Source organism: uncultured Roseobacter sp. (assembly GCF_947492555.1).
In the GTDB taxonomy this organism is placed as follows: Bacteria; Pseudomonadota; Alphaproteobacteria; order Rhodobacterales; family Rhodobacteraceae; genus Roseobacter.
This window is the reverse complement of sequence record NZ_CANLNE010000002.1, coordinates 110,493-168,163: the sequence shown is the minus strand read 5'-3', so window position 1 is coordinate 168,163 and position 57,671 is coordinate 110,493. Positions and strand designations below refer to the sequence as shown.

Genomic DNA, 57,671 nt, shown 5'->3' with positions numbered 1-57,671 from the left:
GCCGGTCCCGCTGTTGGGACGTAGCCTGACAGGTCGCGCGCATGTAATCGTGATCCTTCAGTGCCGCACAGGCGGCGGCTTGGCCCGCAACGGACACAGTGTTCGGGTTCATCACCTTGCGCACGGCCCCGGCGATCTGTTCGGGGAACAGCCCCCATCCCACACGCATGCCCGCAAGCCCATAGGCTTTGGAAAAGGTCCGCAGCACAACGGTATCACCTCGCGCAACCAGATCGAACATCGGCTCGTTCAAATGGTCGGCAAACTCACCATAGGCCTCATCAATCACCAACAGGATATCGCCACGCAGACCGTCGCGCAGGCGCAGCAAATCGTTGCGCGACACCCGTGTCCCCGTCGGGTTGCCCGGATTGGCGACGAACACGATGCGCGTGTCGGGTCGGACAGCGGCAAGCAGCGCGTCAACAGACACGCCGCCGTTGGTTTCCGGTGCGGTGTCAAAGCGTGCGCGCGCCAGCTGCGCCGCGGTTCGGAAAAACGGATAGGCATGTGCGGGCGCCAAAACCGCGTTTTGCGGGTCTGCAAAAGCCAGTGTAAGGCCTGCAATCAACTCCATTGAGCCGTTGCCACACAGTATTCCGCCTGCCGGAATACCGTGATGTTCGGTCAGGGCGGACCGCAGTGCGCCCCAATCGGGATCAGGATAAAGCTGCGCGCTTTCCATAGCCTGCGCCGCAGCTTTGATCACATGCGGGCTGGGCGGGCGCAGGCTTTCGTTTTGGGACAGCGAGATCAGGCGCGAGCCGGCAGGCGCGGTCAGGTCGGCCAGCGCGTAGGGCGACAGCGCTGCGATATGAGAGACTGGTGCGATCATGTATCAACCCCATAGATGTCACGCGCGGCCTGGCTACTGATCAAACCGTCCTCGAGGTCACGTCGAACGGCAGCAGCGCTGCGGTCCTGAGGCGGGCCAAACCCACCGCCACCGGGTGTCTCAAAAACCAATGTCTTGCCCGCGTTGACCCGCACCTTTCCTTTGCCGGGCAGGTCGGCTCCGTCATGTCCGATCCGAATGCGCCCCGCCGCACCCGCCATGCCGCCGTGGCGTCCGTTAGCGGGGTTAAGCACCCGTTCCACCGACAGAAACACTATGAAATCCTCATCAATCGCTGAGCGTAATTCGATGTGCTGCCCAAGCCCCCCGCGGTGGCTGCCGGGGCCACCGCTGTCTTGCTTCAGCTCGCGCCGTGTGAACAGAACCGGTGCGACAGCTTCCGTGGTTTCAATCTGAGAGCCCCAGACCCCCGACGGGAAGGCCGTCGCAGACAGCCCATCAAGACCTGGTCGCGCGCCCGTGCCGCCGCTAAAGACAAGCTCCAGCGCGAACGTCTCACCACCGTTCAAGGCGGTTTCAGCCACGTGGCGCAGCGGCAGGTCATACATGCACGACGCACCCTCTGCGGGCACCCTGTCCGGCACGGCCTGCGACAGGCACCCATAGACAAGATCAGGCGTCATTTGCCCCAGCGTATGGCGCATCGCCACGGGTGCAGGCGCCTGCGCGTTGAGGATGCAATCGGTCGGGGCGGTGACCTGAAACGGCGCAAGCGAACCCGCATTGTTGGGAATGTCGGGTCCGATGATGCAGCGCAGCGCAAACACCGCATAGGCGGTGGCGTAATTGAGCGGGACGTTGATGCCTTTTCTCGACAGTCCGGATGTGCCGCTGAAATCAAGCAGCACATGGTCATCTGCAAGTGTAAGCGCGGCGTGCAGGTCGATCTCTTTTTCATACCCATCGACCTTCAGAACACTGTTCCAAGTGCCTTTGGGCAGCTCGGTAAGGGCGTCGAGCGTGCCCTGATAGGATATCTCAATGATGTAGTCGGCCAGCGCGTCCAGATCGTTTAGACCGAATTCGTCCATCATCCCGGCAAGCCGCGCAGCTCCCGTTTCACAGCATGCGATCAGCGCGTAAATGTCGCCCTCATTTGCAATCGGCTCGCGGGAGTTGGCCTTGATGATCTCCATCAACAGCGCATTCAGTGCACCCTGATCCATCAATTTGCAGGGCGGTATCAACAAGCCTTCGTCGTAGACGTCCGCCCCCTCCGGCCCCATGCCCAGTCCTCCCAAATCGACAAGATGCGAGGTGCAGGACGTAAAGCCAACAACCGCTCCGTTGTGGAAAACTGGCATCATCAACAGAAAATCGTTCAGATGCCCTGAGGCAATCCAAGGGTCATTGGTCAGAAAGATGTCGCCCGGCTTCATATCCTTTACCTCAAACCGGTCGCGCAGGGTTTTGACGGCTTCGGCCATGGTGTTGATATGCCCTGGTGTGCCTGTGACGGCCTGGGCCAACATGCGCCCCTGCAGATCAAAAATGCCTGCGGATATGTCACCGCATTCCCGCACAATGGGACTGAAAGCAGCGCGGATCAGCGCCTGGCCTTGCTCTTCAACTACGGCCAAAAGCCGGTTCCACATGACCTGCAATCGGGTGTTTGGTTTACGCATCGCTATGCTCCGTTTCGCGATTGAGCCAGATGTTGCCGCCTCCATCCACACGCGCCGAAAAGTCAGCGCTGACAAATGTGGTGGTTTGCGGCTCGACGATCAAAGCAGGCCCTGCAAGGTGATCGCCTGCGCGGAGTGAGGCGCGGGAGTAGATATCCGCCTTCCGCCATTTGCCGGTGACGTCACAAAGAATGTTTCGGCGTCTCATGGGCGTTGCGGACTGCTCAGTTGAAGGCTCCGGAATGGGTCGCAAAGCAAGCGGCTCAGAAGACACCTCAACAGCCCAGTTGAGTATTTCGATTGTCATGCCCGGCACAGCTCGGCTGAACTGGCGGCTGTATTCCTTTTCAAACGCGCGGGTGAGAGCAGGGATATCCTTGGCCTCCAGTTCATGATCTGGCAGCGGTATTTCAACTTCGTGACCTTGTCCTTGGTAGCGCATGAAACCCACGCGGCGCTCTGTTAGCGGCCCCCTTGGAACACCGGCCCGCACCACGCCTGTCGCTTCCGTCAACATATCGTCAAAAAAGGCGTTGATATCTGCAAGATTTAGCGCGTCGAGAGTGCTGTAGCGGGACCGGATGATTTCAAAAGACACCGGTGCAAACAAAAACCCGACGGCAGAGCCGACGCTGGGGTCTCGTGGTATAAGGATGCGTTCCACCTGAGCACGTCTGGCAACCCGGGTGGCATGCAACGGGCCGTTGCCGCCAAAGGCAATCATCAACCGAGTAGCCAAATCCTTGCCCGATTCGACTGCGTGCATCCGACCCGCTCCAGCCATATTCTCATCCACGATCTCACTGATGCCATGGGCCGCTTCGGCGGCGCTCAGGTCCATTGGTTCACCGACATGCTGTACCAGCGCATGCTCGGCTGCGGTTGTGTCGATTTTCAGTTGCCCTTCGGCAAACAGATCAGGGTCGATGAGCCCTTGAATCACATCCGCGTCTGTCACCGTGGGGGAGGTGCCGCCCTTGGCAAAGGCGGCAGGCCCGGGCTCAGCACCAGCACTTTCGGGCCCGATCAGCAACCGACCCAGCCGATCGACATGCGCGATTGACCCGCCACCTGCGCCGATCTCGATCATCTCAATGACGGGGATGCGGACGGGCATGCCTGACCCTTTGATGAATCTCTCGGCGCGGGCAATCTCAAACTTGCGGGTGGTTTGAGGTCGAAATTGATCAATCAGGCACAGCTTGGCCGTCGTCCCGCCCATGTCAAAGCTCAACACGTCCGCTTCGGCGGTTTCTGCGGCGATGCGCGCCGCCAGAATGGCCCCGCCCGCCGGGCCGCTTTCAACCAAACGGATCGGCAAGCGGGCTGCTGTTTCTATTGTCGTCATACCGCCGCCGGCGGTCATCATCAGGATCGGACAGGTCAACCCGTTCTCAGAAAACCGCGCCTGAAAATCCGCCAGATAACGGGCCATCAACGGCTGTATATAGGCGTTCGCGATGGTGGTCGAAAGCCGGTCAAATTCACGCGCCTCGGGGCTGACCTCGTGGGAAAGCGAAATTACCAGATCCGGCAGGGCCCTTTGCAAAAGCGCCCGCAAGCGCAATTCGTGAGCGGGGTTGGCGTAGGCGTGCATCAGACAGATGGCGACCGCCTTCGCACCGCTGGCCTCCAGGTCGTTTGCCAAAGCGGTAACGGCCGCCTCATCTAAGGCTTCGATCTGGTGCCCACTGGCTGTCATGCGACCCGCAATCGTGAAGGCACGCGCAGACGGGACCAGCAAGTCGGGTTTAACCAGATTGATATCATATTGGCTAAACCGCCGCTCATAAGCGATCTCAAGGATGTCGCGAAACCCCGCTGTCGTGATCGTCGCCACAACCGCGCCACGTCTTTCAATCAACGCGTTGGTGGCCAGGGTCGTCCCGTGAATAAAGCCTTGAATCTTTGACCAGTTTGCCCCGGTATCGGCAAGCACCCGTTCCGTCCCGGCAAGCGCCCCAAGGGTCGGGTTTGGCGGGGTTGTCGGCGTCTTGGCCGTGGCAAGAATAGTACCCTGACCGTCCACCATAACTGTGTCGGTGAATGTCCCGCCAATATCGACGGCAAGGCGAAGCCCATTTGATGTAAGCATAAAGAGGGGACCATATCGGAAGGAAATCTGACGGCATCCGCGAACACGGAACGTGCCTGGTGAGGCCTCAAGGGGCCAAGGTCATGTCAGACAACGAGATCACAGCCGGTTGCGCGCCGCCCCAAAATGATCCTGATGCATTGTCCCAGCATGTGCTGCGTTCCATACATTTCCTTGAACGAAACCTGCACGCGGCAGAGCCCGCGTGTCAAACACAAATGAGGAAAGCTAATTAGTTCGGTACTATCGTCGCCTTTAGAAACCTTTGAGACCTCAGGAATAGGATTGCCCACCATCTGCAAATGCCTGGATAATGAAGGTATCAGCAGTCAGTATTCGCTAAAGCGATTGGCTTATTGCGCTCATTTCGGTCATCAGATGCGGTGCAGCATCCACAAGGCGTAGTTGGAGATCCGCGCTACCGGCCCTTAGCCGACATTCACAAGGTTGAAAACATTGCCTCGTTACTCTCCTCCATGTCAGGCATTCGTGCATTGCGCGGCATTTGTGGCTGGTGGATGACTGCACTGCGGACAATTCCCGACATTGCGCTCATGCAGCGGTTTTTGAGACTGAACCCGAGTACGCGCAGCATGCAGACTTTGCTGTTGCAGAAGATTTCACCATAGCGCTTGTTAACGGGTGTCGCACTGGCTCGAACCGAATTCTGACCGAACCAACGAGACGCGAACGCAGCCTATGCCGCTTGAGCAGCCATTCAATGCCACCTCGGGATCATGATCCCGAACCGACCTTTCGCTGAAAACGTGATCGACTATGATGGCACGGAGTTTGCTGAGGTTGGCGCCTCTTCTTAGAATGGTCATATTGGGACTAGGTTCTGACATTCAATTCTCGCCCTACACAGGGAAATCATTGAACCTTTTGGGGGACAAAACTATCAACTGAAACGCTTTCCGCCTAAGTTTGATCAGTTTTCCCGCGTCGCCCAGTTTGATCTTGTGAATTGGTTTAATTCTTGGCTAGCTCTCGTTTAGTTATAGAGGGTGGTGGGAAAACTACATTCTATCAAGGCGATGTAGGAGCCCGAAATACTTAAAGGCTCAAAACACACAGCGCTTGTACTCTTTGCTGTGTCAAGAGCAGGAGCAATTGCTTCTGATAGCTCGATTCCGCCGCGAGAATTTGGATTTGATGTACTTTCATCGAGCGTAAACGCTCAAGTCGATACTGAAAACGGCGAATGCCATCCACGACTACGGACAGAATTCCAAGCACGGCTCACCGAAGCTTGGATTTCCGGATCCTGAGCCGGGCATTTGGACATGGACTGCAGGAATTGGTCGGCCTGCCTTGTACCGCGGAGCGGATGCAGGTCATTCTGGAGAGCGCCGGGCTGAAGGTCTACGCAGGTCCCTCGCCGAACGATCCTCAGGGTGTATCGCTTCTTGGCTACAGACTTGATAACCCTTGGCTAAGCACCCTAACCGGTCGAGATTATGCGGCACAAGCTGAAGTGAACCGCCGAGACGGTGCTGTTGTTTTCTTTTCTGTAGGGCCCATGAAATAGTTGCCAAAGCGCTCAATCGCTTTGGCGTTGTATCCAATTGGTTGAGGTGTTTGTACGTGCCTATTGACCTGCTCGCCCGAATGCTAGGAACAAACTTTTGGGGCCCGGATCGCGACGCAATGAGCAACCTTGTCCATGACTGAGAAGCGATACAATAAGAAGCGCGTGTGTGCCGTGGCTGGGATTGGTCTGTGTGGCCAGCGGCGTACATCCAAGCGACCGACGGATACCGAACTGCGTGGCAGGCTGACGGCATTGTCGTCTGAGCGGTGGCGTTTTGGACATCGACGGCTACATATTCTGCTGAAGCGCGAGGGCTGGCAAGTGAATTGGAAGACGCTGTACCGAATCTACCGTGAAGAAGGATTGACAGTCCATAAACGGGGCGGTCGCAAGCGTGCAGTGGGCACCAGAAAGCCCATGGCGATCCCGCAGGGGCCGAACCAGTGATGGTCGCTGGACTTTGTGCCAGACAGCCTGTCATGTGGTCGCCGGTTCCGCATTCTGAATGTGATCGCTGACTGCAGCCGCAAATGTCTTGCTGCTGTTGTCGATACGCCCCCGTCAGACGACCGTATGGCCCGTGAACTGGACCGCATTGCCGAGATGCGCGGATACTTGTTCTGTTTGACGAGCAGGTAAAAAACCTCAAAAAATTCACCTGAATTCGCTTGAACTCCCTACTTTGGGGACATAATACATGCGAACGGAAATTGTCGCGGGATGGAGCAGCCCGGTAGCTCGTCAGGCTCATAACCTGAAGGTCGTAGGTTCAAATCCTACTCCCGCAACCACTGAAAACGAACGCCCCGCAGTTTCCACTGCGGGGCGTCGGTCGTTCTGGTCCACCATTTCCAAGATTGCACCCAACTCACCGTGGAGTTCAACATCGAACCCCGTGTTTGTCGGGGTCACCTTGATATGATCGATCAAACCCTGGATCGTGTCGATGGCCTGAAGGCGTATTGCGGGATCACTCAGCCCATTGGTTAACTGCCTGATCTTGGCACGGTAAACCTGACCAATGTTGTGTAGCGGGATGATGCTGGTCTGTTCTTCCTGATGAATGATCTCTGTTTCCAAGAACTCCTTCTCAGATTCCAGATCACCGAGCCTGTCCGTGACAGCTTTACCACCGGTGCCATTGACGATGTGATCAACAATGCGATCAATCTGCCGACTGACTTCCATGAGCCGCTTCTTCTTTGATGCCAGGTCAGACGTAGTGAGCTTCCGGAGCCGCTCCACTTCCTTCTGAAACTCGATGGTGAATGCATCAAGATATTCGGAGTTGAGAAGACCCTCCCGCAGGCCAACGAAAACGCGATCTTCGACTTCCATGCGTGGGATGGTACGTTTGTTGTCGCAGCTTCGGGATGCTCGATATCCGGAACAGCCGTAGCGATCCTTTGCTGTGATCGCCATTGGTCCACCACAGCACCCACAGATAAGCACACCGGAGAGGGGATGCACTTTCCTATGTTTTCGGTTCAACGCACGGTTATCACCATCTCTTGGCATGACAATGGTGTTTGCCTCTTGGCGTTCCTTAACCCTTTGCCATAACTCATCTGAAATGATCCTGAGTTCTGGGACCTGTGTTACCGTCCAATTTTCTTCCGGCTGTGGTCTGGAGACGGATTTGTGCGTTTTGGGGTTTTTAGGATATTGGGTTCGGCCATACACTAGCCGACCAATGTATGCTTCATTGTTAAGAATACCCGTTCCACGATCCCGTTGCCCACGGATAGTGGTATCCTTCCAAGTACCTCCTCTTGGCCCTGGTATCTGTTCTTCGTTGAGCATCTTCGCTATGCCACGCGGGCTCACACCTTCGGCATACAGAACAAAGATTCGCTCGACGACAGCAGCCTGTTCAGGAATGATCGTTCGTTCACCAGGCTCACTGACGAGATAGCCATACCCAACTCCACCAGCAGTTTTCCCGGCAAGAACACGGCCTCTCTGGCCCCGTTTCACCTTCTCACTCAGGTCACTGATAAACTGTTGAGCGATCATGCCCATCACCGCGACGTGCATCTGACTGATTTCACCCAGATGGATTGTGAACAATCGTACCCCGGCAAAGCTAAGCTCTTCGTGTAGTTGAGCCGTAACGGCAAGATTTCGTGAGAGACGATCAATTGATTCCGTCAATACTACATCAAACTGATTTGCTTCGGCATCTCTTCGAAGCCGCTCAAACTGTGGTCGATTTGAAGAACCACCGCTCATCGCAGCATCTTCATATACCTTGACCACAGACCAACCCTGCCGTTCCGCATATTCACGAGCTTCACGGGTTTGGTCTGCAAGTGATGTGTCACTTTGCATGTCAGTTGAGTATCGGCAGTAGATGGCACACCGAGTCATTCTGTATCCTCCACAGACAGAATGTCAGCATCTTGAATGAAGTCCAACGCTGTTTGCCGTGCAATTAGTCGGCAGAGCGCCAAGAGCGCTCCATCAACTGCATTCTTGTGGGGAGTATCAGTTTTGTTTGTCGGTTCGAGACACGACTGAGAAAGAGGGGTTTCCATATGCAGACCCGTTACCGGGGTCCGAGTTTTCCACCCTCACGACCAGTTACCAACGCGCACAAATAGGCTCGGTCAAATTTACCGATTGCATGGCTGCTTCACCTATCTGTGGTTCGGCTCCGATCAACGATCTAAGCAAGGGAACGTCACAGTCTGCTTGAGTTGGTGATCGTTTGGTGGAATTTCAAGTAGATACTCTAAGAAGGCAGTTTCTTGAGGAAGCAGGACATATCGTTCGGGTTTTCAAGCTTGGTTTGGTGGAGCACATTAGCTGCGAAAAAGAACCCATTTTTAAACCTCTAAGGCAATCAAATGGATGCTACGGAACGCCATCAATAATCTCACCCGTTGTGTAACAACTCGACCATGTTATCCAACACCGCTTTGGGCTTCTCCCAGCCCGGTACCTGCCGGTCTATGAGCGTCCAGAACTGAGCACCATGATCATGATGCTTGAGATGGGTAAGTTCATGGACAAGTACATATTCGATGCATTCCCGTGGGGCTTTGATCAAATGCGGGTTGAGAATGATCTGACCACTTGGTGAGCAACTCCCCCATTGCCGGGTCATTTCCTGAAGCTTGAACGGTGGTGCTGCTTCTACCCATGGCAACTTGATCGACAATTCATCCAGTCGCCGACAGAAATAGTCTCTGGCCTTGGCACGATACCATCCCCGAACTCGTCCCCGGATATCATCTGGGTCGGATGATCGTGTGACAACCTCCAGACGGTTCGCCTTGAGCTTCACACTCGTACCACCACTTTGTGTTGCTATCACCTTCAACACGTACCGGCGACCAAGATACAGTATCTGTTCACCGGATACGTACTCTCTGGGTGACACATGTGCATACCGTTGCCGGGCTTCTGCCACGTGATCGACCACCCAACGTGCCCGTTTTTGCACGGCTTTCTGAACTGCTTTCTCTGGAAAATCAGGTGGTGCATCGACCTGAACCACGCCATTGGGTTCAACATGGATGGCAATCCGTGTGGTCCGCTTGGGATCAGGATTTACCGAGTATGGTACCCGTTCGGTGCCGTAGACCAAGGTGAACTGATTGCTCATCTCTTACCCTTAGCATTGCCAGCACGAACAATGTCGATAACCTGGTCGATGACGGCGTTCGCGGCATCCAGACCACCAAGAAACTTGAAATACCTTGGCAGCAATGCACGTCGGATTTCCGCTTCGATACTGCCGGGATTGATCGAATGTGTTTTGATCGCACCATCAACGGTTTCATCGATGTACAGGGCCTCCCCCACCAGATCATCCTGTGGGTACTCACCGGCTCGTTCTGGCCCCAGGGCCTCGAAGAATGCCCCAAAATAGGATTGGGCCATCGGGTGATCGGCAAACCTCTCTGGGACGCCAGGGGTTGCGCGGTCGTCCACCTGTGCCTCCAGGTCCTTGAACAACGTGTACTGCTTGGATGGGTGGTCAAACAGCGCCTCAGCTTCGCGGATGGCTTCTTTCAAAAGTTCCGAGAAAACAGTTTGGGCGTAAGGATCATCGATCAGGTCCTGTTCAATCGTCTTTCTGATGCGGGTCTTGATCAGATCAGCTTCAGTACGGGTTTTTTCCTCGGACCAATCAGCAGGATCATCATCTTTACCCCCCAGATCACCAACCAGAATGAAACCTTCAGGATCGACGATTTCCTGGCCGATCACCTGCTTGTCCACCAGCCGTCTGATCTGATCTTCGTATTCCGAGAAATCCACGACTTCCTGTGCATCACGTTTTGCCTGGATGCGGACCTCGGTGAAAAACTTCAGATCACGTTTGTAGGTTTGGATGATCTTTTCAGAAAACGCACCATCTTCGAAGAATGCCCGGGATGACAAAGCCAGTTTCAGGCATAATCCGAAGTTGGTTAGTGCGTCATAGAAATCCTCTCGGACCTGCTGTCTCGCATCGATGTTTTGACCTGTTTCATCATCGACAAATTCTGGTACCAGAACCCGTCTGAACTGTTCCCGGTCGGCTCTGTTCTCGACATCGGCAAAGATGGCCCACAGTGCATCGTGCAAAGCAGGCAATCGTTTGTACTCTGTTGATACGTTGGAGATCGTCCCAATCAGATCATCAATTTCATAACCGGCCTGGGTCTGCTCAGCGAGGTCCTGGTAGTCCTTAATCGACGTGTCCAGTTCCGACAGAATACCCCGGTAGTCAATGAGATATCCATGCTGCTTGGCCTCGTGCAATCTGTTTACCCGGGCGATGGCCTGAAGCAGGTTATGCCCCCTCAGATGTTTATCGATGTAAAGCACAGCATTCCTCGGCTCATCAAACCCGGTCAGCAGCTTATCCACGACGATCAGAATATCCGGGGCACCATCCGTGCTGAAATCCTCGATCACACCGCTTTCATATGCTTCCGGATCATTCCCGACATTTGCCTTCCACCAGGCTTGAACCTCTGGAATGTTGGCTTCATCGATATCTTCGTGGTCCTCTCTCGTATCCGGTGGTGAGATCACCACCGCACTGGTTACCATGCCGGTGGCGTCCAATGCCTGCTTGTACCGAATGGCCGACAATTTGCTGTCAGTTGCAAGTTGGGCTTTCAATCCAAGATCGAGCTTGGCAAAGTTCTCGGTGAAGTGTGTTGCGATGTCCCAAGCAATAAGATCGATCCGGTTCCCGGCCCCGTATAATTGGCCACGGGTGGCATATTTCTGTTTCAGGTCGGACTTCTGTTTGTCCGACAGAGGGGCCGTGATCTTGTCGAACCATGCATCGATAGCGGCATCATTGATATCAACGACAGGTTTTCGTTCTTCATAAATCAACGGCGTGACGGCACCATCATCGATGGCATCCTGCATGGTATATGCATGCAGGATCGGGCCAAACTTGTTGCGTGTTTTGTCCCCCTTGAGCAGCGGTGTGCCCGTGAACGCGATGAAGGCCGCATTCGGCAGGGTCTTCCGCATCCGTTCATGGTTCTCACCACCCTGGCTGCGGTGGCCTTCGTCCACCAGCACGATCATCTTGTCGGACGGATTATAACACTCCGGGAGTTTGGTGGCCGAATTGAACTTCTGAAGCAGTGTGAAGATAATCCGCTCAGTCCCGGACCCAATTCTTTTGGCCAGGTCCTTACCTGACTGCACCTTGGCCTTTTCACCATCCTTCTTCGTGGCCACATCCGATCCGAATGCACCACCGGTCAGGAAGGTCGCAGCCAGTTGTTTTTCCAGATCAACGCGGTCAGTGACAATGATGATACGACATCCCGCCAACTCCTGCTCCAGCAGCAGGGCCTTGGTCAGAAACACCATCAGATTGGATTTACCACTGCCCGTGGTGTGCCAGATGACACCACTTTCACGGCTTCCATCAGGTTTCTGCTGGCTGATCTGGTCGATGATCGCGTTGGTCCCACGGACCTGTTGGTAGCGGGCTGCGATCTTTCCCAGTTTCCGATCAAAGAAGATGAACCGCCGGGTGAAATCCAACAGCCGATCAGGCCGCAACAGGCTGATGACAAGCCGGTCCTGCTCAGAAAGAAGCACAAGGCCGCTGTGGAGCCGGTCATAGTCCTTGAGGGCCCAGTGGGGCCTGTCGGTAAATAGATGGTCTTTCTGGGCTTCTGTGAGCGGCTGTGAGCGTATCTGCTGCATCTTGGCTTCAGTCAGATCCTCCTCCCGCCAGGTAGACCAGAATTTCTTGGCGGTGCCCGTGGTGCCATAACGGCCCTCTACCCCAGAAATCGACAGCAAAAGCTGTGAATATGCATAGAGGTCCTGGATACCATCGCCCTGCTGGTTTCTCAGGTGCTGGCTTATCCCCTCTTCCACCATCGCGGTGGGTTTGGTTGAGGACACGGGCCGCTTCGCCTCGATCACCACCAGGGGGATACCATTCACATAGCACACGATATCAGGCCGATACCGACCCATGCCTGCCGGGCGTTCAACACTCAGTTCTTCGGTCACATGAAACTGATTGGCGTCGATGTTGGCCCAGTCGATCAATGGCACCGTCACCGATGTTCGTTGCCCATCCACGAACTCGGTGACCGTTATCCCAAACGTAAGATGCTGATAGATTGCCTTGTTCGCCGGAATCAGCCCCTCACTGAGCCCGGTGGCCGAGATGGTCCGCACCACCTGATCGATACCGGCAGGTGACAGTGGATAGTTCTGACCCTTGTAGTCAAACCGATGGGTGCCCAGCCGATCCCGCAGCACATCCTCCAACACTACTGTCCGTTCAGACCCACGGGATGCAAGAGAATCCGCCGGTGACAGATACTCCCACCCCATGACCATCAGCACATGCAGGGCTGGCAGCTTGGCCGCAGCTTCTTCGCGGGTGTCCGGTGCGCGTTGCATCCCTACTGAACCGGTCTCTTTGAGTTGGTTTGGAACGTTTCATCGGAGAAAACCCCCTTGTATACGCTTTCCTCCAAGAAGCTCAGTATTGTTTTGAGGCGTCGCTTTTCGCCTGGCAGAACTAGGCGACCATCTTGCATGTCGATCTGTAGACCGACACTTCCAGCTTTGGTTTGGATTGATTGGGCATCATGGTCGTTGAGAATACCGGCTCGGCTAATACCACAAATCAGCTTTCTTGATCGTTCATCCATTGCAGCATCAAACAGTGCAGCGTTTTCAACATGGAAAGAAGCGTGATCTCGAAATTCAGCTATTTCAGTTTCGGTTGCCTGTTCAAAATGATGCTGGATTGTCAGGATGGTGCGCAGGTTGCGGAAACTCAGAAACTTGAAGTGGTTACCCTCGATGACAGCCGCGAGCCTTGCATCCAGAGCAAAGCCGTTTTCGGATAACTTGCCGAACTGATTATTGCTGAAAACCAGCGTAAGACCACTCTTCTGCAAGTATTGAGAAGTCTGAAATCGCTGAAGAAGTAGGCGACCATCTAAAACTTCGGAGCGGGTAAAAATCCCTTTGATCCCGGCGTCTGCATAGTTCGTCACATCAAGCTGTTGATACGCCGCCGGTCCATCCACCAGAGTTTGACCAAACGGGGCAGCAAGGTCAGCGTCTTCAATGACAAGCAATTCGTTGCCATCTGGCTTCCAGTCACCGTCAAAGGGAATTTCTTCATCTCTACCTCCGAGAAATGCCTGCTCCTGCTCATCAAAGAGTTGCTCAAGCTCCTGCTGGACCCCGGCACGAAGAGGAATGCGTTTAATGTCGTTTTCATCGCCCACACGACACACTGCAAAAAACGTTCTTGGCATCTCTTACTCCGTATCTAAAATCACATAATCGCTTAATTGGATGCCTGAAATTACGCGGTCACCCTTGTTAATTGTTTGTTTGGATATCAACAGCCGGGTCACATTTTCAGGTGTTCCCACACGGTAGAAATGCCATCCGAACAGTCCCAGAAGTGGGTTGAAAAAATAACTGTGGCTCGTCATGGCAATCACGGCGAATACTAGAATTGTGGGCACCCAGACGATCCAGTTGAGATCATTAAAATCTGCGGTGAACAACGGCATCAAGTAGAGCAGTATGATCGCTGTGTTTTCACGATCAGCAGGTTCAACAAAAGTTATGGGATGATCTTCAGGCGAACTCGCTTCTGTACTCACGCCGCTTTTTGTCTTTATGGCATCAAGAACGAAGACACAGACTCGAACAAGAAGCGCGGAGCCAAGGAACAGCATCATCATCGTGCCATAATGCTTGTTCAATGCTGCTACTGCTGCATATGTGAAGCCAACCGGTGCTATTGCTGTTGCTGTCAAAGCAAGCCGTGCAAAGATCGTAAGCCCACTACGCATTGATTGCCACCCGACGTTTACCGGTCAGGAGTTGCTGCATCAGGGCCTTCTTCTCGGTGCGGAGTTTTTCTATCGACAAGCGATGCTCCTCAATCTGAGCGTCTACGTCATCAAAAACGGCAACTATCTTCTCCTGCTCGTTCTCGCAGGGAACTTGTATCGGCAAAGCTCCAATTATTTTCGTATTGAGGTTCAGCATTGTCTGACCGACAGCGTTTTCCTCAAGCCAGCTTCGGCAAAACTCCATCTGGAGGAGTTTGGATAGAAAGCGTGCGAGTCTGAAACTCGATGGTCTTGCTCGCAAACAGCCAGTCCCGCAGATGCACGGTCCATCTGCTTCTGTGACCAGCGCAGTTCGAGCAACGTCGCCCCTGCGACTAAAAAGCAAATCTCCGACCAAGAGACGATGTTTCACTAAGTCGTTGGACCTTTCTTGCTCGATGAAGTCACAAACTGAGAAATCCACCGATCCATTGATCAAAGCTTTGGGCATGACTACCGCGACACCATCCTTGTGGGTGGAATACTCTTCAGCCTTCAGTTGGCTCCCAAACGGGCCTGTTTGTAATTTACAAACATCCCCCAACCGCACCTCTTTCCATTCCTGACCTTCAAATTCAGGGAAGCGGCGTTTGCCGGTGAGGAGCGACTGCATGAGGGCGCGTTTCTGGGTGCGGGCGGTGGAGAGCAGCGCCTCACTCACCTCAATGGCCCGGTCCCAGGTGGAGAGAATATCCGCGATCTTTCGTTGTTCGGGGAGTGGGGGAAGGTCGAACTCAAAATTCAGCCACCGGTCAAGCTTGAAGATCATCTTTTCGACGTGAACGCCAATGCTCGAATGAAAACACGTCTGCTGGAAGAAAATCGAATGGGCCAAATAATTCAAGAATTTCAGGTCGATCTCGTTGGTACCATTGAGCACGGCGTACTCGTTGGACACCACAGACCCACCCAGTTCGTCCGGCACCAAACCACATGCTCCATGGACGATTTGACGCTTGGAAATCAGGAAGTCACCTGGCTCAATAAGATACTGGGATTTGACCAACACATCTCGGCCAAGAAAACTACCACGGTCGACAACACCGCCACGTGCACGTTTCACAGTGACGAGTTTGTATTCCTCATCATCCACCATCCTTATTGGCCGCCGAACCTCATGCAGAAAACGACCAAGTGGCGCTCTGGCCCAACCGTCAGGGGTATCGCCTAACTTGGGAATGCCAGGCTGGACTGTAGCAGGGAAAGAACTGGTTAAGGTGACTGCGTTCATGAGTAACCAAGCTCTTGGAGATACCCCTCCATGCGGGTTTCCAACTCGGCCAGATCAGTTTTCAGCCGGGTTCGTTCTTCACGAACGGCCATTAGGTCGATCTCTTCTTCTTCCTCAAACGTGTCCACATACCGGGGAATGTTGAGGTTGAAGTCGTTCTCGGTGATCTCCTCCACTGTGGCCCGATAGGCGTATTTGTCCACCGTTTCCCGGGTCCGGTATGTCTCTACGATCTTGGTCAGATGTGCCTCGTTCAGCGCGTTCTGGTTGGTGCCTGCCTCGAACTCCCGGCTCGCATCGATGAACATTACCGAGGTATCGGGTTTGAACTTCCGGAACAGCAGGACCGCCGCCGGGATGCCAGTGCCAAAGAACAGCTTTTCCGGCACGCCGATAACTGCATCCAACAGGTTTTCCTCGACCAGCTTTTGCCTTATCTTGCCCTCGGATGATCCCCGGAACAGCACCCCATGGGGCACCACCACGGCCATACGCCCGGTCTGGGGTTTCATGGTCTCGATCATATGCAGGATGAAGGCATAATCCCCCTTGGTCTTGGGCGGCATACCCCGGCGGAACCGGCCAAACTTGTCGGTCTCGGCGGCTTCAGTCCCCCACTTTTCCAGACTGAAGGGCGGATTGGCTACAACCACGTCATAGTGGCGAAGGGTGTCGTCTGTGGTGCGTAGCTTGGGGTTGCGGATGGTATCCCCCCATTCGACCTGATGGTTCTCTTCCCCATGCAGAAACAGGTTCATCTTGGCCAGGGCCCAGGTGGAGCCAATCGCCTCCTGACCGAACAGCGCATAACGTTTGGTGCTGGTACGGTCCCGGATCAGCCGCCCACACTTCATCAGCAAGGATGCTGAGCCACATGTGGGATCGCAGATGTCATCCCCTTCCTGAGGATCGACCAGCCGGGCCATGAGTTCACTGACCTCAGCGGGGGTATAAAATTCCCCGGCCTTCTTGCCCGCCGTGGCGGCAAACCGGCTGATCAGGTATTCATAGGCCCCACCGATGATGTCGAGTTGACCCACCCGGGATGGCCGCAGATCGAGGGCGGGTTTGGCGAAGTCTTCAAGCAGGTGGCGGAGGATGTCGTTCTTCTGTTCTTCATCACCCAGTTTGTTGCTGTTGAAGCTGATATCCTGGAATACGCCCCGCAGCTTGGTGCCATTGGCTTCTTCAATGGCATGCAGGGCCTTGTCAATCCGTTCCCCATTTCCTGCCTCATGACGGCGTCTATGGAGCGCGTCGAACCCAGCCCCATTTGGTAACACAAATGCCTCTTGCAGCATCATTGCCTCTACAAGATCAGGGGCATCGGGATGCTCTTCCGTGTAGCGGGCACGATGGTCCTTCCATACGTCGCTGACGTATTTGAGGAAGAGCATGGTAAGAACGAAATCCTTGTAGATCGACGGATCGACCACGCCCCGGAAGGTATCACATGCTCCCCATGCAGCTTTGTTGATTTCAGATTGGGTGATGGGGTTCATGATTGTTTTACCTGTTTGAATATTAGTGTGACCAACCCTTGATATCGACTGGCGTCAAAACCCTTTGCCCGGATGTCAGGCGGCTGGTTACCCTCCTGTCTGAGAACTTCAACGACAGCATCACGTATAAGGTCTGGTGATGGTCTTGCCTCCAAGGTCTGAACGCATTCCTCAACCATGATGACCACCGCGCCTATCAGATCATAGAGTTTGTCCGGCGATGCTGAGACAGTATCCCCCTGGAAAAGCTTTCTGGCATCGACGCCGTAAAGATCGGCAAGCTCGAACAAGCGTTCAGCGGTCAGGGTTTCTGATCGATTTTCCATACGCCAGATTTGTGTCCGCTTCACGCCCAATGCTTCCGCTGCCTGGTTGACCGACAGACCAGCTTTTTCCCGGGCGTCCTTGATGCGTTCGAAGAGAGTGTCCACAATGATGCCTGTTTGTGATGGCGTTTCATTTTGTGCAACGTTTCCCGATCAAATGCAACAATCATGTAAGATTCTTATAGCGAATCATTATGTTTCTTAATATGCAACATCTCATGACGCTGAAGGAATATCTCGATCTCAATAAAGTAAGCCTGAAGGCATTTGGTGAACGCTGCGGTGTAAGTGCAGCGACCATCCTACGCGCCCGTGATGGTGTTGTGTTGCCCAGCCGGAAGACCATGCAGGCTATCATCAAAGCAACTGATGGCCAGGTCACACCGGCTGACGTGTGGCGGATCGACGATTGTTCTGTGACCAAGAAGGAGACCCGATGACCGCTGAAACCCTCGCTCTGATTGCCGCCTATTTCCTGTGCTCCGAAGCTGCCGAAGTCAGAGTCCTGCCCCCTGCCGAAGCAGCAGCCTGTGTGGACATCTACACCGATGTGAAGCTGTCATTTGTGGATGGAGTGGATCGTGATGATTACGATGCATTGAGCACCTCTGAGCGGGCTGAGGTGAACCGTAGGGGATATGCTGGATACATTGCCTGGCGGGATGAGAACTCGACCCTGGTGGTGCAGTTGGAGCGCGATGCACAGGATCAGATCGCAACCGAAGGCAGCTAGTGTGGCGCTTCATTTTTCACAAACGGTTTTCACCATACCGAATTTGGCAAAGACTGAAGGGCGTTGTGGATCGATGGTTTGACCCCTCGGTGACCGTGATTAACCTATCCGTTCCTGATCTCACTGCCCAGCAAATCGTTGACGAGATCAATACCATCGCACAGAGCCCAAGAGCGGCCCGTTCAGGCTGGTTGCGCACTCGCTGGGCAATGATGACACCAACACAGCGGCTGGCCTGGTCAGAGCGCCGTAGAGGGCCCTTGATGATCATGTGGATGCGTGGTGGACCGGATGGTTTCCGGGGACTGGGCCAAAGCTTCTCCGAAGCCTTGGAAGAGATCGACCGATAAGCATTGACGACATCGGTCATAGTGGGAGGATTTCATTCGTGAAGAAAAAACAGATCAATCAGATCGAATACATCACTGTTACAGCCGATGAGAAGCAGGCCATTTTTGAGCGACTGCTTCGCCGGAATCATATCCGTGCCGAGGTGAGCCTGCCTTCCCTCGATATCCCGAAGCTTTATCGACAGCAGCTTGAGCGGCTCATGGATCAGAAGTACCGGGAACGATTGAAGCCATATCTGGAAGCGGCTTGTGAGCAGTTTCCGGGTACCCCGGGCATCCCGGGGCGAATGAAGCTACATCGCGATGCTATGGCCCATGCCCGGCAGGCTCTGCTCGAAGCTGAGGGTCACTGCAACCCAGACCCAGAACCCACAACTCTTCAGAAAGTAACGACACTGTACACGTCCAGCAAGCTGCCACCGGTATAGGCTTCTTCGAACCTGGTCACCGGATCACCGTTTTTCCCCAAATACCAAAAACGCCAATTTGAGGAGAACGATGATGATGCTATCATTTCACAAATCCGACCTAGAGCCTGGTGCACCACGGTTCCTTCCGCATCCAATGGTTACCATTGTGCTATCGCTTGGAGCAGGGCTTCCTCTTGAGGGAGGGATTGCGGATTTCCTTCATGACCATGGCATTGATATCGATGTTGCCAAGAGCCGGTGGTACTTCGAAATCTGGAACCGTGGTGATGTCGATGAAATCGCGGCCAAAGCATCCTTCGCTTGGCAGGACGGCAATGTAATAGTCGAAGCAGTTCACATCGAGCCAGATTACCATGGCCTGAACCTGGAACCATATCTCCGCACTCTGGGGTTCGGTGTTTGGGGTGTGAGTGCGATCAGCAATCATGCTGCTGATGTCAGCAACTCATCACTCTCTTCATCACCGTCCGCATAAACATAGGCGTTTACGCAGTCCTCAAGGATGGCTGCAAGCTGCCTGCGTTCCGTCAATCTCAAATCGGCCAACATCTCGATGACATCCTGATCGACGTTTTTTATCGTAATTGTTTTGCGTTTCATGTCGTTCACCTCCTCAGACTATTTATGTCCGGGGAAACATCCGCCGTACCCTGAGGAGCCCGAATAACATTGATGGTAAACCTGCCGGAATCCCTTGGGATGCCCACTTTTGGAAATCTGCGCCTAAGTATGACGAAGAGGTCGATAAACGGCCCTGCATATGAGGCAAAATAAATGGCACAAATTACAAAACGGAAACGACTTTCGATTGATAAAATCAGAGCCGTGCACAAGTGTACAGAACTAACCAATCGTGGATTACCTAAGCAGAAGGAGGCAGCACTCTCAGTATTGGCACAACACCGTGAATTCGATCACATCACCCAAAAGGTACAGTCTTGCACCAGAAAGCGCCCCTGCAACAATAAGTGGTGCACCACCTGTTCAAACCCACGCAAACGGCGAAGTAAACGCCACCTGAAATCAGACAGGCGTCTGACCCAGAATGCATGCAATGGTACTTCGACAGCCCTCGGTGCCCTGTCGTCTAACTACCAGGTCCGTGGTGGTCAGAGAATGGTCGAGCCTTTTGTCGGTTTACCATTGATCCTGCTTCATTGCATTACCATCAATCTGGCCCTGGTGGCACTTGATGGGAGCTTGTGTGATGAAATCGAACGGATAAAACGCCGCCTTCGAAAAGCTCTGAACAGGTTGACCCCTGGGCACATTGCCCGTGGTAAGTTTGATATGGTGTTGAAGACCATTGATGGGCTTACCTTCGATATCCCTGAGGAAGAACTGGACCGTACTGCGCTCAAATCTCACATTGCTGGTCAGCGATGTGGGATGCTGCACATCCACTTTGTTCTTTTCGATCCCTGGATGTCGTCTGAAGAAATCCGGAAGGTACTCGTCGCTGAATTCCCCGGCAGAAAGCGGGTATGTGTCCGTGCACCATATCAAGACATCAAGCATGACGACGGCACCGTTACGCATGGCGTGCAGGGGTTCCTTGAGTACGCCAGCCTGGAGAAGGTTGAGATCGACTTCGGCATGGATTCAGCCCAGGCCGTTATAGAATTTGCTCGTCTTGATGAAACCTGGTCACGTCGCAACAGGAACTTTAGCACTGGAAAGCGTCCTGATGATATCAACACCATAGTTGATACGGACCGAGTGAAAGAACTGGAAGCACAGCGGTTCAGGAAGAGGATAAAAAAGAACTGGAAGACGTTGAGCTATGCGGAGCAGTTTATTCACATCTGGATGACTGATCCGAAGGGTTGTCTGGAAACGGTAAAGACCAGGACCTTTGCCAGGATCATTGATGATTTTCCGGATATATTGCTCTCATATATGAGTAACTCGTCCCCACCACCGGATTTTGAAACCCCAATAAAAAAAGGCGCAAATTGGATCGTCAGTTCAGGATTGTACGGCAAACTGGTTTCGCAGCCATCCGACTAAGTATTTGGGTGATCCGGGTCTGATGGACCAATAATCTGCCATCCCCGTCCGGTTAAACCAAGTATTTACGCTTTCAGATGCCCCAAACGCCCACATGATCCATGATCGTGTTGATGACGCACGTCTTGTGGAATCCGAACTCCTCCCGCATCTGACTGCTGCCGTGGATGTGCGATGTGCTATCCAGTGGACTTAACTAGTGTTCAAAAAACCCACCGGGAAATGGATAACATCTGTCACTGATTTCTATCGTTTTTTCGTTCCTGCCATTGGCGTTCACAAAACAGATGGTTCTTGAACACCTCAATGGGCTTTGGGGGGCTTTGCTGCCGATAGTTTAAATCAGTGCTATTGACAGAATAGAGCGTCGATGACTATTTGTAGCATTAGATAGTGCTGAAAATAGGATTCATCCATGAGCATCTCAACCAACCCAACCGACTACGTATATGTGCCGCTTCGTGCCGACCTGTTTGCTGAGTTGATCCGACGTTCAGGCCGATCAGATGTGTCTGTGTATGTCGAGAACCAGGTGCAGGATTTCCTGGAGGCGACGAAGGGTGACCCCTCGATCTGGTCGGCAGAATACATTGAGCGTCAGGCCCAGGACACGGATCAGGAGTTTTTCAAGAAGTACGGTAACCCGAGCCGGGGGTATCAGTGGCAGAACCTGTTTCTGCCCAATGGCAGTCAAATTCGAATGACCTACCGTGGTGAGGCCCATTACGCATACATTCAACATGAACGCCTCAGGTTCGGGTCACAGGATTTGTCACCATCCGAATTTGCCCGGTCGGTGGCCAACAATACAAACCGCAATGCATGGCGGGACATCTATGTTCAGTTCCCCGGTGAGGCCGATTGGAAGTTTGCTGACGATCTGAGGCGGCAGGGGAAGTGATTTCAATACCAGCATCGATCACCCCACCCTGACAGCGAGGAACCATGCATCTGATGAAAACTGCAATCTACGCCCGTGTATCGACCGACCACCAGACAACCGAAAACCAGTTGCGTGACCTGACTGAAACCGGAGGGCGTCTCGGATGGGATATCATCCATACCTTCGTTGATGATGGTATCAGTGGCTCGAAGGGTAGAGATCAGCGCCCTGCGTTCAATCAGATGATGCAGGCCGTAAACCGACGTGAGATTGATCTGGTGGCTGCATGGTCTGTAGATCGGCTGTCACGGTCTCTCAGCGACCTTGTGGGGTTCATGGATGATCTGCGTTCCCGGGACATCGGATTATATCTTCACCAGCAGAATTTGGACACCACAACACCGTCGGGCCGAGCCATGTTGGGCCTTCTGGGCGTGTTTGCTGAATTCGAAATCGCAACGACCCGTTCACGTGTGATTGCCGGGCAGCAGCGGGCACGAGCCCAGGGAAAGCGGATTGGGCGTCCACCACTTCAGGGGTATAAGATGAAGGAGGTTCGTCAGCACTTGATCTCAGGTAAGAGTATCCGGCAGACGGCCAAATTGGTCGGGTGCAGCGTCGGCATGGTGCACCGGATCAAGCAAAGCCAATAACCCAAGGATCGCTTGCAATGCTATTAGACTCACCCAGCCGAGGTCCTTTGGATTCAAAATCAAGGTGATGAAGGGTCGAAGCGGTTTTTGCCCGCACCCGTTCTCCGGAAAACTACCGTTAAAAAAGCTGCTTCCCAGGGCAAACACCTCATGTATCAAGTGAATAGGTTGTTAGCTCATCTCATGCTGGCAACGCCGAAATGGGCCATGTAGTCTCGGGAAACAGGGCAAATTGGATTGGAACATCGATGATCACAGAGCAGACACTTCAAGGTTGGCGAGACTCTGATCCAGAAAACGAAAATCTTGAGTTTAAAGAAGCAAAGACTCAATATGACCGAAACAAAATGTTTAAGTATTGCGTCGCTCTGGCCAATGAAAGAGGTGGGTATCTTGTTTTTGGAGTCTCTGACAAGATTCCACGCCAGATTGTTGGCACTGAGGCATTCCCTGATCTTGGTAAACTCAAAGGCGATATCCGGGCAAACACGGGGTTAAATGTAAATGTTCAAGAGTTAACCGTTGATGGTGTGCGAGTTCTCGTTCTTCGCGCACCGAGCCGTCCAAATGGCACTGCATATGACTTCAAGGGTGCGTATTACATGCGGTCTGGCGACGAGCTTGTGCCAATGACTGAAGATCGCTTGAGAGAGATTTTCAACGAAGGTCGCGCATGGGACACGCAGCACATTCTCTTCGGGTTGGAAGCTGGTGATGTTGAAGAACTCTTGGATATTGGTGCGTTCTATTCTCTTCGGAAGTCGACCCAGCCTGATAACCTAGAAGAATCCATCAATGACATGGTTAACCTTCGTCTTGTCCACCGTGACGGCAAGCGTCTTAACATGACGAACATGGCTGCGATGATGTTGGCCAAAGACCTCACGAAGTTCTCCGGGCTAAGCCGTAAGGCTCCCCGTCTTATCGTTTACAACGGGAACAACAAACTCGACACGAGGCACGATATTATTGGTCAGCGTGGATATGCGGTCGGATTTCAGGGACTGGTTCGTGAGTGTATGACACACATTCCACAGAATGAAGTGGTTGAGGATGCGCTGCGAAAGACAGTGCCGCTTCTGCCTGAGAGACCATTGCGTGAGATACTGGCGAATGCGTTGATCCACCAGGACTTCTATGCAACGGGCACCGGACCGATTTTTGAAATTTACCTGAACCGATTGGAGGTATCCAACCCCGGCGTCCCCATTGTTCCCGTGGAACGCTTTATCGACGCTCACAAGTCGAGGAATGAGCAACTTGCTTGGGCGATGAACCAATTCAATATTTGTGAAGAACGAAGCAGTGGAATCGACAGGTTGGTTGAGACCGCTGAATTCTTTCAGCTACCTGCTCCAGAATTCTTGTCTTCCTTTGAGTCTACTACTGTCGTGGTTCATGGTCCTCGACGTTTCACACAAATGACCGCTGACGACAAAATCCGAGCCTGTTATCAGCATTGTGGGTTGAAGCATGTGATGAGGGAGCAGATGACGAATGAATCTTTGTGTCGAAGGTTTGGATTTGATGATGATAGTGGTAAGAAGACTGTATCAAGGATAATCAAGGCGACCGTTGATGCTGGTTTGGTTGTCGCCGATCCGACCGTTGCAGGTTCCAGAAAGTACGCACGTTATGTTCCTGCATGGTCTGTCTAGGTCTAGAGATGATTCTTTTCCGCTTACCCCCATGTCAAGATTTTTTATGCTCAAAATATCCTTGAAATACAGGGGCTTCTTAAAACCGCTTATTGGACACTTCTTCGAAGATGCGCAGGATATCCACTACATTTAGTGCTAATTATGTTGCTTTGATCAGATCGTTTACTTCGGGAAGCATTAGATTTAAATGTCTCAGACTTCGAGAGCGAAGACTGTTCGCTTTCGGTAGTGACGAACTCCCGCAACCAACTAAACTTCCGAAGCGCCAACAGATGCCAAATCTGGGGCGCTTCTGTTGTTTTTAGACCCGTCAATCACCGCTTTCTGCTGCGCAATCGCATGGTCCGTCAGTCGTGGTTTGGCTTTCTCTTGTGTGGCCATCCCAATGATACCCGCGAGTGATCCATGAAGATTAGATAACATACGGTTCTCGCCTACATCTGGTGTCAGAACGATCTTATCGATCAGGGATCGGACAACTTCCGTCGCCTCCGGCATTCTTGCGAGCGACGATGCACCGGGCTGCGTTCTGGCGCGAGTAGCGGCAGCAGAACCGGGTTGCGTGCCATTGTGGGGGCAAGACGGCGAGTTTGAAACACAAGCCGCTGGTATGGCGCTTAACCTCAGCTTTCAGTCGTTGGTTGTTCCTTTTGCGACCAACCGGGTGCGCGAAAGAGAACGGAGATGGCTTCGCTCACACTTTTGGAGCGACGAACATCTCGGAGAAGATCGGGCCATTCCGAGAACCACACCTTGATTGGGTTCTGGCTGTTGAAGTCGCGCTTCAGGCCATAGCGCGGGGTTTCTTCTTCAACCTGAAACGTCCCCCAAATCCGATCCCAAACAATCAGGATGCCACCGTAGTTCTTGTCGAGATACTTATCATCGCAACCATGATGGACCCGGTGGTGCGAAGGGGTGTTCAGAACACTTTCGAGCGGCCCCAACTTACTTATCAGCTCGGTGTGCAGCCATGTCTGATAGGCCAGTACGGAGATCACCCCAAAGATGATTGCCTCCGGTGGAAAGCCCATGAGCGCTAGGGGGATATGAGCAATGAGCGACCACACACCCTCCAGCGGACCAAACCGGACACCCGTGATGATGTTCATGTCTCGGGACGAATGATGCACAGCGTGCTGTGTCCAAAGCAGGCGCACCTCATGCGCAATGCGGTGTTCCCAATAATAGGTGATGTCCGCCAGCAGGACGATGATGAGCAAGCTCCACCAGGTCACCGGGATTGTCCAAGGAAGCCCCTGGGCAATAATCCAGTAGAGACCGTAGGCCCCGGTCAAGATGAAGGTTTCAACCAATAGGTACGGGATTTGCGTCGATGCACTCGCTAGCATTTCACCGAATGTCCTTGCCCTGAACTCGCCCTTGAACACCATCTCGGCAATCTCGATCAGCAGGATCGCGGCACCGATGAGGAAGAACGCGTCATCGATCTGAATCGTAAGATTTTCCAGGCTCATTGGGTGCTTCCTTTCAATCCTTGAGACAGCGTTCGCCAGGCCAAATCCGCCGCTTGTTTCGGTGTCGCTTCGCCTGATCGGACAAGGGACCACGCTGCATAGGTGAGGTTTTCATAGGCTTGGACGATCCATGCTGTCGGCACATTCGCGTCGAAGGCGCCTTCCTTCTTTGCTTCCTCGACATCACGCCGAAGCTCTTCGAGGCTCGCGTCGTAAGCGGCGGCAATCTCAGGGTCTGCTTCCAGCCCTTCGTTGGCCAGGAACCATTGCCGATTCGCCAGCGGCACAGTTGCAACCAGGGAAAGGCGAAAGCCCTCTGCATAGCTCGATGCGTCGGCTGTTGCCTCGTCGACAGCGTTATCGAGTTCTGCCATCGCAGTCTTGGCCAAAGCGCGCATCAGCTCGGGTCTACCAGGAAAGTGCCGATGCAGCGTCGCGCGGCCTACACCTGCACGCTGTGCGATGTCGCTAAGCGAAGCCGCTTGGTTTTCTGAGAAAACCTCGAAGGCGGCTTCGATGATCGCGTCTCGAGTTGTTGGTCTAATTCGATTCATGAGACTAATATGTCTCATATGAGACATCTATTCAAGACCTTCCATGGATGAATCCGTTCATGGGAAGGAGAAAAGCAAAAAGAGAGGAACCAAAGATGCTTGTTGAGTATATGGAAGAGTTAGTGCAGGAAAATGCACTTTCGGAAGTCACGCTTCATTCCTCGCTTACTGCGCAGAGTTTCTACACCGCTCTTGGTTATGATTATTCAGAATTCCAAATGCACGATGAAGGCCCCTTTGTATTGATGCGAAAAACGCTGAGCTAAAGGTCCGTTTCGCGGAAGTTGCACCGCAGCGCTGGATGGGACGGTCAGTGGCTGGTCAGGGCCGCCAGTGGCAGCCGTCCTGGCGGCGAGGACCGGATATTGCGCTGCCCCCATCCCAGGTCAGCAATGGGCCCAGAGTCACTGCTTTGGACTCTTGGCGAGAACGGTCGAAACGGTACGCGCTTTTCGACTTTTCGTTATGGCAACCGCGCCAAGCACCAAAGCGCAGGCGATAGCCTGGGGCGCTGTGATCGCCTCGCCGAATGCAAGAAATCCAACCGCAAACATGGTGGGCAATTCCACGCTGCCGACAACGGCAGTCTGGGATGCACCAATCACGGGCGAGCAGACGGTGTAAATGAGTTGTGGGACAAGCGCTGTGACCAGGCCGATTCCGACGATTAACAGCCAATCAGTCCGATCCCCGGGGAGCAATTCGGCAACTTCAGAACTCAGAACAAGCGGTGCAAGACCAAGAACAGACCCCAACGAAACCGAGGCAATTCGTGCGAGTGGAGCGATCTGGGACAGTTTATACACCAGTACGCAAATCCCGAAACCGAAACCGAAGGGAGCTGCGAGCGACATCACCAAAAGCGGCATGTGCTCAATGGGGACAGAGGCCGGTGATCCTGCGATGATTGCGGCCAGCACGATCAGGCCAGAGGCCATCGAGGCGCGCCGTGTCGGGGCATCGGCAAACAAGGCCCAGGCGATGACAATGGTGAACACCGGATACGTCATGTAGAGCACACCTACGGTAGACGCAGGCAACGTCTCTAATGCCGTTACATACCCTATCCACCCAAGTCCCATAACTGCCCCGGCGGAAAGGCCCCACGCGATCTGTCGCCACGCTTTTCGGTTCGCAAAGAGGACAGGGCATAGCACCACTGCCGCGACAATGTAGCGATAGAATGCAACAGTATGAGGTGCAACGCCCTGCTCAGTCAGTCCCCGGCTGAAGTAAGGAACCAACCCAAAACAGATTGATGCGAAAAGCACTCCTATAGTCGCGACGGTCTGTGGAACAGCTGGCCGAGATTCAGTGCAAGTTGTCGTCATTCCATAGGGCTAGCATGCGCCTGAGATGGTGTCTCGCGATACTTGTCGAATGGCGCGTTCGTTCCGCGGTCCAGACCTCGACAAACGTCGAAACCGAATACTTGCAGCGCATGGCGGCAATATGGGTTGCGACCGCAGCATTCGCTACCCCCTGCTGGACGTCGGCTTGGGGCCGTCAAGATCCAAGGCTACGTGTAGGGCAGGCGGGGTGCTGCACCGTCGCCGTTATCTGCTTCGACCCCGCAGTCACCAATGCTGCGCTTGTTACCAATGGCAGCTTAAAGACAGAATATCTGATCAAGAGGGACTTGGGCCTTTGCCAACACGCGGATGTGCGCGTGTTCCGTCCGACAGTCCAATACAAAGTACAACCTCGTCTGCGCGGGGTGCGTCTGGCACGCAGAGGGTCATCGTGTCGATGTGATCAAATGACCATGCCTCGTCTTTATGACCCAGTGGCAAATCAATGGACCCGGCCAAAGCCCCGACTTTGTGGTTGGAAGGCATCAGGGATTTCCCGCCACCAACGGTTGCGCGCACAGGTTTGCCAAGCGCGGGGTGCAACACAGCGGCACCATGCTCCATCGTGCCAGCCGACCCGACAAGGGCCGCTTTTCCGTAGCAAACTGGAGGCCGCTCCAACATGTTCACAAGCTCCTCAGTCAGCGATTGGCCAAGCTGCGCGCCAACGTCGAATAGGGGCGACAGGTCGTCTTGATGCATCCCGGCGAATGGGTTCCTGAAAACCGCCATCGCGGCAACGCGCGTGATCCGGTCACAGACCACACCCATTTCATCTGCAGTGATGATTTCCTTGGTGAATACCGTTTTTCGAGCGTCCATAGTCACACTGTCTTCTCCTGACCTGTAAGGGGTGCACCCTTGAGAAACTGAAACGCGATGCCAAGCGGAACCACCGTTGCGAAGAGGATCATTGCAAGCCAAAGTGGCCCCCGCGCATTGCCTGTCGCATCAAGGATCGCGCCTGCGACGGGTGGCGTGACCAACATGATCGCGTAGTAAACCGTAAAGAAAATCCCCATGCCGAAGGCCCTGACCTGAGGCCGCATGGCCTGCCCTGCCATTGCCATGATAACGCCAGCCGGGGCCATGCCGATTAGACCAAATAGCATACTTGCACCGAAGCTGGCGCCCGGCAGGCTGAGCAGTAGGAGCGCAGCGATTGCGCCACCCATGCAGAACACCAAAACAGTATTCCGCCCACCAAAGCGATCTACGATCTGCCCGCAGACCGCACCGGAAAAGATCATGATCCAGCTGCCGATGCTGATGATGCCAGCGGCGGCGATGGCGGATTGGCCGTGGTTCTCAAGAACCTTCGGCCCAAAGGCGAGATAGGTGACATAGGCGGCATTAAACACGCCCCATGCGGCAGCGGCACAGAAGATCAGACGCCATTCTTGCGCGGTCATTATGACCCGTTTGCCGCTATCTGCGTGCGGCAAATCGTGTGGCGGGCGGTACAACAGAAAGACGCCGAGGGCTGCGATCAGGCAATAGACTGAGGCCGCCTGAAACGGGACCTGCCAGCCATATGTCTGGGAAAGCCAAGCATGGCCGACTTGCCCCATTGCGATGCCGAAAGGCCAGGACATGACGAGGATGCTCATGGCCGTCGCGATCTCGCGGCCTTCGAACCAATCCGCGACCATCTTGGTGAAATAAAGCGAGGTGAACAGAAAACCAATCCCGGCAAAGACCCGGCCCATCCCAATGGTCCAGCTATCTGTTGCAAGGGAGGACGCGGCCCCACCCGCAGCCAATGCGCTCAACCCAAACACCACCATAACGCGATCTGATACGTAGCGTCCCCAATACCCGGCGGGGATGGCCAGAACCAATCCCGGTGCCATGAACAGCCCGATCAAGAAACCGATATCAACATAGTTCAGCCCGAAGGCAACGACCAGATCGTTACCCACGGACGCCACGGTTTGAAACTGGAAGCCAAGCCCGATACGGGCCAGAAAAAGTAAGCTCAAAATGCACCAGCGCATCACGCCCAGCCAAGTCCGCGCAGCGCGTGTACGTCGTTCCAAATCTTGGTCATGTGGCTGATCTTATCGCCATCGAACTGCATAATGTATGCGTAATCCGAGACCACGGATTTGCCAGTTGGTGCGACTGGTCCGCCTTCACCCGTTTGCGTTCCGTGGAATTCGGCGGCAGCAACGACAGTGCCCCTCGCGTAGTCCAGCGCAAAACCCGTCAGTTTGTAACGGCCATCCGGTACGGGCGTTAAAAGCCCCTTCATCCAGTCGGCATAGGCGGCGAGTGTCGTCGTTTGTCTCAACGCATCAGCTTGACATGAAAAGGTAGCACCTTCGTGGCAATATGTTTTGCAACCCTGCCATCCCTTGCCGGTTTCGCAGGCTTCGAAAAATGCCTTTGCGGTTTCGTATTGTGTCATTGTGCCATCCTCCATGTTGATGTGATGAAGTCAGCTTAGACCAACGCCCGCGGTGCCGGATATCGTGCAGATGCTGTAAGATCCGCGTCCTGCGTGCAGTATTCGAACTACAGCATTTGCAGGATTGCTTGTTGAGCGCGTTCTCATCAAACTCATAGCAAGTTGTTTTTTTCGGAGTATTTTAGGTGTCTGGACAATCGGGTCTCAGCCAAAGGGAATTGCAGATCGCGCGTTCTTATGCGGGTGGGGAGACCTATCAGACAATCGCCGATACGCTATGCATCGCACCGTCCACAGTGCGCACCCATCTGGCGACGATCTATCGCAAACTGGAAGTATCCTCAAAGTTGGAACTGGCAACCCATCTGAATGGCGAAGTACAGCAACCCCGCAGCTCGTCGGAAATGGCCGCCGTGGTTTCGGAATTGGCGTTGAGCTTGGAGGAAGCGATCAGCCGGGAAAAAGCGCTGAGCGAAGTGTTGCGGATCATCAGTGCGGCGCAAGGTGATCTCACTGCTGTGATGCCATTGATCCTGACCTACGCACTTGAACTTTGCGATGCGGAGTTTGGTATCCTGTTCGAGTATCAGCAGGACGGCAGGTTTCTTGCCAATCACGCTGTCGGAATTCCGAAACCGTTTAAGACGTGGCTGGACGATCAGGGTGTCTTTGCGGTCAGCCCCGAGACCGGACTTGGCCGGATGGACGAGTTGCGCGCGGTGATCAATATCATAGACGTCAAATCCGAGGCAGTTTACCAAACGGACGACCCCTTGCGCTATGCCACGGCGGATCTGGGCGGGGCGCGATCCTTTGTTGCCATTCCTATGCTTGCCGGTGACAGGTTGGTCGGCGCATTCACGATCTATCGCCAGACAGTGCGTCCGTTTTCTGACGACACAACTCGGCTTGCGCAGATGTTTGCCGCCCAAAGCGTGATCGCATTGGAGAATGCGCGCATGATCAGAGCGATACAGGCGGCGCATTCGTGACCGAGACACCCGACGAAACAAGCACGCTCAGTACCCGCGAAACGCAAATTGCGGCGGACTATGCGCAAGGCGAAAGCTATCAGCAGATCGCGGATCGCTTGTGTCTTGCGCCGTCGACGGTGCGCACGCATCTGGCCACGATCTACCGCAAACTTGGGGTATCCTCGAAGTTGGAGCTGCGCGATAGGCTGATCCCTGTAGCAACCACGCTCAATGATCTGCCCATTGAAAACCCCGTCCGGCCAGAAAAACCCTCCATCGCAGTGCTGGCTTTTGAAAACATGTCCGGTGACCTAGAACAGGAATACTTCTCAGACGGTATCAGTGACGACATCATCACGGCCCTGTCGCGTTCCCCTTGGCTTTTCATTATCGCGCGCAACACCACGTTTACCTATAAAGGTACATCCGTCGATGTCCGGCGCGTTGCAGAGGAGCTGGGGGTTCGGTTTGTCCTAGAAGGTAGTGTCAGGCGGTCGGGTGAACGGGTGCGTGTCACCGCGCAGTTGATCGATGGCATCACAGGCGGACATGTCTGGTCCGAACGCTATGACGGGCAGCTTGAGGATGTCTTTGACTTGCAGGATGAGATCACCCGCAACGTTGTGGCGTCTATCCAGACAACCGTTCATCTGAGTACAATCCAAGAACCTGTCGAACGCGCATCTCGCCCTGATCTGACCGTCTGGGAATTGACAATGCGGTCCTGGCATCTGCTCTATGATTTCACTCCCGAAAGCTATGCTGCTGCCAAGACCTTGCTGGAGCGCGCCTTGGCGATTGATCCGGAGAGCGCAGAGGCGAACATGGTCCTGTCGTTGATCAACCACCACATCGCCATCATGGGATTTGTTCCCGACGTCCGGCCCGCAATGGAAACGGCATATGCACTGGCGCGGCGCGCGACGCAGCTGGATGACCGCAATGAATACGCGCACTGGGCTTTAGGAATTTCTTGCTGGGGTTTGCTCAAGTACGACGAGTCCCTCGCAGCCTTGGAGCGCGCCGTAGCCCTCAACCCAAACTGCTCGCTGGCCTACGGCAGCCTTGGCACTTTGCTCGGCATCCTTGGCCGCTCAGAAGAGGCCATTGCCAATCAGGAAATCGCCATCCGCTCCAATCCCCTCGACCCAAGTATCTTCTTCCGCTTTTCTGGCCTCGCACTGGCGCACTACATGGCGGGACGTTTTGAGACCGCAATCGAATGGGCAGAGCGTGCGATCCACCGAATGCCACGGTGGTATTTCGCGCACTTTGTTTTAGCCGCCAGCCATGTTGCACTTGAACGCCGAGAAAATGCTGTCGAAGCGGTCAAGACCTGTCGGAATATGCTGCCCGAAATCTGCATCAAGGACCTGGATCGTGTTCCTCTGAGGGATTACGATAAACTGAATGAGCTGCGGGCGCGCTTGTCCAAAGCAGGTTTTGCTTGAGAACTCATTGCAGGCTGTGACTGCAGCATCCAGACCGGGAACCCAATGTTGGGAGTGGTCCGTGAGAGGCAGAAACCGCAGACGCATTTGTCCTGCAAGAGACAGCGTTTTGTAAACGGCCGTTCGACTATAGCAGTGCTGTTGCACGCGTGGCATTGTCGGCACGATCGTTCAGGATCGCGTTAATGAATAGCGAGAATAGTTCGCCCTGCGAACCGATCCGCAGTTTCACGTAAATGTTGCGCCGGTGAATTCGGACGGTTCCGGGGGAGATCCCGAGTTCATTACCGGTGGCCTCGGCGGAATGGCCTCTGAGCGTCATTTCAACGACTTCCCTTTCGCGCGGGGTCAGCACGCCTTGTCCGATCGAGTGAAAGGCCTGTTCTATGCGTTCTTCCCGCGTCTGTTGTTCACCGTCCTCGTCGTCACGCGCGAAGCCTCGCCAATGCGCTTCTGATGTTGCACGGATGATCGGCCAGATGCGCTTCAACGCCCGGATCTCGGCACTTGAGAACCGCTTTTGCTTGCGCATGAGCGAGATTACGACGTTCAAGCGGCGGTCGGCATGGACTAGAAAGCCGATCTCCTCGGCAAGTCCGGTTTGGCCATAGTAGCTGCGATAGTATTCGCCTTGATAAAATCGGTCCGGGGCTATCTCCCGCAACCGCCAAAGGCCCTCTTCGGTGTCGTCGATGGTCGCCAGAAAGAAGGGGTCCAGCAGATAGGGGCCTTCCAGATATTCGGTGACATGCAGCCGATGCCTCTTCGGCGTGAAGTCGTCGTAAAGCGCCAGAGGTTTCGACGACCCGACATACCCGAAGATCACCGTGTAGTCATAGGGTGCGACCGCCTGAAGCGCCTCGGCCAGGGCGCCGGGAAACCGCGGTGTCTTAAGCGTTTCGACAAGACATGCCGCATGTTCGACCCACTCCATCTGCAGCAACCCATTTCATCCGTTATATACATTCTCTTCTATTACATTCGGTATATTTACACAACGGCACGGATCGACGGACGATTGGCTATGCCAACATATGGCTTACAGGTGGATGTTTGATCTCAGATGCCTCGAATATGAAATATGAGTCGATTGTGCAGACCGACCTGTCCCAGGTGGTCGCCGAGCTGCGGCACGTCTCAAAACGCTTTGGCGATGTCGAGGCCGCACGCGATCTGAACCTCAGTGTGGCGCCCGGTGAATTCCTGTCGTTCCTCGGCCCGTCGGGATGCGGCAAGACGACCGCGCTGCGCATGCTGGCGGGGTTCGAGACGCCGAGCGACGGCGAGGTTCTGATCGACGGCGCGGTGGTGAACACCCTCGAACCTTTCCGACGTCCGGTGAACATGGTTTTTCAGAGCTATGCTCTGTTTCCGCATCTCAGCGTTTTTGACAACGTGGCCTATGGGTTGCGCCAGCGCCGGCCCAGGCTTTCGCGCGTAGAGATCGCGGAAAAGGTCTCGCGGACACTGGATGTCGTCCGGCTGGGAGATTTCGGCGCGCGGCGCATCTGGGAGATGTCGGGTGGTCAGCAACAGCGCGTGGCCCTGGCGCGCGCCATCGTCAATGAACCGAAACTTCTGCTGCTGGACGAGCCGCTGGCAGCGCTCGACCGCAAGCTCAGAAAGGCCATGCAGATTGAGCTGCAGGACCTTCAGCGCCAGCTTGGCATCACCTTCATTCTGGTCACCCACGACCAGGAAGAGGCGCTGTCCCTGTCAGATCGGATCTGCGTGATGCGCGACGGGCGTATCGTGCAGATCGGCACGCCCAGAGAGCTCTATGATGCCCCCGCATCGCGCTATGTTGCTGATTTCGTGGGCTCTTCGAATTTTCTCGAAGGCCGCATCGGGCGCATCACGGACGGGCGCGCGGATTTCACCGGCGTGTCGGGGCACAGCTTCTTCGGGCAGGCCGGCCCGGGCATCGAAGAGGGGGCCACCGGCACGCTCAGCCTGCGGCCCGAACAGATCAACATCTCGCGCAGCCCGCTTGACGGCGGCCATCCGGTCACCGTTCAGAACCGGATATTTCTTGGAGAACATACCGAATACGTGGTGCGACATGACGAGATCGGCACTTTTATTGTCCTCGCCTCCCGGCGGGCCGAGGACCGCGAACCGCCACTGGATGCCGGCACACAGGCTTACATCGCCTGGAACCCAGACGCCGCCCTGATCCTGAGGGCGGATTGACCATGACACCTGCCAACGGGAGAACGACATGACAAACGACACAATTTCCAAAAAGAAATTCATGGAAGAACTGCGCCGCTACGAGAAAGGCTCGGTCACACGCAGGCACTTTCTGCACGTGACCGGTCTTGGCGCTGCAACGGCGGTTATGGGGGCTGCGGTCCCGGGGCTGCGGCCGCGTCCGGCCTTCGCCCAGGATATCGGTGACCGCGCGATCCTCGCGACCTGGCCGAACTATCACGATCAGGCCAATTTTGACGCCTTCACAGACAAAACCGGTGCTGCGGTTCAGGTCAACGTCTTTGGCTCGAACGAGGAAATGCTGGCCAAACTGCAGGCCGGCGGGTCCGGCTGGGACGTGTATGTGCCCACGAACTACACGATCACGACCTATGTGGAAGAGGACCTGATTGAACCGCTCGATCTGTCCAAATTGCCAAACTACGACCCGGCCGCCTTTGACGCCCGTTTCTCGGATGCGGGCATCGTCGACGGCGTCGTTTATGCGGTGCCCAAGAACTGGGGCACGACCGGTATGGCGATCAATACCTCCCACAACGGTGGCAAGGCGTTCGACAGCTGGAAGCAGTTCTTTGACCGCACGATGGATGATTATTCGGGCCGGACGATGGTGCATGACTATCAGCTCACCACCATCGGTGCCGCGCTGAACTATCACGGCTATTCGTTCAATTCTGTCGACGAGGCAGAACTGGCGGATGCAGAGAAACTGCTGATCGACGTCAAACCGCATCTCTTTGCGATCACGTCAGATTATCAGCCGGCCATGCGCTCAGGCGATGCCTGGCTGACGATCTGCTGGACCGGTGATGGCAAGCAGCTCAACACCGATATCCCCGAGATCGCCTTCGCACTGGGAAAAGAGGGCGGCGAGCTGTGGAGCGACTATTATGCCATTCCGAAAGGCGCGCCGCACAAAGAAGCCGCTTATGCGCTGATCAATTTCATGCTCGACCCGGACGTGAACGCGCGCGAGGTTCTGGCGCATGGCTATCCTGTTGCCGACAGCCGCACCAATGCACTGCTGCCCGAAGAGATACTGAACGATCCGATCCTCTATCCGGCAGCCGAAAAGCTCGATGCGCTCGAATTCGGGGCGGCGGCAACGCTGACCGATCCGAACCGCGCCGAACTTCTCGCGCGCTTCAAGTCGGCCTGAGGCGGGCGAACGGGAATGACGCAGCGCGCGCGGAACTGGTTGCTGATCGCCCCCTCGGGTGCGCTGCTTCTCGTGATGCTCGTGCTGCCGCTCTCGTTCGTTTTCGTGTTCAGCTTTGGCGAGCGGGGGCCGTCGGGCGGCTATGTCCCCGCCTTTACGCTGGAGCAATATGCCAACCTTCCGGCGCGGTGGACGGCGTTCAAAAATACGCTGATCCTCGCACCGCTTGGCACGCTCGCCGCCCTGCTGATCGCCTATCCACTGGCTTATCAGCTGGCGGTCAGGACCAGCCCGAAATGGAAAACCCTGCTGCTGGTTTTGGTCATCGTGCCGTTCTGGACCTCGATCCTGATCCGCAGCTACGCCTGGATTTACATTCTGGGCGGACAGGGGATCCCGGCGCTGCTGGGCAGCATCGGCATTGAAAACGTCAGGCTGATCTATACGCCCTTTGCCGTCACCATCGGTATCATCTACGGCTACCTGCCGCTGATGGTCTTTCCGATCTATGTCGCGCTCGACCGTCTGGACATGCGGCTGCTTGAGGCCTCCAGCGACCTTGGTGCCCGCCCGGCTACGACCTTTCTCAGGGTGACGCTGCCGCTGTCGGTTCCGGGTGTGGCGACCGGCTGCATGCTCGTCTTTATCCTGCTGATGGGAGAGTTTCTGATCCCCGCGCTGCTTGGCGGGGGCAAAGTATTCTTTGTCGGAAACGCGCTGGTGGACCTCTTCCTGCAGTCACGCAACTGGGCTTATGGCTCGGCGGTTGCCTTCACACTGATCGTCATCATGCTGATCACCGTCACAATTTACATGCGCCTCATCGCGCGGCTTCAGACTGGCCGCGAAGATGTCGCGGTGATGTGAGGGCCAGCCATGAGACTGTATTCCCTTGTCGTCTATGTGTTCCTTTACGCACCCATCGCAATCATCGCGCTGTTCAGTTTCAATGCGGGCCGGCATGCTAGCGACTTCCAGGGCTTTTCGGTCCAGTGGTATGGGCGCGCACTGAACAACCCCTTTGTGATGGACGCGCTGGAGACCAGCCTGATCGTCGCATTCATCACGGCAACCCTGGCCAGTATCCTCGGCACCCTGGCGGCGGTCGGCCTGCAGGGGCTGCGCGGCCCGGCCCGCGCCATTTTCGACGCGCTGATCTATATCGCGGTGATGATCCCGGGCATCGTGATCGGCATCGCGACCCTGATCGCACTGGTGACCGTCTTTGATGTGATGAACCCATGGATCGAAAACCTGTGGGGGGACGCAGAGGGCGCGCCCAGGCTTTCCATGGGCAGGGGGTCGCTGATCGCGGCCCACACGATGTTCACGATGGCGCTGGTCATCATCATCGTGCGCGCGCGGCTGGGCACACTGGAAAAGTCGCTGGGCGAAGCCTCCGCTGATCTCTATGCCACGCCGCTCGGAACCTTTCGTCAGGTGACTCTGCCATTGATCGCGCCTGCGGTGCTGGCGGGGTTCCTGCTCAGCTTCACCTTCAGTTTTGATGATTTCATCATCGCCTTCTTTGTGGCCGGTTCCGAGACAACCCTGCCAATCTATATCTTCTCGTCCATCCGGCGCGGTGTAACGCCGGAGATCAATGCCATTGGCACAATGGTGATGCTCGCCTCGCTCCTCCTGCTAATTGTGGCGCAGCTGATCCTGCGACGGGGAGATCGCAAATGAAAGGACACGCCCCATGCTTCTGAAAGACAAGGTCGCCTTTGTCACGGGTGCTGCCTCCGGCATCGGTGCCGCGGGCGCAATTGCGATGGCGCGCGAGGGGGCAGATGTGACGCTGGCCGATATCAACGCAGATGCGGTGCAATCGGTGGCGGACCGGATAACAGCCGACGGGGGCACCGCCCATGCCATTCCCCTGGATGTGGGCGACGACGCAGATCTGATGGCGGCCATCGACACCTGTGCGGCGCGACATGGCCGTCTGGACGTTCTGCACTCGCACCCCGGCCTTCAGATCGAAGGCACCCTGGAACAGGTCACGGTCGATGACATGGACGCGTCCTGGCGGTTGAATGTGCGCTCTCACTTTGTCGCGGCCAAGGCCGCAATGGCCTATATGAAACCGGCGCGGCGCGGCTCGATCATCATCACGGCCTCGGGATCGGGTGTGCAGTATGACAGCGAAATGATCGCCTATGCCACAACCAAACACGCCGCCGTGGCGATGGCGCGGCAGATTGCCAAGGATTTCGGTAAAGACAATGTAAGGGTAAACGCCCTCTGCCCGGGCTTTATCGACACGCCGTTCAACCAGGGCTTTGAGATCCAGATGGGCGGGCGCGACAGGCTGGAGGCCTATATCGCGGACGAAATCCCGATGGGACGCTTTGGCACGGTTGCGGAAATGGCGGATGCGATTGTCTACCTTGCGTCCGATCGTTCGACATTCATGACGGGTCATGCCCTTGTCATTGACGGCGGGGAATGTCTGTGACGAAGGTCTGCACTCAAAGCTGAGTCCCTTTTGCCGTTGTTGATTTTGCCGCTGGCCTCCATGCTTTTCGGGGAAGCTGTGATGCAGAGTCATTCATCATGATCAACGACCGGTTTGGACCAGCTCAGCCAAGCGACGGGTTGTAAAAAGTTCGGAGCCAGCAACGCATCCGAAGTCCCTACGAGCCCATACCTCCAGAATGCTGCGGTTGGAACGAATGTCAGCTTTGGGAATTAGAGGCTTCTAGCAAGCGCGCTTTCAGCTGGCCGATCACTTGTTGCGCAATCGAGATTTCTTCAGGCGAAAGACCTTTTGACAGCTCATTCACCCAAGGGATTTGTAACGCAATCGCCGCTTCGTACAGGTCTTCGCCCGTAGGTGTCAGAATGACCAGATTTGCGCGCTTGTGTTGGGGGTTCGGCCGGAACTCAACAATTCCTTCGCTTGCCAGCTCATTTATGATGCGTTGTACGCCTTGTCGGTGAACGCCCATGTTTCGCGCATGCCACGCAACGGGTTCTGGCTTTTCTGCCTGAGCGATGGCGCCAAGAATCTGCCAGCGCGCGCTGGTCAATCCCAGTTCGGCAACAAGCCGGTCACCGGTGAGCTGCAACCGACCATTCAGCCGGAACACATCCAGTATCAGCGCGGTCACCGCTTCTCCGGCCTCGGTCCATTTTTCATCCGTCATGTCGGTTGCCTATTTTATTGACAACACATTGTCAAATTAGTTAGTAGTCAAAATTGACAACATATCACCAACTTTACCCTGTTGTGGAGCAATACACATGGTCACATTCAAACCCCTCGATCCCGAGTGTCCGATCGATCAGCAACTTGGCGTCGACGCTGGCCCGGTCGTTCTGGTCAACCTGTTCACTGTTGATGCCAAAGATCAGGACGCGTTGGTTGCGGCCTGGAAAGATGACGCGCTTTGGATGAAAAAACAGCCCGGCTACATCAGCACACAGCTGCACAAGGCTGTTGGCGACAGCGCTATGTACTTGAATTATGCCATCTGGGACTCGGTCGCTGATTTCCGCGCGGCGTTCACAAACCCCGAATTTCAGAACGCACTCAGCCACTATCCATCCAGTGCCGTCACCGCACCACATCTCTTTGAGAAGATTGCCGTGGCGAACTGCTGCACGGCCTGAGTAACCCCCCGAGAAGTAAGTGAAAGAAATGAAAAAGCGCATTCACGCAGTCGCAGGCGGCATCGGCTTCCTGATGATCCTGACCTTCTGGACCTCCACTGCGATCAGCGAGCTGTTTGGGAGCCATGAAACGATTGCAGCGGTCAAAGCCTGGATCCTCACAGGCATGTTTGTCCTGATCCCGGCAATGGTCATCGTTGGCGGGTCGGGCATGGCCATGGGCCGCAGACGCAAGGACGCCCCTGCGAGAGCCAAGAAAAAACGCATGCCCATCATCGCGATGAACGGTCTACTGATCCTTTTGCCAGCCGCTTGGTTTTTGGCGGGCAAGGCTGATGCAGACGAATTCGACACCACCTTCTACATCATTCAAACTATTGAACTGATTGCCGGTGCGGCAAACCTCACCATGATGGGACTGAACATTCGCGATGGTTTGAAAATGACGGGAAGAATTGGACGTTCCAACTGAGATTGTAGTCTAGGTTTTGGGTTCAATTGCCGGATTTGCCGGCCTTATGTGGCAGATCGAAAAAGCAAGTTGAGATTTGGGCGCCCTCTTGCAACCAATATCCAAGTCACCACGGTGTTTTGGCGCTCTACGGGGCGCTTTTCGCATTTCTAAGTGTAGTCCGGGAGAGGGTCACGATCTGTATCGGTCTATAGTCGTGTCAGAAGACGCTGGATCTCATGCCATAGTTTAGATGAACGAGGGTCACAGGTTCGGAACACGGATCAAGTGGAATAATCGTCGATCAGAAGATCCGGCTTTGCGAAGCGCGCGAGGTCGTCAGGGTCCGAGATTGAAATGTTACTCCCGGAAACCTTAACGCCATAGGGTTCTAAACCTTTGAATGCACGACTCAGGTTTTCGGGGGTCATTCCCAGAAACGCGGCCAGTCGGCGTTTTTCCATATTCAGCTCAAATTCAGATGAAGCAGTGCGCGCCGAGTGGCGAATGAGGTAGTTTGCCAAACGCTCAAGAGACGTGCGGAGCTTGAGGTCCTTTGTGTTTTTCACCACCGTCCTGTAGCACTGCGCCAGCTCACGCACGATAGCGCGTGCAAACGCGCCATCCGTGTCAAAAACAGCACGCACATCTTCTGATGGCAAAAGCGCGATCCTGCTTTTTTCCAGCGTACGCGCCGACATCAAATTGGGCGCCTCTCTGATCGTTGCGGCAAGGATGAAGGTTGAAACCGGGCGCACCGTTGCCATGCTTGTCTCGCGACCGTTCCAGCATGCAAAGAGATCCACCGACCCGGACAATACGATGTGCAGGAAATCCGATGGGTCCCCTTCGGTGATCAGATCGATGCGTGGTGGGAAAGTCTGAACATAGGTTCCGCGCATGAGGGTTTCGAAATTCGAATCCTCCATGTCAGCAAACAGGTCAAGTTGCCGAATTTCAGCGCGATATGTCTCAGGCATTTCGGCAAGTGGTCCTTGGCAGAAGATTAACAAATGCTCAGATTTCGATTGATATTTGTCAAGTACCTGTTTGACCTTGCCAGTCATCCGGCTTGTCACACTCCGCAGACGTACCAAACATATTTTGTTAAACCATTTATTTTGAACAATAATTTTCATTTGTTGATCGAGATCAACCAAGTCTCTTCCGCCAAAGCGCACACCACCTCCAACCCAATATGGCAGCCACGGCGCTGCCCAAGACGGAGGAAACGCGATGGAAATCATGCTCGCATACGACAATTCGCGCAATGCGCGGATCGCACTTGATGCCATCAAGACGATGTTTGGTGCCCTGAGCCCGAACGTGACGCTTGTGTCGGTCGTCGAAGATGTTGGCAGTGCTACCGCCGGGGCGGACGATCTCTTTAACGAACAGTTCGCGACCCAGAAAGCAGGGGTCGAAGCCGCCGCGGCTGAACTGATGGCGGTGGGCATTGGCGCAAAGGTCATGCTGGCCGAAGGTGATGCCCGCAAGATGATCCTGCGCGCGACCGAAGAACGGCATCCCGACCTGTTGGTCATGGCGCGTCACAGTCACCAACCGGACAGCGGGCCGCTTGGCTTCATTACCAAGCGTATCGATGCCCTTGTCGAAGAATTTGACCACATGACCTTTGGGTCCGTCTCGGCCTTTCTGGCGCGTCGGGTCAAATGCCCGATCCTGATTATCCCAACCCACGTGGGTGCCGATGCGGCACACGCGGCTGAATGATTTAAGAGGGACATTTCCAATGCAAGTCTCTGACCTGTTCCGGTTCAAGAACCGGGAAATTCGTGCGCTCCACCTGACCTGGATCGCGTTTTTCATCACCTTTTACGTCTGGTTCAACATGGCGCCGCTGGCCTCGTCGATGCTGGCCGCGAACGACTGGTTGACCCGCGACGATATCCGTCTCTTTGCAATCGCAAACGTGGCGCTCACCATCCCCGCCCGGATCATCGTCGGCATGGCACTTGACCACTGGGGGCCACGGCGCGTGTTTTCCGTTCTCATGGTCACCATGGCCGTCCCCACGCTGTTTTTCGCCTTTGGCGACAGCAAGATGCAGCTTTTTATCTCGCGGCTGGTCCTGTCCTCCGTGGGCGCCTCCTTCGTGATCGGCATCCACATGACTGCGCTGTGGTTCAAACCACGCGACATCGGATTTGCCGAAGGGTTTTACGCCGGATGGGGCAACTTTGGGTCCGCTGCCGCGGCGCTGACCATTCCTACCGTGGCGCTGACCATCTTTGGCGGCGATGACGGCTGGCGCTATGCCATCGCCACATCGGGCGTCGTCATGGCCGTCTACGGTGTCTTCTACTGGTTTGCGATCACCGATGGTCCGACCAAGGACACCCACAAGAAACCGCGCAAAGCCATGGCCCTTGAGGTCTCAACCTACCGGGACCTGGCGCTGCTGGTGATCTTCACCATCCCGCTTGTCGGTATCCTGTCGATCCTTGTCTACCGGATTCAGATGATGGGCTATATCGACGGTTTCGTCGCTTCGATCTGCTACGCTGCGATTGTTGTCGTGGTCCTCTATCAGGTCTGGCAGGTGCTGCGCGTCAATCTTCCGATCCTCAAGCAGGGTGTGCCCGAAGATGACCGTTATCCGTTCAGTTCGGTGGCGGCACTCAACACCACCTACTTCGCCAACTTTGGCGCGGAACTGGCCGTGGTTTCGATGTTACCGCTGTTCTTCCAGGAAACCTGGGGGCTAAACCCGGTGACTGCAGGGATCATTGCGTCGGCCTTTGCCTTCGTGAACCTTGTGGCACGTCCGATGGGGGGCCTCGTCTCTGACCGCATGGGCAACCGGCGTTTTGTGATGCTGGCCTACATGATGGGCATCGCCATTGGCTTTGCCATGATGGGTCTCTTGAACAGCTCCTGGCCGCTCATTGTTGCCATCGCGATCACCATCTGCTGCTCGTTCTTCGTGCAGGGCGCAGAGGGCGCGACCTTTGGGATCATCCCGTCGATCAAGCGCCGTGTGACCGGTCAGATCGCGGGCATGGCCGGCGCCTACGGCAACGTCGGTGCGGTTTTCTACCTCTTCATCTTCATGTTTGTCGAACCCTCGACCTTCTTCTTCATCATCGCGGTCGGCGCGTCGATCTCCTGGCTGGTGTGCTTCTTCTGGCTGAAAGAACCGGAAGGCGGCTTTGGCGAGGAATACATCCTGTCATCTGTCGATGAAGCCATCGCAGCTGAAGCACAGAACAAGCTCGACGCCGAGGCTGACCTTGCCGTGATTTTCCAAGGCTCCTCCCGCGTGGCGCTGGCAGAACGCAGCGATGGTCTGATGGTGACCGCCAGGTTCAAGGACCTCGACGATCTGCGCTCAACCCTCAGCCGCCTTGCCGGAAAGGACAAGGGCATCAAACCGGCTGAATGATCCAACCGGGCGCGGTCGGAACCGCCTGCCGCGCCTCAGAAACTGACGCACTACAGAATCCCAAGGAGACCAAGGTGGGACAAGATCTTAGAAACTACACGCCGGATGACGAGGCCTTCTGGGCTGCCACCGGCAAGGGGATTGCGAACCGCAATCTGTGGATTTCCATTCCGTCGCTGCTCTGCGGTTTTGCGGTCTGGCTCTATTGGGGGATCATCACTGTTCAGATGATCAACCTCGGTTATCCGTTTGAAACCTCACAGCTCTTCACATTGACCGCAATCGCCGGACTTTCCGGTGCCACGCTGCGTATTCCGGCGACCTTCTTTATCCGGATCGCCGGTGGACGGAATACAATCTTCTTTACCACCGCACTTTTGATGATCCCAGCTGCGGGCACTGGCATCGCACTGCAGAACCCTGACACGCCGCTCTGGCAGTATCAGGTCCTGGCACTTCTTTCCGGGATCGGCGGCGGTAACTTCGCAGCCTCCATGTCCAACATCTCATTTTTCTTCCCCAAGAAAATCCAGGGGTATTCGCTGGGGATGAACGCCGGTCTGGGCAACTTTGGTGTGACCACCATGCAGATATTGATCCCCTTGGTGATGACCTTCGCGCTCTTTGGCGGCGAGGGCCGTGAGTTGGTGAATACCTCCGGCACACTGATCGGCAAAATCCCGGCGGGCACCGAGACCTACATCCACAACGCCGGTCTGGTCTGGCTGCTGGCCCTTGTGCCGCTGGCCTTCCTGGGGTGGTTCGGGATGAACAACATCCGGGATGAGCACGTCAGTCCCAATATCCCCGGCCCCATCGGTGCTTTCAGCATCATCGGGTTTATGTATGGCATTGGCCTTGTGGCGGCGGCGTTCGGACTCTGGTTGATGCTGCCTGCGTCCGTGGGCGGGTCCGGCTTTGGCCTCTCGAAATGGGTCGTCCTGCCCATCGTGATTGTACTGACCGTCGCCGCCCTGCGGATGATCCCCGGTCAGGTCGGCCAGAACCTGTCGCGCCAATACAAGATATTTGGCAACAAGCACACCTGGGCGATGACCATCATCTATGTGATGACCTTTGGGTCCTTCATTGGCTATTCGGCGGCCATGGGTCTGACCATCAAAGTGGTCTTCGGGTTCCAGCACCTTGTTGTCGATGGCGTCATGACTCATGATACCGCGAACCCGAACGGGCCTTCTGCCTTGATGTTCGCCTGGATGGGGCCGTTTATCGGCGCGTTGATCCGTCCGCTGGGCGGGGTCTGGGCCGACCGGGCCGGGGGCGCGAAAGTGACCCAGATCATCTCTGTCGTGATGGTCGGCTGTGCGCTCGCACTCGCCTACATCCTGCAGCAGGCCTATGCCTCAGCGACACCGGAAGCATATTTCGTGCCCTTCCTGCTGATCTTCTTGCTGCTCTTTGCAGCAACCGGCATCGGCAACGGCTCCACTTTCCGGACCATCGCCGTGGCGTTCAACAAGGAACAGGCCGGGCCGGTGCTGGGTTGGACCTCCGCCGTGGCCGCCTATGGGGCCTTCCTGATCCCACAGATCTTTGGCGAGCAAATGAAGGCAGGGTCGCCGGAATACGCCCTCTATGGTTTTGCAGTCTTCTACATGGTCTGCATCGCCATCAACTGGTGGTTCTACCTGCGTCCGAACGCCTACATCAAGAACCCCTGATCCGATCTTTGCCTGCCCGGAGATCGCACCGGGCAGGTCCCCCTCATACCCTTTAGGGAGCAAAAGACATGAGCCACCTGCTTGACAGACTGAACTTCCTCCACTCCAACAAGCTGGAAGAGTTCTCCAACAGCCACGGTCAGGTTACCCGCGAAGACCGATCCTGGGAGGACACCTATAGAAACCGTTGGCGTCACGACAAGGTTGTCCGGTCGACCCACGGTGTGAACTGCACCGGGTCGTGCAGCTGGAAGATCTACGTCAAATCCGGGATCGTGACCTGGGAAACCCAGCAGACGGATTACCCGCGCACGCGGCCCGATCTGCCCAACCATGAACCACGTGGTTGCGCACGGGGGGCGTCCTATAGCTGGTACCTCTATTCGGCGAACCGGGTGAAGAACCCGCTGGTGCGCGGCCGCCTGATGAAGGTCTGGCGCAAGATGCGCGAAACCATGGGACCGATCGAGGCCTGGACCAAGCTGCAGGCCGATCCGATCCTGCGCGCCTCTTACGTCGAAACACGGGGCAAGGGCGGCTTTGTTCGCGCCACATGGGATGAGGCGACGGAGATCACTGCAGCCGCCAACGCCTATACCGCAAAGACGTACGGGCCCGACCGCGTCTTTGGCTTTTCACCGATCCCGGCCATGTCCATGGTCAGCTATGCGGCAGGGTCGCGCTATCTCAGCCTGATGGGCGGCGTCTGCATGTCTTTCTACGACTGGTACTGCGATCTTCCGCCTGCCTCACCAATGACCTGGGGCGAACAGACCGACGTGCCGGAAAGTGCCGATTGGTACAATGCGGGCTACCTGCTGATCTGGGGCTCGAACGTGCCGCAGACCCGGACACCGGATGCGCATTTCTATACCGAAGCACGCTACAAAGGCACCAAGTCCGCCGTAATCTGTCCGGACTATTCAGAGGCCGCGAAGTTCGGGGATGTGTGGCTGAACGCCAAGCAGGGCACAGATGCGGCCCTTGCCATGGCGTTTGGTCACGTCATTCTGCGCGAATTCCACCTCGACCGTCAGACCGAGTATTTCGAGGACTACACCCGCAAGTATTCCGATTTCCCTATGCTGGTGAAGCTAGATGAAAAGGACGGGCGGCTTGTGCCGGGTCGCTTCCTGCGGGCGAATGATCTGGACGGCAAGCTGGGCGAAGACAACAATCCCGAATGGAAAACTGTCGCCTTCGATGATCTGTCGAAGGGTTTCGTCGCCCCCAATGGGTCCGTTGGATACCGCTGGGGCGAGGACGGCGAATGGAACCTTGAGGAGCGGGCGAAGGAAGCCGACACCCGGCTCAAGATGAGCTTTGTGCTGGAAGAGGACCACGACGACGTTCTGAGCGTGGATTTCCCCTATTTTGGAGGTCAGGCTTACGGTCAGTTCGCCACCGATGCGGATCACCCCGATGTGCTGACCCGCAACATCCCGATTAAGAAGGTCAAGACCGCGGACGGCGAGATGGCCGTCGCAACCGTGTTTGATCTTTTCTGTGCGAACTACGGGCTTGACCGTGGGCTGGGGGGCGACTGGGTCACCTCGGATTACGCCAACGACATGCCGGGCACCCCGGCCTGGGCGGAAAAGATCACCGGCGTGCCCGCGGACAAGATCATCCATGTGGCCCGCGAATTTGCGGATAACGCCGAAAAGACCCAAGGCAAATCGATGATCATCATCGGCGCGGCGATGAACCACTGGTTCCATATGGATATGAATTATCGCGGTGTCATCAACATGCTGGTGATGTGTGGCTGTGTTGGACAGTCCGGCGGCGGCTGGGCGCACTACGTGGGGCAGGAGAAACTGCGCCCGCAAACCGGCTGGCAGCCTCTGGCTTTCGCGCTCGACTGGGGCCGTCCGCCAAGGCATATGAATTCGACTTCGGCCTGGTACGCACACACCGATCAGTGGCGCTATGAAACCATCGGGGCCGGTGACATCCTGTCACCCACCGCGCCGGAAGGCGATTGGGACATCAACCTGATCGATTATAACATCCGCGCCGAACGGATGGGATGGCTGCCCTCTGCGCCGCAGCTCAAGACCAACCCGCTGGAGGTCGCGAAGGCGGCAAAAGCGGCGGAAAAGGAAATCCCCGCCTATGTGGCGGAGACTCTGAAATCCGGTGATCTGGAAATGGCCTGCGAGGATCCGGACAACCCGGCCAACTGGCCACGCAACCTCTTTGTCTGGCGCTCCAACCTTCTGGGGTCCAGCGGCAAGGGACACGAGTATTTTCTCAAACACCTCCTGGGCACTGACCACGGTGTGATGGGCAAAGATCTGGGCGAAGAAGGCGCACAGCTGCCCAAGGAAGCAAAATGGCATCCTGAGGGTCCGCGCGGCAAGCTTGACCTGCTGGTGACCATCGATTTCCGGATGAGTACCACGGCCGTCTATTCCGACATCGTACTGCCAACCGCCAGTTGGTACGAAAAGGATGACCTTAACACCTCCGACATGCATCCGTTCATCCACCCGCTGCAAGCGGCAGTGGACCCGGCCTATGAAAGCAAGTCGGATTGGGAAATCTTCAAGGCAATCGCCAAGAAGTTCCAGCAGATCGTGCCCGGCTATCTGGGCAAGGAAACCGATATCGTTGCGTTGCCGATCCTGCACGACACCCCGGCAGAGATCGCGCAGGATCAGGTCAAGGACTGGAAGAAAGGCGAATGCGAACTGATTCCGGGCAAGACCGCCCCTGCCTATGTGGCCGTCGAACGTGACTATGAGGCGATTTATGATCGCTTCACCGCGCTTGGGCCGCTTATGGACAAGCTCGGCAATGGCGGCAAGGGCATCGCCTGGAACACCCAGGAAGAGATCGACAACCTGGCTGATCTGAACGGAGTGCAACTTGACGGGGCCGCGGCCGGGCGAGCAAAGATCGACAGCGCAATCGACGCCTGCGAGGTCATCCTGATGCTGGCGCCAGAAACCAACGGCAACGTCGCGGTCAAGGCCTGGGAGGCGCTTGGCAAAGCCACAGGTCGCGCGCATGCGCATCTGGCCGAGGGCGAGCACCACCAGAAGATTCGCTTCCATGATATCGCGGCGCAACCGCGCAAGATTATTTCTTCGCCTACATGGTCGGGCATCGAGAGCGAGAAAGTCAGCTACAATGCGGGTTACACCAACGTGCATGAGCTGATCCCCTGGCGGACCCTCACCGGGCGTCAACAGCTCTATCAGGATCACCTGTGGATGCGCGCCTTTGGCGAGGGCTTCATGTCTTACCGCCCGCCGGTGGACTTGAAAACCATCACCGCGGACGTGCAGGACGATGGCGATAATTTGGTGCTGAACTTCATCACACCCCACCAGAAATGGGGCATCCACTCCACCTATACCGACAACCTTTTGATGCTGACGCTCAACCGGGGCGGGCCGGTGATCTGGATCAGTGAGAACGATGCGAAATCGGCGGGCATCGTCGATAACGACTGGGTCGAGCTTTACAACAGTAACGGCGCGCTGACGGCGCGGGCGGTGGTGAGCCAGCGGATCAAGGACGGGACCACCTTTATGTATCACGCTCAGGAAAAGATCGTGAACACGCCGGGGTCGGAAAAGACCGGCCATCGCGGGGGCATCCACAATTCTGTCACCCGCGCGATCCTGAAACCGACCCATATGATCGGCGCTTATGCCCAGCAATCCTACGGCTTCAACTACTACGGCACCGTAGGGTCGAACCGGGACGAATTCGTCGTGGTCAGAAAGATGAAAAAAGTGGACTGGCTCGACCGTGAAAAGAGCTGGAAAGCACCTGCACAGGAGGCAGCGGAATGAGAGTACGTGCACAAATCGGCATGGTGCTGAATCTCGACAAATGCATTGGGTGCCACACCTGTTCTGTAACCTGCAAGAACGTCTGGACCAGCCGCGATGGCGTTGAATACGCTTGGTTCAACAACGTGGAAACCAAACCGGGGACAGGCTATCCCACCGACTGGGAGAACCAGAAACGGTGGAATGGCGGCTGGGAGCGCAGCGCATCGGGCAAGCTGCAGCCGAAACAGGGCAGCAAATGGCGGATACTGGCGAAAATCTTTGCCAACCCCGATCTGCCCGAGATCGACGACTACTACGAGCCATTTGATTTCGATTACGACCACCTGAAATCAGCGCCCGAGCTGGAGGCGTTCCCCACTGCGCGCCCCCGCTCCAAGATCACCGGGGAACGGATCGAAAAGATCGAGAAGGGGCCGAACTGGGAGGAAATCCTGGGTGGTGAATTCTCTAAACGCTCCGAGGATTACAACTTTGAAGGCATCCAGAAGGAAATTTACGGAGAATACGAAAACACCTTCATGATGTATCTGCCGCGGCTCTGCGAGCACTGCCTGAACCCGGCATGTGCTGCATCCTGCCCATCCGGGGCGATCTACAAGCGCGAAGAAGACGGCATTGTCCTCATTGACCAGGAAAAATGCCGCGGCTGGCGTATGTGTGTTTCAGGCTGCCCCTACAAGAAGGTGTACTACAACTGGTCGACCGGAAAGTCGGAGAAATGCACGCTCTGTTATCCGAGGATCGAGAGCGGCAACCCCACGGTTTGTTCGGAAACCTGCGTGGGTCGCATCCGTTATCTGGGCGTCATGCTCTATGACGCGGACAAGATCGATACCGCCGCAGGCGTGGCGGATGAAAAAGACCTCTACGACGCGCAGCTTGATGTGTTCCTTGACCCCAATGACCCCGTGGTAATCGAAACCGCGCGAGCAGACGGTATCCCGGAGGATTGGATCAAGGCGGCACAGGAAAGTCCGATCTGGAAGATGGCGATGGAGTGGAAAGTCGCCTTCCCACTGCATCCCGAATACCGGACGCTGCCGATGGTCTGGTACATTCCGCCGCTGTCGCCCATCCAGAACGCCGCCGAGGCAGGGGCAATCGGCATGGATGGCGCGATGCCCGATGTGCGCAACCTGCGCATCCCGGTGCGGTATCTGGCCAACATGCTAACGGCCGGGGATGAGGCACCTGTGGTCAGCGCATTGGAACGGATGTTGGCGATGCGCGCCTATATGCGGTCCAAGACCGTTGAGGGCGTCATTGATGAGGCAATCGCCGCCCGTGTCGGCCTGAGTGGTCGGGTGATCGAGGACATGTACAAGATCATGGCCCTCGCCGACTACGAAGACCGCTTTGTCATCCCGACAACGCACCGCGAACAGGTTGAGGAAGCCTATGACCTGCGCGGGGGCTGCGGATTTACCGACAGTAACGGGTGTTCGTCCGGGTCGTCCAAGGGCTCGCTCTTTGGCGGTGCCAAGAAACCTCTCAAAATGCCAACGGAGGCGATGTGATATGACTATCCACCCCCAAGACCGACCCCTGAAAGCCCTGTCGCTTATCCTGAGTTACCCGACACGCGAGCTGCAGCATGCCATGCCCGAGATCAGCGCCGTTCTGGCCTCGGACACGCGATTGACAGCAGCAGCGCGTCGGGGGTTGCGCCCACTCCTGGAGGAGCTGAGTGGGCGCGACATCTATGACCTTGAAGAACAATATGTCATGCTCTTTGACCGGTCGCGCACGCTGTCGCTCAACCTCTTCGAACATGTCCACGGCGAAAGCCGGGACCGGGGCGGGGCCATGGTGTCGCTGGTCGAAACCTACAGGGCAGGCGGCTTCGACCCTGTTACCTCTGAATTGCCCGATCACCTGCCGGTGCTTCTGGAATACCTGTCGACGCGGCCCTGCGCGGAAGTACAGGAAACTCTGGCGGACGCGGCCCATATCTTTGAGGCACTGAACGCCCGGCTTGTCCGGAGGGAAAACCCCTATGCGGCCGTGTTCGCCAGCCTTTTGCAGCTGGCCGGTGTGACGCCCGATCAGGAAGCGGTGGCCGAAATGCTGGCGCAGCCTGACGACGATCCGACCGACCTCGAGGCCCTGGATGAGGTCTGGGAGGAAAGCGAAGTGCGCTTTGGCCCTGACCCGAACGCCGGCTGTCCGCAAGTGCGCGACATGCTCGCACGCATCGACCCGGTCTCGCCCGTAAATCCCGCGCCGCATCACGTGGCCGAATAGGAGGCAAGCACATGTTTCCCAATCTCGATATCGACTTCATCATCTTCGGTGTCATGCCCTATGTGGCCTTGGCGGTTCTGGTGGTTGGCTCCATCGCCCGCTATGAACGTGACCCTTTCACCTGGAAGAGCTCCTCAAGCCAGCTGTTGCGCCGCAAGCAACTGATCTGGGGCTCCATTCTGTTCCACGTTGGCATTATCACTGTGTTTTTCGGTCACCTCGTTGGGCTTTTCACCCCGGTCTGGGTGCTGGATGCGCTGGGTATTCCCTATTGGCTGAAGCAATGGATGGCGGTGCTGATTGGCGGCCCTGCCGGGCTTGCTGCCCTCATCGGGGGTACGATGCTTTTGCACCGGCGGCTCTTTGATGCGCGGATCCGCGTCACATCAAGCCATGCGGATATCCTGATCATGGTGCTGATCTGGCTCCAGCTGGTGATCGGGCTTTTGACCATTACCCAAACTCTGCAACACATGGACGGTGCCGATATGGTGCGCTTCATGACTTGGTCGCAGAGCATTGTGACCTGGAACCTCAATGCCTGGGCGATGGTCGTGGATGTTCACTGGCTCTACAAGCTGCACATCTTCCTCGGGCTTTTGATTACCATGCTGTTCCCGTTCACGCGGCTTGTGCACATGATTTCGGGCTTTGCGGCGCCGTTCCGGTTCCTCTTGCGCCCCGGATATCAACTCGTTCGATCCCGGCGGCGCACTGTTCTGCCCAAACGCAGCGCAGTGCCGGCGGGACGCCAAAGCGGCCCAAAGGATGGTGCCGCACAAACCCCAGCGGAGTAGGTGCAATGACAACTGCATTATTCCCCGATCTCGTCGTCAACGGCGAAGAGGTCCCCCATGCCTTGATCGCTGCAGAGACGCAGAACCAAGACGCCCCGAGGGGCAAGCCGGGTATCGCGTGGCGCAAGGCCGCTGACGCGGTCGCCATCCGGACCCTTTTGTTGCAGGAGGCGCGGTCCCGCAATGTTTCTGCTGTGCCAAGAGAGGTCGGCAAGGGGCGGTTTGAGACAGAAGAGGAGGCCCTGATCCGGAGCCTTCTCGAAACCGAAGTTGAGACGCACCCGCCAAGCGAGGCGGAAGTCCACGCAGAATGGCAAAAGGACCCGTCTCGGTTTCGGGCACCCCCCTTGTGGGAAGTGTCGCATATCCTCTGCGCCTGCGATCCCAGGGACGAAGCGGGGCGACAGCATGCATTGGCGCGTGCCGAGGCCATTGCCACCCGTGCAGCTCACGATTCGGCGGGATTTGCCGCGCTTGCCGCGCGTGAAAGTGATTGTGGCTCGAAAGCCGCCGGGGGTGCCCTCGGACAGCTTGGGCCCGGAGACACCGTCCCGGAGTTCGAGTCCTCCTTGCGTACCTTGGCCGAGGGAGAGATCACCAAAGCACCGGTGCTGACGCGCAACGGTTATCATGTCATCCGGTTGGATGCCTGCGCCGAGGGTGAGGTCCTGCCTTTCGATGTCGTTCGTGACAGGATTGCACTGGCACTGGAAAAAACCAACTGGGCCCGACAGGCCCGGACGTTCGTCAGCCGGCTTATCGAAGCCTCGGAGATCGAAGGGGCAGACATCGGGCGCGCTTGAGCGCCCGATGTCTATAGAAACACAAAAACACAACGCCACAACGGCGTTTTGTGCCGAAGAACATGCCCATTTTACTGGAGCGCGAAGTACCAAAGGACGCTCTCCTTGCAATGGCGCGGAAAGATGCGGGATGGAGACGAGATCATGGCAGTCATCGAAAAGATCAGAAGCGTTGGGTGTGGCTGCGGACATATGCAGGGCACCAAGGGGCTCATTTCCATAGACGACGCGCTACTGCGTATCGTGCAGAACACGGTTCCGGTCCGGGAGACGGAAGATCTGCCTTTGGCCCTGGCCAGGGGCCGTGTTTTAGCGTCCTCAGTCAGATCGCGCGGTCAGGTTCCGGCCTTCGACGATGCCGCAATGGATGGGTACGCGATATGTACGGCGGATTTGCGCGGCGCTGGCCCTTGGGAGCTGTCGATCCGAGATCGGATTACTGCCGGGCAGCCGTGCGACGAGCGTTTGCCCCAGGCCTGCGCGTTTCAGGTGTTCACGGGCGCGCCGGTTCCCGAGGGTGCTGATGCCGTGGTGATGCAGGAGGCGGTGGACAGAACCGGTCAGACCATTGTTCTGACACAAGCGGTTGAGCCACGCACAAATATCCGGTTTGCCGGCGAGGACATGGTAGCAGGCAAGACGGTTGTTCCCGCTGGGCGCAGGCTGTCGTCCCGCGATATTGCCGCCTGCGCTGCCGCCGGGCACGGGACCGTTCGGGTGCGCCGTATCATCACGGCAGCGCTGATTGTGACGGGTGACGAGGTACGTCAGGTTGGTGAGGCGCGTGGGAAAGCGGGGATCCGGGATGTGAATACCCCCATGTTGTCCGCCGCGATGGGGGCCATCGGAATTGCTCTGCGCAGTACCGAAATTGCGGGTGACAGCAGGGGTTCCTTGCGTGAGCAGATCAAAGCGCTCGACGGAAAGGTTGATCTGATTGTCACGACCGGGGGCGTATCGGTCGGTGAAGAAGATCATGTGAAACCGGCTCTTGCAGATCTGGGTGCGCGCATTGCCTTCAGCGGGGTTGCAATCAAGCCCGGCAAGCCGGTTTCTTTCGGACGACTGTCCCGCGCGCATTGGCTGGGGCTGCCAGGAAATCCGCTGTCTGCATTTGTCACTTGGTCGCTCTTCGGTCCCTCACTCTTTTTTGCGCTGGCAGGTCAAGATGAAGGGGAATCCACGCGCCGACATGTGGTCACCAGTAGACCGATCAAGCACACCCCCGGACGGTGCGAGCTCCGTCCGGCTCGGATCGTCGGGATGGACGCATTGGGAAGAGAAATCGTCGAGTTTGAGGATGCGAGCTACTCTGGCCGGGTCGGCGCATTACCGGACGCCGATGGGCTCATCTTTCTATCGTCCGAAACTGACATACTGCCGGAAGGTGCCTTGGTGGAATTTCACCCCCTTCAGTCCATTTGAAGGATTTTCAAGATGAAGATTGCATACACTATGGCGCCGGCGCGGGGTGATACAGATTTGCTGCTGTGCAGATTTGCCCAGGAGTTGGGCGTCCGCGGTCTGAAATCCGCCGGAACGGTTCAGATCAACACGGAATGCCCCGATGCTGGACCCTGCGATATGGATGTGCGGGTTCTGCCAGATGGCCCGGTGATCAGAATATCTCAGAGCCTTGGACCGGAGGCGAAAGGGTGTCGGTTGGATCCTGATGCCCTTGAAACCGCTGTTGGATTGGTGCGCAGATCGATACGCCCTGAAACCGATTGTCTGATCGTCAACAAGTTTGGCAAGCACGAAGCGGACGGGCGCGGGTTCCGGGATGTGATCGCCGACGCCCTGTCCTTGGGCATTCCCGTGGTTGTCGGGCTTAACGCGTTGAACAAGAGCGCTTTTCTGGACTTCACCGGGGGTCTTGGTGAGGAGTTGGAGCCTGATATCCGCGTCCTTATCCAGTGGCTGGAGCGTGCATCTATTTCCTTTGACAAGGCCGCTCGGGCGGATGCTGCATGTTGATATCCTTGCAAACCAGGCCTGTGTAACGGTCAACTTGCAGTCGCTGGAACCAGCCTCGCCCAATCGGCAAATCCGATCCATACGAGGACTTTTGCTGCGCGATTTCACATGCATCTTGACGCAAGTCACGCAGTCGCAAGAGATCCTCAGCTGAAGCAGGTTACCTGCGCGGTCACAGTGCCAGACTATGCTTTTGGCGACGCCTTGTGTTTATGACCCATTGGAGCGGGCGGATGCCTGATCACGCCTGCACCCATCTCAAGCTTTTTGGTTACCAGTCCTGTCGCTCGTAAGTTTCGTTCATTTCCGGGCCCTGCTCTGCCCCCTGGTTGTCGATAACCTCCTCTGACATCGGGTCATCACCTTGTTCTTCGGCATTATCGTCATCATTGGCAGCATCGGTCCAAGAGGGCGAGGAACCGTCATTTTCGTATGACGCCCACTCATCGGATGCCCCAGCATTTGCGTTTTGGTCTTGCTGGTTTTCAACGTCCCCGACCTCGATTGAAAAAGTGTCGTTTCCAGTCATTTGCTGGCCATTGAACGCAGTGTCCGTTGTGGTGATTTCTCCGGAAATTACGCCTTGGAAATCAGGGGGTGGCGCCATTTCGAGAAGGGACAGGTCCCAGCCCGAAAGATCAATTTCGCCGCCGTCTGCAACAGCGACATTGTTATCACTGATCAGGATTGTGTCCGCCGGAAGCCCAGATATCGTCACCGTCGCCGCATCAGACAGCGATGCATCGTTTATGCCAAGATCCAACATGCCGTTCTGTGGTACTGCCAATTCGTCATTCGCCGTCACCAATTCTCGACCTTCGGTGCCGGGGCCTTCCCATTCCAGTTTCAGCCCCGCGTGGCCATAATTCTCGAAGTATCGCACTTCAATCTCATGCGTGCCGGGCTCCAGTTCCACTTCACCCGTGCGCGTCCGGTAACCATGCAGCCCGTCGTTATCGATGACTTCTTCGCCGTTGATCAGCAGGATGGCTCCGTCGTCGCCGCCGAGGAAGAAGTCGAACGAACCACCTTCCTCCACTTCGATGCTGCCAGTGATTTGCACACCAAAGGTGTCTTTCGAACCGCCCTGCCAGAACGACTCGCTGCTGTCGGTGTAATTGATGTCACCCACAACCTCTTCGTGCGTAGCTTCACTGGACCAGTCGATCTGATCCAGCTTTGACAACCTGTGATCCACGTCGAAGTAGCTGGCCCTGAAACCGGTTTCCAGCTGGGCAGAGGGCGGGGTGATATCTGCCTGATTGACCGTAAAGCTAAGATCACTGGCAACTGATACTTCGCCCTCGTTACCGATTTGTGTCGTTGTCACGATCTGTGCGGAGACTTGCCCGGTAAAATCGATTGGTGTCGTCACGGTCAGCAACGATAGGTCCAAGCCTGAGATATCAGCGGTGCCATCGGCATCTGCCTCGATGCTCGTGTTGCCAGCTTCGAGTATCGCCCCCGGAGGCAGGCCCTCCACGTGATGAGATACTTGGTCGGCCGCCGCTGTTTCCGGGGTCGCCACGTCGATTTCAAGAGCGATGGGCATGCCATTCACGGTTTGCAGATCGTCAAGACCTGGGGCGGTTACCAACTCGCGTCCATCTGTGCCGGGGCCTTCCCATTCCAGTTTCAGTCCCGCGTGGCCGTAGTTCTCAAAGTACCGTACTTCAATGCTGTGTGTTCCGGGCTCCAGTTCAATCTCCCCGCTTCGTGTGCGGTAACTATGCAGCCCGTCGTTATCGATGACTTCTTCACCGTTGATCAGCAAAACGACACCGTCGTCACCGCCGAGGAAGAAGTCGAACGAACCGCCTTCCTCCACTTCAATATTGCCGGTAATCTTCGCGCCGAAAGTGTCCTTTGAACCACCGTCCCAGAAAGAATTACGGCTGTTGGTGTAGTTGATTTCGCCAACCACTTCTTCGTGTGTGGCGTCGCCGGACCAGTCGATCTGATCAAGCTCGGAGAGGCGGTGATCCACGTCGTAGTAACTGGCCTGAAACCCGGAGGTCATTGTGATGCTCGCAGGCTCTACCACGCCGATTTCAAAGGTCTGAGTAATCGTTTCGCCGCCCTGATCGGTAACTGTGACGTCAATTGCCAGGTTTCCCAGACTGCCGGTGTCCAAAGAAACGTCATCCCGTAGTTTCAGCTGCCCCTGCGCCACCTCGAACCTGTTGTCAGACAGGGTGAATTCGTAAGTACCCTCCTCGTCAGGATCGATCACGGATATCAGGCCGACACCAGCGCCTGGTTGGTTCGTCGCAATCAGGCTTTGGTCGATGGAAACACTTGTGGGCGCTTCGTTCACATCAGCGACGAAAATCTCGAATGTTTCAGTGAAGCTTGCGCCATCCGCGTCGGTGGCTGTGACGTCAAACTGCAGAGAAGCCTGTTGCTCGTGATCGAGCGAAACACCTGGCTTCAGCCTGATCCGTCCCTCGACGATTTCAAACCGATCGTCTGAAATCAAAAAAGTATGTTGGTCACTGGCGTTCGGATCGACAACAGACAGCTGACCCACCACAGCACCTTCGTCGTTTTCGACCAATTCGGCCATGCTGAGGGAGATTTGCGTTGGTGCCGCATTCGGTGTGGGCGCGTCATCGTCAGGCGTTGGACCGTCAGCATCATATGCTGCTGTCGCGGGTTGAGACACCGGCGGTGTCGCCGTTGCATTTGTCGCGGTGCTTTCGTTCCCGGGCTCGGAGGTCAAAGTCCCCGCAGCTGCACTTTCCTGCGGTGTCCTGAACGTTGACGTTTCAGGCTGTGGCGCCTCCGGTTGCACGTCTTCCACTTGACGGGTGTTTGCCGTGATTGGATTGGCAAATGTCTGGCCGTCATGCGCTGCGTCATCGACTTCCACATCAGAGGCCTCGGCCACTGGGGTGCGTTCGTTGCCAGCCAAGGGTGCCGGTTCAGTCCCGTCAGACTTATGGACCGCGGAATGCTCTGTACCATTCGCCTCCGGGCTATCGTTGTTGCCGTAGTGCAAGTTGCTGCGCGATGCATCTTCTTGCGTCACATCTCCGCGCAGCG

Annotated in this window: 51 protein-coding genes, 1 tRNA gene and 2 pseudogenes (2 of these 54 cut by a window edge); 31 read left to right on the top strand and 23 right to left on the bottom strand. The window is 55.9% G+C overall.

Translation table 11 applies throughout. From position 1 onward, the window contains the following. The 3 genes in view from Q1A07_RS07860 to Q1A07_RS07850 are tightly spaced (each overlapping or abutting the next) and all read right to left on the bottom strand, a layout consistent with a single transcriptional unit that may run on beyond the window. Positions 1–835: the 5' portion of a histidinol-phosphate transaminase gene (locus Q1A07_RS07860; RefSeq protein WP_299779526.1), read on the bottom strand. The gene continues 248 nt to the left of window position 1, outside the view; the window shows 835 of its 1,083 coding nt (coding positions 1–835); the start codon lies at positions 833–835; the stop codon falls past the left edge of the window. Beyond that, positions 832–2,481 carry a hydantoinase B/oxoprolinase family protein gene (locus Q1A07_RS07855; protein ID WP_299779524.1) on the bottom strand — a complete coding sequence of 550 codons (1,650 nt, stop codon included), beginning with the start codon at positions 2,479–2,481 and terminating at the stop codon, positions 832–834. The genes Q1A07_RS07860 and Q1A07_RS07855 overlap by 4 nt, the downstream gene beginning before the upstream one ends. Continuing rightward, positions 2,474–4,576, bottom strand: coding sequence for a hydantoinase/oxoprolinase family protein (locus tag Q1A07_RS07850; protein WP_299779522.1), 2,103 nt, complete (start codon positions 4,574–4,576; stop codon positions 2,474–2,476). The genes Q1A07_RS07855 and Q1A07_RS07850 overlap by 8 nt, the downstream gene beginning before the upstream one ends. Positions 4,577–6,198: 1,622 nt before the next feature. On the opposite strand from Q1A07_RS07850, the pseudogene Q1A07_RS07845 reads away from it, so the two are divergent. The 3 genes and pseudogenes from Q1A07_RS07845 to Q1A07_RS07835 form a co-directional block, all read left to right on the top strand. Then, a pseudogene (locus tag Q1A07_RS07845) lies at positions 6,199–6,722 on the top strand (IS3 family transposase); the annotation flags it as partial. A gap of 102 nt (positions 6,723–6,824) precedes the next feature. After that, positions 6,825–6,901 (top strand) — tRNA-Met (locus tag Q1A07_RS07840). 268 nt (positions 6,902–7,169) lie between these two features. Continuing rightward, positions 7,170–7,316 carry a hypothetical protein gene (locus Q1A07_RS07835; RefSeq protein ID WP_299779520.1) on the top strand — a complete coding sequence of 49 codons (147 nt, stop codon included), beginning with the start codon at positions 7,170–7,172 and terminating at the stop codon, positions 7,314–7,316. 120 nt (positions 7,317–7,436) lie between these two features. Here Q1A07_RS07835 and Q1A07_RS21915 read toward each other — a convergent pair. The 8 genes and pseudogenes from Q1A07_RS21915 to Q1A07_RS07795 form a co-directional block, all read right to left on the bottom strand. Beyond that, positions 7,437–8,441 (bottom strand): annotated as a pseudogene (locus tag Q1A07_RS21915) (recombinase family protein); the annotation flags it as partial. 547 nt (positions 8,442–8,988) lie between these two features. Further along, complete coding sequence (locus Q1A07_RS07825) at positions 8,989–9,720, bottom strand: SprT family zinc-dependent metalloprotease (protein ID WP_299779516.1); 732 nt, start codon at positions 9,718–9,720, stop codon at positions 8,989–8,991. Beyond that, positions 9,717–13,001 carry an HsdR family type I site-specific deoxyribonuclease gene (locus Q1A07_RS07820; RefSeq protein WP_299779514.1) on the bottom strand — a complete coding sequence of 1,095 codons (3,285 nt, stop codon included), beginning with the start codon at positions 12,999–13,001 and terminating at the stop codon, positions 9,717–9,719. The genes Q1A07_RS07825 and Q1A07_RS07820 overlap by 4 nt, the downstream gene beginning before the upstream one ends. Before the next feature lie 2 nt (positions 13,002–13,003). Then, positions 13,004–13,843 (bottom strand): hypothetical protein, encoded by an 840-nt coding sequence (locus Q1A07_RS07815; RefSeq protein ID WP_299779512.1) that lies wholly within the window; start codon positions 13,841–13,843, stop codon positions 13,004–13,006. A gap of 33 nt (positions 13,844–13,876) precedes the next feature. Next, positions 13,877–14,422 (bottom strand): hypothetical protein, encoded by a 546-nt coding sequence (locus Q1A07_RS07810; protein ID WP_299779510.1) that lies wholly within the window; start codon positions 14,420–14,422, stop codon positions 13,877–13,879. Beyond that, positions 14,415–15,695: a restriction endonuclease subunit S gene (locus tag Q1A07_RS07805; protein ID WP_299779508.1), complete on the bottom strand. Its 1,281-nt coding sequence runs from the start codon at positions 15,693–15,695 to the stop codon at positions 14,415–14,417. The genes Q1A07_RS07810 and Q1A07_RS07805 overlap by 8 nt, the downstream gene beginning before the upstream one ends. After that, positions 15,692–17,197 (bottom strand): type I restriction-modification system subunit M, encoded by a 1,506-nt coding sequence (locus Q1A07_RS07800; RefSeq protein ID WP_299779506.1) that lies wholly within the window; start codon positions 17,195–17,197, stop codon positions 15,692–15,694. Before Q1A07_RS07800 ends, Q1A07_RS07805 begins: the two co-directional genes overlap by 4 nt. Continuing rightward, a complete protein-coding gene (locus tag Q1A07_RS07795; RefSeq protein ID WP_299779504.1) occupies positions 17,194–17,628 on the bottom strand; it encodes a helix-turn-helix transcriptional regulator in 435 nt (144 codons plus the stop codon). The genes Q1A07_RS07800 and Q1A07_RS07795 overlap by 4 nt, the downstream gene beginning before the upstream one ends. Positions 17,629–17,741: 113 nt before the next feature. On the opposite strand from Q1A07_RS07795, the gene Q1A07_RS07790 reads away from it, so the two are divergent. From Q1A07_RS07790 to Q1A07_RS07775, 4 genes are all read left to right on the top strand, one after another. After that, a complete protein-coding gene (locus tag Q1A07_RS07790) occupies positions 17,742–17,963 on the top strand; it encodes a helix-turn-helix transcriptional regulator (RefSeq protein ID WP_299779502.1) in 222 nt (73 codons plus the stop codon). Next, positions 17,960–18,256 carry a hypothetical protein gene (locus Q1A07_RS07785; protein ID WP_299779500.1) on the top strand — a complete coding sequence of 99 codons (297 nt, stop codon included), beginning with the start codon at positions 17,960–17,962 and terminating at the stop codon, positions 18,254–18,256. The genes Q1A07_RS07790 and Q1A07_RS07785 overlap by 4 nt, the downstream gene beginning before the upstream one ends. Positions 18,257–18,321: 65 nt before the next feature. After that, a complete protein-coding gene (locus Q1A07_RS07780) occupies positions 18,322–18,606 on the top strand; it encodes a hypothetical protein (RefSeq protein WP_299779498.1) in 285 nt (94 codons plus the stop codon). Between the two features lie 38 nt (positions 18,607–18,644). Further along, positions 18,645–19,034: a hypothetical protein gene (locus tag Q1A07_RS07775; RefSeq protein ID WP_299779496.1), complete on the top strand. Its 390-nt coding sequence runs from the start codon at positions 18,645–18,647 to the stop codon at positions 19,032–19,034. Positions 19,035–19,185: 151 nt separating this feature from the next. On the opposite strand, the gene Q1A07_RS07770 is transcribed toward Q1A07_RS07775, so the two are convergent. Beyond that, positions 19,186–19,392 (bottom strand): hypothetical protein, encoded by a 207-nt coding sequence (locus tag Q1A07_RS07770; protein ID WP_299779494.1) that lies wholly within the window; start codon positions 19,390–19,392, stop codon positions 19,186–19,188. Between the two features lie 68 nt (positions 19,393–19,460). Beyond that, positions 19,461–19,637 carry a hypothetical protein gene (locus Q1A07_RS07765; RefSeq protein WP_299779493.1) on the bottom strand — a complete coding sequence of 59 codons (177 nt, stop codon included), beginning with the start codon at positions 19,635–19,637 and terminating at the stop codon, positions 19,461–19,463. Positions 19,638–19,811: 174 nt separating this feature from the next. On the opposite strand from Q1A07_RS07765, the gene Q1A07_RS07760 reads away from it, so the two are divergent. The 4 genes from Q1A07_RS07760 (at position 19,812) to Q1A07_RS07745 (ending at position 24,241) form a co-directional block, all read left to right on the top strand. Then, positions 19,812–21,047, top strand: coding sequence for a hypothetical protein (locus Q1A07_RS07760; protein ID WP_299779491.1), 1,236 nt, complete (start codon positions 19,812–19,814; stop codon positions 21,045–21,047). A 415-nt stretch (positions 21,048–21,462) separates the two neighbouring features. Then, on the top strand, positions 21,463–21,948 hold the full coding sequence (locus Q1A07_RS07755) for a hypothetical protein (protein ID WP_299779489.1): 486 nt from the start codon (positions 21,463–21,465) through the stop codon (positions 21,946–21,948). Between the two features lie 44 nt (positions 21,949–21,992). Then, the gene (locus Q1A07_RS07750) at positions 21,993–22,583 is read left to right on the top strand and encodes a recombinase family protein (RefSeq protein ID WP_299779487.1); all 591 of its coding nucleotides are present in this window, start codon (positions 21,993–21,995) and stop codon (positions 22,581–22,583) included. A 248-nt stretch (positions 22,584–22,831) separates the two neighbouring features. Further along, positions 22,832–24,241: an RNA-binding domain-containing protein gene (locus tag Q1A07_RS07745; protein WP_299779485.1), complete on the top strand. Its 1,410-nt coding sequence runs from the start codon at positions 22,832–22,834 to the stop codon at positions 24,239–24,241. A 626-nt stretch (positions 24,242–24,867) separates the two neighbouring features. On the opposite strand, the gene Q1A07_RS07740 is transcribed toward Q1A07_RS07745, so the two are convergent. Beyond that, positions 24,868–25,722 carry a sterol desaturase family protein gene (locus tag Q1A07_RS07740; RefSeq protein ID WP_299779483.1) on the bottom strand — a complete coding sequence of 285 codons (855 nt, stop codon included), beginning with the start codon at positions 25,720–25,722 and terminating at the stop codon, positions 24,868–24,870. Then, positions 25,719–26,276, bottom strand: a complete 558-nt coding sequence (locus Q1A07_RS07735) for a TetR/AcrR family transcriptional regulator (RefSeq protein WP_299779481.1) — start codon at positions 26,274–26,276, stop codon at positions 25,719–25,721. Before Q1A07_RS07735 ends, Q1A07_RS07740 begins: the two co-directional genes overlap by 4 nt. A gap of 95 nt (positions 26,277–26,371) precedes the next feature. On the opposite strand from Q1A07_RS07735, the gene Q1A07_RS07730 reads away from it, so the two are divergent. Beyond that, positions 26,372–26,542: a GNAT family N-acetyltransferase gene (locus tag Q1A07_RS07730; protein WP_299779479.1), complete on the top strand. Its 171-nt coding sequence runs from the start codon at positions 26,372–26,374 to the stop codon at positions 26,540–26,542. 138 nt (positions 26,543–26,680) lie between these two features. On the opposite strand, the gene Q1A07_RS07725 is transcribed toward Q1A07_RS07730, so the two are convergent. The 4 genes from Q1A07_RS07725 to Q1A07_RS07710 form a co-directional block, all read right to left on the bottom strand. Continuing rightward, entirely contained in the window at positions 26,681–27,607 is a 927-nt protein-coding gene (locus Q1A07_RS07725; RefSeq protein ID WP_299779477.1) for a DMT family transporter, read from the bottom strand. Positions 27,608–27,904: 297 nt separating this feature from the next. Next, a complete protein-coding gene (locus tag Q1A07_RS07720) occupies positions 27,905–28,450 on the bottom strand; it encodes an amino acid synthesis family protein (RefSeq protein ID WP_299779475.1) in 546 nt (181 codons plus the stop codon). Between the two features lie 2 nt (positions 28,451–28,452). Beyond that, a complete protein-coding gene (locus Q1A07_RS07715) occupies positions 28,453–29,610 on the bottom strand; it encodes an MFS transporter (RefSeq protein ID WP_299779473.1) in 1,158 nt (385 codons plus the stop codon). Between the two features lie 14 nt (positions 29,611–29,624). After that, positions 29,625–30,038 carry an ester cyclase gene (locus tag Q1A07_RS07710; protein WP_299779471.1) on the bottom strand — a complete coding sequence of 138 codons (414 nt, stop codon included), beginning with the start codon at positions 30,036–30,038 and terminating at the stop codon, positions 29,625–29,627. Between the two features lie 185 nt (positions 30,039–30,223). On the opposite strand from Q1A07_RS07710, the gene Q1A07_RS07705 reads away from it, so the two are divergent. Then, positions 30,224–31,030 (top strand): LuxR C-terminal-related transcriptional regulator, encoded by an 807-nt coding sequence (locus Q1A07_RS07705; protein WP_299779469.1) that lies wholly within the window; start codon positions 30,224–30,226, stop codon positions 31,028–31,030. Beyond that, positions 31,027–32,463, top strand: a complete 1,437-nt coding sequence (locus Q1A07_RS07700) for a LuxR C-terminal-related transcriptional regulator (RefSeq protein WP_299779467.1) — start codon at positions 31,027–31,029, stop codon at positions 32,461–32,463. The genes Q1A07_RS07705 and Q1A07_RS07700 overlap by 4 nt, the downstream gene beginning before the upstream one ends. A 127-nt stretch (positions 32,464–32,590) precedes the next feature. On the opposite strand, the gene Q1A07_RS07695 is transcribed toward Q1A07_RS07700, so the two are convergent. Further along, the gene (locus Q1A07_RS07695; protein WP_299779465.1) at positions 32,591–33,397 is read right to left on the bottom strand and encodes a LuxR C-terminal-related transcriptional regulator; all 807 of its coding nucleotides are present in this window, start codon (positions 33,395–33,397) and stop codon (positions 32,591–32,593) included. Between the two features lie 140 nt (positions 33,398–33,537). On the opposite strand from Q1A07_RS07695, the gene Q1A07_RS07690 reads away from it, so the two are divergent. The 5 genes from Q1A07_RS07690 to Q1A07_RS07670 are packed head-to-tail and all read left to right on the top strand — an operon-like array spanning position 33,538 to position 38,297. Continuing rightward, entirely contained in the window at positions 33,538–34,656 is a 1,119-nt protein-coding gene (locus Q1A07_RS07690) for an ABC transporter ATP-binding protein (RefSeq protein WP_299779463.1), read from the top strand. Between the two features lie 28 nt (positions 34,657–34,684). Beyond that, complete coding sequence (locus tag Q1A07_RS07685) at positions 34,685–35,836, top strand: spermidine/putrescine ABC transporter substrate-binding protein (RefSeq protein WP_299779461.1); 1,152 nt, start codon at positions 34,685–34,687, stop codon at positions 35,834–35,836. Between the two features lie 15 nt (positions 35,837–35,851). Beyond that, positions 35,852–36,703 carry an ABC transporter permease gene (locus Q1A07_RS07680; RefSeq protein WP_299779459.1) on the top strand — a complete coding sequence of 284 codons (852 nt, stop codon included), beginning with the start codon at positions 35,852–35,854 and terminating at the stop codon, positions 36,701–36,703. 9 nt (positions 36,704–36,712) lie between these two features. Beyond that, positions 36,713–37,525, top strand: coding sequence for an ABC transporter permease (locus Q1A07_RS07675; protein ID WP_299779457.1), 813 nt, complete (start codon positions 36,713–36,715; stop codon positions 37,523–37,525). 13 nt (positions 37,526–37,538) lie between these two features. Continuing rightward, on the top strand, positions 37,539–38,297 hold the full coding sequence (locus Q1A07_RS07670; protein ID WP_299779455.1) for an SDR family oxidoreductase: 759 nt from the start codon (positions 37,539–37,541) through the stop codon (positions 38,295–38,297). 220 nt (positions 38,298–38,517) lie between these two features. Here Q1A07_RS07670 and Q1A07_RS07665 read toward each other — a convergent pair whose 3' ends face one another. Beyond that, positions 38,518–38,988: a MarR family transcriptional regulator gene (locus tag Q1A07_RS07665; protein WP_299779453.1), complete on the bottom strand. Its 471-nt coding sequence runs from the start codon at positions 38,986–38,988 to the stop codon at positions 38,518–38,520. Positions 38,989–39,085: 97 nt separating this feature from the next. On the opposite strand from Q1A07_RS07665, the gene Q1A07_RS07660 reads away from it, so the two are divergent. Together Q1A07_RS07660 and Q1A07_RS07655 are read left to right on the top strand one after the other, a co-directional pair. Beyond that, positions 39,086–39,454 carry an antibiotic biosynthesis monooxygenase family protein gene (locus tag Q1A07_RS07660; protein WP_299779451.1) on the top strand — a complete coding sequence of 123 codons (369 nt, stop codon included), beginning with the start codon at positions 39,086–39,088 and terminating at the stop codon, positions 39,452–39,454. A gap of 28 nt (positions 39,455–39,482) precedes the next feature. Then, complete coding sequence (locus Q1A07_RS07655; RefSeq protein ID WP_299781368.1) at positions 39,483–39,926, top strand: hypothetical protein; 444 nt, start codon at positions 39,483–39,485, stop codon at positions 39,924–39,926. 263 nt (positions 39,927–40,189) lie between these two features. On the opposite strand, the gene Q1A07_RS07650 is transcribed toward Q1A07_RS07655, so the two are convergent. After that, positions 40,190–41,152, bottom strand: coding sequence for a helix-turn-helix domain-containing protein (locus tag Q1A07_RS07650; RefSeq protein WP_299779449.1), 963 nt, complete (start codon positions 41,150–41,152; stop codon positions 40,190–40,192). Between Q1A07_RS07650 and Q1A07_RS07645 the strand changes: the two genes are divergently transcribed. The 10 genes from Q1A07_RS07645 to Q1A07_RS07600 all read left to right on the top strand — a co-directional run bounded on the left by Q1A07_RS07645 (position 41,142) and on the right by Q1A07_RS07600 (position 54,626). After that, entirely contained in the window at positions 41,142–41,639 is a 498-nt protein-coding gene (locus Q1A07_RS07645) for a universal stress protein (RefSeq protein WP_299779447.1), read from the top strand. The genes Q1A07_RS07650 and Q1A07_RS07645 overlap by 11 nt on opposite strands. Before the next feature lie 19 nt (positions 41,640–41,658). Beyond that, the gene (locus Q1A07_RS07640) at positions 41,659–43,311 is read left to right on the top strand and encodes an MFS transporter (RefSeq protein WP_299779445.1); all 1,653 of its coding nucleotides are present in this window, start codon (positions 41,659–41,661) and stop codon (positions 43,309–43,311) included. Between the two features lie 74 nt (positions 43,312–43,385). Next, on the top strand, positions 43,386–44,993 hold the full coding sequence (locus Q1A07_RS07635) for an antiporter (protein ID WP_299779443.1): 1,608 nt from the start codon (positions 43,386–43,388) through the stop codon (positions 44,991–44,993). Between the two features lie 68 nt (positions 44,994–45,061). Beyond that, a complete protein-coding gene (locus Q1A07_RS07630; RefSeq protein WP_299779441.1) occupies positions 45,062–48,802 on the top strand; it encodes a nitrate reductase subunit alpha in 3,741 nt (1,246 codons plus the stop codon). After that, a complete protein-coding gene (gene narH / locus Q1A07_RS07625) occupies positions 48,799–50,322 on the top strand; it encodes a nitrate reductase subunit beta (RefSeq protein WP_299779439.1) in 1,524 nt (507 codons plus the stop codon). The genes Q1A07_RS07630 and narH overlap by 4 nt, the downstream gene beginning before the upstream one ends. A gap of 1 nt (position 50,323) precedes the next feature. Next, positions 50,324–51,049, top strand: coding sequence for a nitrate reductase molybdenum cofactor assembly chaperone (gene narJ / locus Q1A07_RS07620; protein ID WP_299779437.1), 726 nt, complete (start codon positions 50,324–50,326; stop codon positions 51,047–51,049). An 11-nt stretch (positions 51,050–51,060) separates the two neighbouring features. Then, complete coding sequence (gene narI, locus Q1A07_RS07615) at positions 51,061–51,846, top strand: respiratory nitrate reductase subunit gamma (protein ID WP_299779435.1); 786 nt, start codon at positions 51,061–51,063, stop codon at positions 51,844–51,846. A 5-nt stretch (positions 51,847–51,851) separates the two neighbouring features. After that, positions 51,852–52,649: a peptidylprolyl isomerase gene (locus Q1A07_RS07610; RefSeq protein ID WP_299779433.1), complete on the top strand. Its 798-nt coding sequence runs from the start codon at positions 51,852–51,854 to the stop codon at positions 52,647–52,649. Positions 52,650–52,793: 144 nt separating this feature from the next. After that, positions 52,794–54,074: a gephyrin-like molybdotransferase Glp gene (glp, locus tag Q1A07_RS07605; protein WP_299779431.1), complete on the top strand. Its 1,281-nt coding sequence runs from the start codon at positions 52,794–52,796 to the stop codon at positions 54,072–54,074. A gap of 12 nt (positions 54,075–54,086) precedes the next feature. Then, positions 54,087–54,626 (top strand): DUF2478 domain-containing protein, encoded by a 540-nt coding sequence (locus Q1A07_RS07600; protein WP_299779429.1) that lies wholly within the window; start codon positions 54,087–54,089, stop codon positions 54,624–54,626. Positions 54,627–54,897: 271 nt separating this feature from the next. Here the strand turns inward: Q1A07_RS07600 and Q1A07_RS07595 are convergent, their stop codons facing one another. After that, positions 54,898–57,671, bottom strand: partial view of a PA14 domain-containing protein gene (locus Q1A07_RS07595; protein WP_299779427.1) — the 3' portion only. It continues 91 nt past the right edge of the window; the window shows 2,774 of its 2,865 coding nt (coding positions 92–2,865); the start codon falls outside the window, past its right edge; it ends in the stop codon at positions 54,898–54,900.

What these genes read in the sequence shown, in the direction of transcription:
- Q1A07_RS07855 (WP_299779524.1), bottom strand. Translation starts at nt 2,481, where the DNA reads ATGCGTAAACCAAACACCCGATTGCAGGTCATGTGGAACCGGCTTTTG.
- Q1A07_RS07850 (WP_299779522.1), bottom strand. Translation starts at nt 4,576, where the DNA reads ATGCTTACATCAAATGGGCTTCGCCTTGCCGTCGATATTGGCGGGACA.
- Q1A07_RS07835 (WP_299779520.1), top strand. Translation starts at nt 7,170, where the DNA reads ATGAATGATCTCTGTTTCCAAGAACTCCTTCTCAGATTCCAGATCACC.
- Q1A07_RS07825 (WP_299779516.1), bottom strand. Translation starts at nt 9,720, where the DNA reads ATGAGCAATCAGTTCACCTTGGTCTACGGCACCGAACGGGTACCATAC.
- Q1A07_RS07820 (WP_299779514.1), bottom strand. Translation starts at nt 13,001, where the DNA reads ATGCAACGCGCACCGGACACCCGCGAAGAAGCTGCGGCCAAGCTGCCA.
- Q1A07_RS07810 (WP_299779510.1), bottom strand. Translation starts at nt 14,422, where the DNA reads ATGCGTAGTGGGCTTACGATCTTTGCACGGCTTGCTTTGACAGCAACA.
- Q1A07_RS07805 (WP_299779508.1), bottom strand. Translation starts at nt 15,695, where the DNA reads ATGAACGCAGTCACCTTAACCAGTTCTTTCCCTGCTACAGTCCAGCCT.
- Q1A07_RS07800 (WP_299779506.1), bottom strand. Translation starts at nt 17,197, where the DNA reads ATGAACCCCATCACCCAATCTGAAATCAACAAAGCTGCATGGGGAGCA.
- Q1A07_RS07790 (WP_299779502.1), top strand. Translation starts at nt 17,742, where the DNA reads ATGACGCTGAAGGAATATCTCGATCTCAATAAAGTAAGCCTGAAGGCA.
- Q1A07_RS07785 (WP_299779500.1), top strand. Translation starts at nt 17,960, where the DNA reads ATGACCGCTGAAACCCTCGCTCTGATTGCCGCCTATTTCCTGTGCTCC.
- Q1A07_RS07770 (WP_299779494.1), bottom strand. Translation starts at nt 19,392, where the DNA reads ATGGTAATCTGGCTCGATGTGAACTGCTTCGACTATTACATTGCCGTC.
- Q1A07_RS07765 (WP_299779493.1), bottom strand. Translation starts at nt 19,637, where the DNA reads ATGAAACGCAAAACAATTACGATAAAAAACGTCGATCAGGATGTCATC.
- Q1A07_RS07760 (WP_299779491.1), top strand. Translation starts at nt 19,812, where the DNA reads ATGGCACAAATTACAAAACGGAAACGACTTTCGATTGATAAAATCAGA.
- Q1A07_RS07755 (WP_299779489.1), top strand. Translation starts at nt 21,463, where the DNA reads ATGAGCATCTCAACCAACCCAACCGACTACGTATATGTGCCGCTTCGT.
- Q1A07_RS07750 (WP_299779487.1), top strand. Translation starts at nt 21,993, where the DNA reads ATGCATCTGATGAAAACTGCAATCTACGCCCGTGTATCGACCGACCAC.
- Q1A07_RS07745 (WP_299779485.1), top strand. Translation starts at nt 22,832, where the DNA reads ATGATCACAGAGCAGACACTTCAAGGTTGGCGAGACTCTGATCCAGAA.
- Q1A07_RS07740 (WP_299779483.1), bottom strand. Translation starts at nt 25,722, where the DNA reads ATGAGCCTGGAAAATCTTACGATTCAGATCGATGACGCGTTCTTCCTC.
- Q1A07_RS07735 (WP_299779481.1), bottom strand. Translation starts at nt 26,276, where the DNA reads ATGAATCGAATTAGACCAACAACTCGAGACGCGATCATCGAAGCCGCC.
- Q1A07_RS07730 (WP_299779479.1), top strand. Translation starts at nt 26,372, where the DNA reads ATGCTTGTTGAGTATATGGAAGAGTTAGTGCAGGAAAATGCACTTTCG.
- Q1A07_RS07725 (WP_299779477.1), bottom strand. Translation starts at nt 27,607, where the DNA reads ATGACGACAACTTGCACTGAATCTCGGCCAGCTGTTCCACAGACCGTC.
- Q1A07_RS07720 (WP_299779475.1), bottom strand. Translation starts at nt 28,450, where the DNA reads ATGGACGCTCGAAAAACGGTATTCACCAAGGAAATCATCACTGCAGAT.
- Q1A07_RS07710 (WP_299779471.1), bottom strand. Translation starts at nt 30,038, where the DNA reads ATGACACAATACGAAACCGCAAAGGCATTTTTCGAAGCCTGCGAAACC.
- Q1A07_RS07695 (WP_299779465.1), bottom strand. Translation starts at nt 33,397, where the DNA reads ATGGAGTGGGTCGAACATGCGGCATGTCTTGTCGAAACGCTTAAGACA.
- Q1A07_RS07690 (WP_299779463.1), top strand. Translation starts at nt 33,538, where the DNA reads ATGAAATATGAGTCGATTGTGCAGACCGACCTGTCCCAGGTGGTCGCC.
- Q1A07_RS07685 (WP_299779461.1), top strand. Translation starts at nt 34,685, where the DNA reads ATGACAAACGACACAATTTCCAAAAAGAAATTCATGGAAGAACTGCGC.
- Q1A07_RS07680 (WP_299779459.1), top strand. Translation starts at nt 35,852, where the DNA reads ATGACGCAGCGCGCGCGGAACTGGTTGCTGATCGCCCCCTCGGGTGCG.
- Q1A07_RS07675 (WP_299779457.1), top strand. Translation starts at nt 36,713, where the DNA reads ATGAGACTGTATTCCCTTGTCGTCTATGTGTTCCTTTACGCACCCATC.
- Q1A07_RS07670 (WP_299779455.1), top strand. Translation starts at nt 37,539, where the DNA reads ATGCTTCTGAAAGACAAGGTCGCCTTTGTCACGGGTGCTGCCTCCGGC.
- Q1A07_RS07665 (WP_299779453.1), bottom strand. Translation starts at nt 38,988, where the DNA reads ATGACGGATGAAAAATGGACCGAGGCCGGAGAAGCGGTGACCGCGCTG.
- Q1A07_RS07660 (WP_299779451.1), top strand. Translation starts at nt 39,086, where the DNA reads ATGGTCACATTCAAACCCCTCGATCCCGAGTGTCCGATCGATCAGCAA.
- Q1A07_RS07655 (WP_299781368.1), top strand. Translation starts at nt 39,483, where the DNA reads ATGAAAAAGCGCATTCACGCAGTCGCAGGCGGCATCGGCTTCCTGATG.
- Q1A07_RS07645 (WP_299779447.1), top strand. Translation starts at nt 41,142, where the DNA reads ATGGAAATCATGCTCGCATACGACAATTCGCGCAATGCGCGGATCGCA.
- Q1A07_RS07650 (WP_299779449.1), bottom strand. Translation starts at nt 41,152, where the DNA reads ATGATTTCCATCGCGTTTCCTCCGTCTTGGGCAGCGCCGTGGCTGCCA.
- Q1A07_RS07640 (WP_299779445.1), top strand. Translation starts at nt 41,659, where the DNA reads ATGCAAGTCTCTGACCTGTTCCGGTTCAAGAACCGGGAAATTCGTGCG.
- Q1A07_RS07630 (WP_299779441.1), top strand. Translation starts at nt 45,062, where the DNA reads ATGAGCCACCTGCTTGACAGACTGAACTTCCTCCACTCCAACAAGCTG.
- narH (WP_299779439.1), top strand. Translation starts at nt 48,799, where the DNA reads ATGAGAGTACGTGCACAAATCGGCATGGTGCTGAATCTCGACAAATGC.
- narJ (WP_299779437.1), top strand. Translation starts at nt 50,324, where the DNA reads ATGACTATCCACCCCCAAGACCGACCCCTGAAAGCCCTGTCGCTTATC.
- narI (WP_299779435.1), top strand. Translation starts at nt 51,061, where the DNA reads ATGTTTCCCAATCTCGATATCGACTTCATCATCTTCGGTGTCATGCCC.
- Q1A07_RS07610 (WP_299779433.1), top strand. Translation starts at nt 51,852, where the DNA reads ATGACAACTGCATTATTCCCCGATCTCGTCGTCAACGGCGAAGAGGTC.
- glp (WP_299779431.1), top strand. Translation starts at nt 52,794, where the DNA reads ATGGCAGTCATCGAAAAGATCAGAAGCGTTGGGTGTGGCTGCGGACAT.
- Q1A07_RS07600 (WP_299779429.1), top strand. Translation starts at nt 54,087, where the DNA reads ATGAAGATTGCATACACTATGGCGCCGGCGCGGGGTGATACAGATTTG.